This is a genomic window from Pedobacter folensis, assembly GCF_056490665.1.
In genome coordinates this window covers 173,014-230,684 of sequence record NZ_JBWJIF010000003.1, presented here as the reverse complement: position 1 = coordinate 230,684, position 57,671 = coordinate 173,014, and the positions used below count along the sequence as shown (strand labels likewise).

40 protein-coding genes (1 of these 40 running past the window's edge) are annotated in these 57,671 nt (G+C 39.9%); 7 read left to right on the top strand and 33 right to left on the bottom strand.

Annotated elements, in window-relative coordinates; genetic code table 11:
- Nucleotides 1-11: 11 nt before the first annotated feature.
- From AC04QZ_RS15540 to AC04QZ_RS15520, 5 genes are all read right to left on the bottom strand, one after another.
- Nucleotides 12-203, bottom strand: a complete 192-nt coding sequence (locus tag AC04QZ_RS15540) for a hypothetical protein (RefSeq protein ID WP_086544842.1) — start codon at nucleotides 201-203, stop codon at nucleotides 12-14.
- Nucleotides 204-274: 71 nt separating this feature from the next.
- The gene (locus AC04QZ_RS15535; RefSeq protein ID WP_478358507.1) at nucleotides 275-2,359 is read right to left on the bottom strand and encodes a glycoside hydrolase domain-containing protein; all 2,085 of its coding nucleotides are present in this window, start codon (nucleotides 2,357-2,359) and stop codon (nucleotides 275-277) included.
- A gap of 273 nt (nucleotides 2,360-2,632) precedes the next feature.
- The gene (locus tag AC04QZ_RS15530; RefSeq protein ID WP_086544840.1) at nucleotides 2,633-3,151 is read right to left on the bottom strand and encodes a DUF2911 domain-containing protein; all 519 of its coding nucleotides are present in this window, start codon (nucleotides 3,149-3,151) and stop codon (nucleotides 2,633-2,635) included.
- A gap of 179 nt (nucleotides 3,152-3,330) precedes the next feature.
- Nucleotides 3,331-5,025 (bottom strand): sodium:solute symporter family protein, encoded by a 1,695-nt coding sequence (locus tag AC04QZ_RS15525; protein ID WP_478358506.1) that lies wholly within the window; start codon nucleotides 5,023-5,025, stop codon nucleotides 3,331-3,333.
- A 100-nt stretch (nucleotides 5,026-5,125) separates the two neighbouring features.
- On the bottom strand, nucleotides 5,126-7,594 hold the full coding sequence (locus AC04QZ_RS15520; RefSeq protein ID WP_478358505.1) for a PIG-L family deacetylase: 2,469 nt from the start codon (nucleotides 7,592-7,594) through the stop codon (nucleotides 5,126-5,128).
- 191 nt (nucleotides 7,595-7,785) lie between these two features.
- Here AC04QZ_RS15520 and AC04QZ_RS15515 point away from each other — a divergent pair, with 191 nt between their 5' ends.
- Complete coding sequence (locus AC04QZ_RS15515) at nucleotides 7,786-9,123, top strand: sigma-54-dependent transcriptional regulator (RefSeq protein ID WP_478358504.1); 1,338 nt, start codon at nucleotides 7,786-7,788, stop codon at nucleotides 9,121-9,123.
- A gap of 88 nt (nucleotides 9,124-9,211) precedes the next feature.
- Here the strand turns inward: AC04QZ_RS15515 and AC04QZ_RS15510 are convergent, their stop codons facing one another.
- Nucleotides 9,212-9,664, bottom strand: a complete 453-nt coding sequence (locus AC04QZ_RS15510; RefSeq protein WP_145954182.1) for a substrate-binding domain-containing protein — start codon at nucleotides 9,662-9,664, stop codon at nucleotides 9,212-9,214.
- Nucleotides 9,665-9,710: 46 nt separating this feature from the next.
- On the opposite strand from AC04QZ_RS15510, the gene AC04QZ_RS15505 reads away from it, so the two are divergent.
- The 3 genes from AC04QZ_RS15505 to AC04QZ_RS15495 all read left to right on the top strand — a co-directional run bounded on the left by AC04QZ_RS15505 (nucleotide 9,711) and on the right by AC04QZ_RS15495 (nucleotide 11,942).
- Complete coding sequence (locus tag AC04QZ_RS15505) at nucleotides 9,711-11,345, top strand: ABC transporter substrate-binding protein (RefSeq protein WP_478358503.1); 1,635 nt, start codon at nucleotides 9,711-9,713, stop codon at nucleotides 11,343-11,345.
- A gap of 103 nt (nucleotides 11,346-11,448) precedes the next feature.
- The gene (locus AC04QZ_RS15500; protein ID WP_478358502.1) at nucleotides 11,449-11,652 is read left to right on the top strand and encodes a DUF2683 family protein; all 204 of its coding nucleotides are present in this window, start codon (nucleotides 11,449-11,451) and stop codon (nucleotides 11,650-11,652) included.
- Entirely contained in the window at nucleotides 11,652-11,942 is a 291-nt protein-coding gene (locus AC04QZ_RS15495; RefSeq protein WP_478358501.1) for a type II toxin-antitoxin system RelE/ParE family toxin, read from the top strand. Before AC04QZ_RS15500 ends, AC04QZ_RS15495 begins: the two co-directional genes overlap by 1 nt.
- 66 nt (nucleotides 11,943-12,008) lie before the next feature.
- On the opposite strand, the gene AC04QZ_RS15490 is transcribed toward AC04QZ_RS15495, so the two are convergent.
- From AC04QZ_RS15490 to AC04QZ_RS15450, 9 genes are all read right to left on the bottom strand, one after another.
- Nucleotides 12,009-14,459 (bottom strand): TonB-dependent receptor, encoded by a 2,451-nt coding sequence (locus AC04QZ_RS15490; RefSeq protein ID WP_086544834.1) that lies wholly within the window; start codon nucleotides 14,457-14,459, stop codon nucleotides 12,009-12,011.
- Nucleotides 14,460-14,682: 223 nt separating this feature from the next.
- Nucleotides 14,683-15,921: a class I SAM-dependent methyltransferase gene (locus AC04QZ_RS15485; protein WP_478358500.1), complete on the bottom strand. Its 1,239-nt coding sequence runs from the start codon at nucleotides 15,919-15,921 to the stop codon at nucleotides 14,683-14,685.
- Nucleotides 15,922-15,931: 10 nt separating this feature from the next.
- Complete coding sequence (locus tag AC04QZ_RS15480; RefSeq protein WP_478358499.1) at nucleotides 15,932-16,744, bottom strand: DUF1365 domain-containing protein; 813 nt, start codon at nucleotides 16,742-16,744, stop codon at nucleotides 15,932-15,934.
- A gap of 230 nt (nucleotides 16,745-16,974) precedes the next feature.
- A complete protein-coding gene (locus AC04QZ_RS15475) occupies nucleotides 16,975-18,219 on the bottom strand; it encodes an NAD(P)/FAD-dependent oxidoreductase (RefSeq protein WP_478358498.1) in 1,245 nt (414 codons plus the stop codon).
- A 99-nt stretch (nucleotides 18,220-18,318) separates the two neighbouring features.
- Complete coding sequence (locus AC04QZ_RS15470; protein ID WP_478358497.1) at nucleotides 18,319-19,350, bottom strand: SAM-dependent methyltransferase; 1,032 nt, start codon at nucleotides 19,348-19,350, stop codon at nucleotides 18,319-18,321.
- A 53-nt stretch (nucleotides 19,351-19,403) separates the two neighbouring features.
- A complete protein-coding gene (locus AC04QZ_RS15465) occupies nucleotides 19,404-20,201 on the bottom strand; it encodes a DUF1295 domain-containing protein (RefSeq protein ID WP_478358496.1) in 798 nt (265 codons plus the stop codon).
- 92 nt (nucleotides 20,202-20,293) lie between these two features.
- A complete protein-coding gene (locus AC04QZ_RS15460; RefSeq protein ID WP_478358495.1) occupies nucleotides 20,294-20,623 on the bottom strand; it encodes a DUF1475 family protein in 330 nt (109 codons plus the stop codon).
- Nucleotides 20,624-21,202: 579 nt separating this feature from the next.
- A complete protein-coding gene (locus AC04QZ_RS15455) occupies nucleotides 21,203-21,931 on the bottom strand; it encodes an acyl-CoA desaturase (protein WP_478358494.1) in 729 nt (242 codons plus the stop codon).
- Nucleotides 21,932-22,071: 140 nt separating this feature from the next.
- The gene (locus AC04QZ_RS15450) at nucleotides 22,072-22,569 is read right to left on the bottom strand and encodes a cupin domain-containing protein (protein ID WP_025142534.1); all 498 of its coding nucleotides are present in this window, start codon (nucleotides 22,567-22,569) and stop codon (nucleotides 22,072-22,074) included.
- Nucleotides 22,570-22,839: 270 nt separating this feature from the next.
- On the opposite strand from AC04QZ_RS15450, the gene AC04QZ_RS15445 reads away from it, so the two are divergent.
- Nucleotides 22,840-24,006, top strand: a complete 1,167-nt coding sequence (locus AC04QZ_RS15445; protein ID WP_478358493.1) for a chondroitinase-B domain-containing protein — start codon at nucleotides 22,840-22,842, stop codon at nucleotides 24,004-24,006.
- A gap of 246 nt (nucleotides 24,007-24,252) precedes the next feature.
- Here the strand turns inward: AC04QZ_RS15445 and AC04QZ_RS15440 are convergent, their stop codons facing one another.
- The 4 genes from AC04QZ_RS15440 to AC04QZ_RS15425 form a co-directional block, all read right to left on the bottom strand.
- Nucleotides 24,253-25,128 (bottom strand): polysaccharide lyase, encoded by an 876-nt coding sequence (locus AC04QZ_RS15440; protein ID WP_086544826.1) that lies wholly within the window; start codon nucleotides 25,126-25,128, stop codon nucleotides 24,253-24,255.
- 255 nt (nucleotides 25,129-25,383) lie between these two features.
- Entirely contained in the window at nucleotides 25,384-26,415 is a 1,032-nt protein-coding gene (locus AC04QZ_RS15435; protein ID WP_478358492.1) for a LacI family DNA-binding transcriptional regulator, read from the bottom strand.
- Between the two features lie 128 nt (nucleotides 26,416-26,543).
- On the bottom strand, nucleotides 26,544-28,424 hold the full coding sequence (locus AC04QZ_RS15430) for a RagB/SusD family nutrient uptake outer membrane protein (RefSeq protein WP_478358491.1): 1,881 nt from the start codon (nucleotides 28,422-28,424) through the stop codon (nucleotides 26,544-26,546).
- A gap of 12 nt (nucleotides 28,425-28,436) precedes the next feature.
- Nucleotides 28,437-31,580, bottom strand: coding sequence for a SusC/RagA family TonB-linked outer membrane protein (locus AC04QZ_RS15425; protein WP_478358490.1), 3,144 nt, complete (start codon nucleotides 31,578-31,580; stop codon nucleotides 28,437-28,439).
- Nucleotides 31,581-32,103: 523 nt separating this feature from the next.
- On the opposite strand from AC04QZ_RS15425, the gene AC04QZ_RS15420 reads away from it, so the two are divergent.
- On the top strand, nucleotides 32,104-33,087 hold the full coding sequence (locus AC04QZ_RS15420; protein WP_478358489.1) for an aldo/keto reductase: 984 nt from the start codon (nucleotides 32,104-32,106) through the stop codon (nucleotides 33,085-33,087).
- Between the two features lie 289 nt (nucleotides 33,088-33,376).
- Here AC04QZ_RS15420 and AC04QZ_RS15415 read toward each other — a convergent pair whose 3' ends face one another.
- From AC04QZ_RS15415 to AC04QZ_RS15350, 14 genes are all read right to left on the bottom strand, one after another.
- Nucleotides 33,377-34,933 carry a RagB/SusD family nutrient uptake outer membrane protein gene (locus tag AC04QZ_RS15415; protein ID WP_478358488.1) on the bottom strand — a complete coding sequence of 519 codons (1,557 nt, stop codon included), beginning with the start codon at nucleotides 34,931-34,933 and terminating at the stop codon, nucleotides 33,377-33,379.
- A gap of 26 nt (nucleotides 34,934-34,959) precedes the next feature.
- Nucleotides 34,960-38,160 carry a SusC/RagA family TonB-linked outer membrane protein gene (locus tag AC04QZ_RS15410; protein ID WP_478358487.1) on the bottom strand — a complete coding sequence of 1,067 codons (3,201 nt, stop codon included), beginning with the start codon at nucleotides 38,158-38,160 and terminating at the stop codon, nucleotides 34,960-34,962.
- A 707-nt stretch (nucleotides 38,161-38,867) separates the two neighbouring features.
- A complete protein-coding gene (locus tag AC04QZ_RS15405; RefSeq protein WP_478358486.1) occupies nucleotides 38,868-39,803 on the bottom strand; it encodes a ketopantoate reductase family protein in 936 nt (311 codons plus the stop codon).
- Nucleotides 39,804-39,973: 170 nt separating this feature from the next.
- Entirely contained in the window at nucleotides 39,974-42,241 is a 2,268-nt protein-coding gene (gene katG, locus AC04QZ_RS15400) for a catalase/peroxidase HPI (RefSeq protein WP_478358485.1), read from the bottom strand.
- 273 nt (nucleotides 42,242-42,514) lie between these two features.
- Nucleotides 42,515-43,816, bottom strand: coding sequence for a M12 family metallopeptidase (locus AC04QZ_RS15395; protein ID WP_086544810.1), 1,302 nt, complete (start codon nucleotides 43,814-43,816; stop codon nucleotides 42,515-42,517).
- A 473-nt stretch (nucleotides 43,817-44,289) separates the two neighbouring features.
- Nucleotides 44,290-45,312: a LacI family DNA-binding transcriptional regulator gene (locus AC04QZ_RS15390; RefSeq protein WP_086544809.1), complete on the bottom strand. Its 1,023-nt coding sequence runs from the start codon at nucleotides 45,310-45,312 to the stop codon at nucleotides 44,290-44,292.
- 81 nt (nucleotides 45,313-45,393) lie between these two features.
- A complete protein-coding gene (locus tag AC04QZ_RS15385; protein ID WP_478358484.1) occupies nucleotides 45,394-46,146 on the bottom strand; it encodes a DUF2490 domain-containing protein in 753 nt (250 codons plus the stop codon).
- Complete coding sequence (locus tag AC04QZ_RS15380; RefSeq protein ID WP_478358482.1) at nucleotides 46,146-47,075, bottom strand: metallophosphoesterase family protein; 930 nt, start codon at nucleotides 47,073-47,075, stop codon at nucleotides 46,146-46,148. The genes AC04QZ_RS15385 and AC04QZ_RS15380 overlap by 1 nt, the downstream gene beginning before the upstream one ends.
- An 18-nt stretch (nucleotides 47,076-47,093) precedes the next feature.
- On the bottom strand, nucleotides 47,094-48,062 hold the full coding sequence (locus tag AC04QZ_RS15375; protein ID WP_478358481.1) for a metallophosphoesterase family protein: 969 nt from the start codon (nucleotides 48,060-48,062) through the stop codon (nucleotides 47,094-47,096).
- A 556-nt stretch (nucleotides 48,063-48,618) separates the two neighbouring features.
- Nucleotides 48,619-49,710: a phosphoglyceromutase gene (locus AC04QZ_RS15370; RefSeq protein ID WP_478358480.1), complete on the bottom strand. Its 1,092-nt coding sequence runs from the start codon at nucleotides 49,708-49,710 to the stop codon at nucleotides 48,619-48,621.
- A gap of 95 nt (nucleotides 49,711-49,805) precedes the next feature.
- A complete protein-coding gene (locus tag AC04QZ_RS15365; protein ID WP_478358479.1) occupies nucleotides 49,806-51,560 on the bottom strand; it encodes a RagB/SusD family nutrient uptake outer membrane protein in 1,755 nt (584 codons plus the stop codon).
- An 18-nt stretch (nucleotides 51,561-51,578) separates the two neighbouring features.
- Entirely contained in the window at nucleotides 51,579-55,157 is a 3,579-nt protein-coding gene (locus AC04QZ_RS15360) for a TonB-dependent receptor (protein ID WP_478358478.1), read from the bottom strand.
- Between the two features lie 146 nt (nucleotides 55,158-55,303).
- On the bottom strand, nucleotides 55,304-56,461 hold the full coding sequence (locus tag AC04QZ_RS15355) for a FecR family protein (protein ID WP_478358477.1): 1,158 nt from the start codon (nucleotides 56,459-56,461) through the stop codon (nucleotides 55,304-55,306).
- Nucleotides 56,462-56,566: 105 nt separating this feature from the next.
- Complete coding sequence (locus tag AC04QZ_RS15350; protein WP_478358476.1) at nucleotides 56,567-57,139, bottom strand: RNA polymerase sigma factor; 573 nt, start codon at nucleotides 57,137-57,139, stop codon at nucleotides 56,567-56,569.
- Between the two features lie 415 nt (nucleotides 57,140-57,554).
- Here AC04QZ_RS15350 and AC04QZ_RS15345 point away from each other — a divergent pair, with 415 nt between their 5' ends.
- Nucleotides 57,555-57,671, top strand: partial view of a DUF5690 family protein gene (locus AC04QZ_RS15345; RefSeq protein WP_478358474.1) — the 5' end (the start) only. 1,200 nt of this gene lie beyond the right edge of the window; only the first 117 of its 1,317 coding nucleotides appear in the window; it begins with the start codon at nucleotides 57,555-57,557; its stop codon lies beyond the right edge, outside the window.

Here is a 57,671-nt window from a genome sequence, read left to right as displayed (position 1 = left end):
TTAGAGGTGTTTTACAACAATCCGTACAACCCATGGGCATAATTCCTTAAAGAGGACGATACCGTCTTCATCTTATCCGGAGATGGGCCTTTCACTTTATAGGCTTCGGGGTGAAGTTCTAAAGGTTGTTCGTTAATTTGTTCTGATGTGCTTCTATTGCCTAATGTAGCATGCTGTTCTTCGCTTAATTTTAAAGGTGCCATGATCTTGAAATTTATACTAGAACAACAGGATTATCGGAAATAAGTTTGTTGTTTTTTGTAAATTTTTAAAATTATTTTTCAAGACTCGAAATCCAGTTTTCAGTATCCGAAATTTTAACGGGAACAGCCGAAGCAACAATTTTCAGCACACCTCCGGCATTAATATCTTCTTGCGTAATGTAGTTCTTATTGAAAGGTTTTCCGTTGAGGAACACAGCCTTGATGTATTTATTTTTCAGGCTAAAATTTTCCGTTTCAATGGTAAAAGTTTTTCCTTTTGGCAGAAGATAACTTAGTGATGGGAATAAAGGCACATTTAAATAATAAACCGGCCAGCCTACACAAGCAGGTGAAAAACCACTTGCTGCAAATACGTACCAAGCGCTCATCGCTCCGGCATCATCATCCATCGTACGGAGATAGGCGTGTGGTTGGTTTCGGTAAATTTTACCAATATAACTCCCTATTCCGCGGCTGTTATCATTAAAATAATTCTGGATTACGGTATCAGCAGCCAGTTGATGCATCCAGTATTGTGATTTATAACCAGACCTGGTTACATTATACATCAATGGTACCTGCAAATCCGGTTCATTAGCATGGTTATATAAATCGCGGGCAAAAAATTCATCCAATTTTGACAGATAAGCTTCCTCTCCCCCGTCCAGTTCAATCAATCCTTTAAAATCATAGGGAACAAACCACCGGTATTGCCAGATCGTGCCCTGGTATAAACCACGGGCCTGCATGCGGTCAACATCGTTTTTGGTCATATCTTTAAAATCCCTGTTCCAATACTTCTTGTATTCAAGCGCTTTATTGAGATAAAAATCAGATTTTTCTTTATGCTTTAAAATCTTAAAAATTTCCGCCAATGCCCAGTTATCATAACTTGATTCTAAAGCTTTATCCGGAGATTTATAATCCAGCCCATTTACCTCTTTCACTAACGAATCGGCAATTTTGTTAAAATCTACCGGATAACCCTTGCGGTAGGCATCAAGCAAAACCACAATGGCATGTTCAGAACGCACGGTATTTGATGGCTCATTTTGCCCGGCATAATCTTTTTTGCCAGAATGATAGAGATCTGCAATAGAACTCACCATTCCGGCATATCGATCCTGTTCAATTAGCGAAAGCAAAGGCAACTGCGTGCGGTAATTGTCCCAAATGGCCCAGCCGTTATAACGGATTTCTTTATCTTTCTGAATTTCGCCTTTTGTATTCCGATAGGTTCCATCAGTTTCAGAAATCACATACGGCGACTGCATGGTACGGTATAAAAGTGAGTAAAAAAGTTTTGCACTTTCCAGATCACCATTTACGGCAATTTTAGAGAGATTTGTATTCCAATCGGCTTTGCTTTGTTCTTTTACGGTATTGAACGGGTTTTTATTGATGGAAGCTTTTGCAGCTGCTTCACTTACTGCAGAAAGTGCAATATTGATTCCCACCGAAGTCGCCTCTCCGCTGAGCATGGCAATCATTTTGTGGTCGTCGATTACTTTCCACGATACGTTATCGCTGATTTCCATATAGTAAAACAACTTGTATTTACCTGCACCACAGGTTGTTTTTGAAGTAATCCACCCACTTACGGCATTACCGTTTACCTCGTGCGATTCGGCCACAAAGGCACCGTTAAAGGCATAACCCAAATCGAGATAAAAACCTTTGGCTCCCTTCGGGAATTGATAGGCATGCTTCCCGGCTTTGCCTAATACGGTAAAACTGGCTTTAATTTTATTTTCAAAACCAACTTCATAATAACCCGGACTTGCTTTTTCAGCAACCTTGATCAGTTCTGACTTCGCCGGATCGCCCCCTAAAAATGGTTTGATGAAAATATTACCACCCGAGCCCTGACAGCCTACCCCTTCGAAACGGTTGTGCGTAAAGCCTTCAAATTTCTTCGCCAGGTATTCGTAACCCGTATGCGTTTTAGGGTAGGTCTGAGGGCCGATGCTCAACATGCTAAAAGGAGCCGAAGCCGCAGGCGACATCTGCCCGTGATCTGCAGAAGAACCTAAAAAAACATTCACCTGATCTACAGGTTTGGCTGTTTTAACAGAAAAATTCTGTGCTTTTTGCTGAGCTAAAACGTTTAACGAAAAGAATGGCAGTAAAGCCAGTAGTTTAAGGGAAAGCTTCATTATTTGTGTTGTTTTTAAATCGGCCTAAATTAGCATTTTAACATGAAGTAGATATTATGTTTTAGGTTCTTTACAAAAGGGGCTTTTCTGTTCATCACCCTGAATTTATTTCAGGGCCTTTATAGTTATATAAGGATGCTGAAAATAATTTAACATTATAATTCATTATTGATGAAACTATTTTTCAATATCATTATTAATTCAATCATTGAAAAAGGCATAAAAAAGCCGTTCCAATTTTACATCGGAACGGCGCTAAATAATTTTATCTTATTACTTAATATTAACCGGCACAGAAATTTTATCCCATTCTAAAGCAAAGCCGCTTTTGGTAATTTTATAAACCAAACGTTCTTGTGTAGCTTTTAATGCTTTGGTTTTAACATCAACACGCAAAGCATCTTTAGCTTCTTCGTATTTGTAAGCTCCCCACTGTTTTGGTTCTTTGTTAAAAATTGCTGTCCAGGTTCCACTTTCTTTAGGGATTAAAAAGAAGCTGTATTTTCCTGCTGCCAATGCTTTACCTTCAACTACGATGTCTTTATCGGTTTCGAAAGTAGTAGCCTCGTTAGCACCTGCACGCCAAACTTTATCAAAGGCTTCTAAACCGCCCCAGATTTTACGTCCTTTTACGGCAGGGCTGCTGTAATTGATGGTAATGGTTGCACCTTTTACTTTTCCTGTTGCTGTAGCTGCAGGACTTGGCTTAGGCTGAGCATCTTGTGCCATTGCACTTACAGAAATAGTAATTGCTGTAAATAGCAACGCGATTGATTTAATCATCGTTTTCATAGTATTATATTTATCTGTTTTTGTTGTTTTTGATTTTACGAATTTATGGCTTTAGGTTGATAAAAACTATAATCCTAGTGTCGAAAAAATTGAGCTGAACTTTTGTTACTTTAAATTTATTTCTACGTACAGATTAAAACCGCCTTATTTCTTTCTTCCAACAAATCTGATTTTAAATGTTATTTGTCGGCTATGGTTTTTGGATTAGAAAACAAGAGACCAATTACCGAAAACATAATTACTGCTGCTGCGCCAATTACATTGAGCCAAAGAAATGAAACAATATCGAATTCGTATACCGCGACAACAGCAATTTCGGATAAGATAGCCGCAATAAATACGATAGGTCCGTTTATCTTTTTAAAATAAAATGCCACCAGAAAAATACCCAGTATTGGCCCATAGAAAAGAGAGCCCAGTACATTAACGGCTTCGATTAGCGAGCCCATTTGCGTAGCAAACATGGCAACAGCTATTGAAAAAATGCCCCAGGCCAAAGTGTGCAAACGGCTGTATTTTAGTTCGGTTTCGTCATCTACTTCTTTTTTATTAAAAATGAGGTGTACATCTTTTAACGAACAGGCAGCCAGTGAATTGAGTGCTGCTGAAATAGACCCCCAGCTGGCCAAAAAGATGACTGCGAATAGCAGGCCAATCATCCCAACCGGAAGGGTATTCTTTACAAAGTATAAAAAGATATAATTGGTATCGGTTTTCTCTGCATTATAATTCGATTTGTTAATGGCCTCTTCTACCCTGCCATGCAGCTCTTTCACCTGTTTTTGAGTTGATTTAAAATTCGCAATCGAAGAATTTAGAAGTGGTGATTGCTTTTCCTTTTCTATCAGGATATCTTTTGATTGCTGATTAAATTGCTGCGCCAAAGTGTGGTGTTCTTTTTCGAAAGCAGCTGCCTGCAGGGGCTGGGTTTCTTTTAAATATTGATAAGAACGCTCATTGAAATAAATCGGCGCGGGTTTTAAAGAAAAGAAAGCGAACAATAATGCGCCGATTAACAGGATAGCAAACTGCATTGGGATTTTAACCAATCCGTTTAACAGTAAACCCATTTTAGCATTGGTATTGTCTTTAGCGGTAATGTATCTTCCCACCTGACTCTGATCAGTGCCGAAGTAAGAAAGTGCAAGGAAAAAGCCTCCGATTAAACCGCTCCAGATGTTGTATTTATCTTTCCAATCGAATTCTGTGGTAATTACATTTAATTTACCCGATTTCCCGGCCAGGTAAAGGGCGTCTTTAAACCCGATTCCATTGGGCATATTTTGCATCAAAAGGTATCCGGCAAAGGCCATTGTACCTAAAATGATTAAAAACTGCAGTTTCTGTGTATGGGCAATCGCTTTAGCTCCTCCAACATAGGTATAAATTAATAGAATCCCGCCGGTTAAGATATTGGTCAGATAAATATTCCAGTTTAAAACACTCGATAGGATAATACTGGGTGCATAAATACTAATCCCGGTCGATAATCCTCGCGAGAACAGAAATAGCAATGAAGTTAAAACCCTTGTTTTTTTATCGAAACGGTTCTCTAGGTATTCATAGGCCGTATATACATTCAATCGCTGAAAAATCGGAATGAAAGTAATGCAGATCACAATCATGGCCAGTGGCAGACCAAAATAATACTGCACGAAGCGCATACCATCTGTATAAGCCTGCCCGGGCGCTGATAAAAAAGTGATGGCACTCGCCTGTGTAGCCATAATACCCAAAAGCACAATATACCAGGGCATTTTATTATCGGCTTTTAAATAAGATGCGTTGCTTTTTTGCCCGCGACCAATAAAAACGCCATAAGCTACCACAGCCAGCAGGGTAAATATCAATACTGCCCAATCGATATTACTCATGCCCAGAATTTAGTAAACAGATAATAAAATACAATCTGAAATACCAGCGCCAAAGCGAGTAAAATATACCAGGTATTCCAGTTTTTAAATTGATTTTTCATCACTTCCCAGCTGATAAAAAGTTAAAGAACAACCTGGCTGCGCCAACATTCCCGGCAGGCAATTGTCTGAAAAAGGCTAAAGGCGTATAAATAAAATTCCCTTTACCGTATTTGGCATAAAGTGTCGACCCCTGAAGCGGTTCTTCATCCGTATCGTGCATCTCGAAAAGTGGTTCATATTTAGCATCCCATTTATCAGGAAAATAAGCACCACGCTCCTGCACCCAGCCTTTAAAATCATCAGCGGTAATTTTATTCGGATAGTTTAACAGTTTATGCTCAGGTTTCAAAAATTTAACCTCAGCATTTTCTTCAGTCACCCTTTTACCACTGATGCTGAATGGATAAACACCAAAATCCTGCAGGGCCATATCCTGTGTGGTATTGTACTGCATCACAATCGTTCCACCGTTTTCTACGTAACTCCGTAAAGCAGTTTGCCAGTTTTTAATTCTTTTTTCGGTATTGATTACCCTTACGCCTGTTACCACGGCATCGTAGCTGGCCAGCTTGGCCGTGTTTAGAATATCTGCTTCGGTCAATACATCCACCTGCAAACCTGCCTGTCTTAAAAATTCGGGAATCAGATCTCCTGCCCCTTCAATATATCCAACCTTTTTTGCCAGCACTTTTACATCGCCCTTAATCAACCATGTCGTGGCCGGAACAAAATACTGTAGGGTTGGCAAATGAGGATATTGAATTAATACCTGTCCTTTCGAATATTCATTCGCTTCTGATGAAAAAACAGCTTCCAGCTTATTCTGGCTGGTTTTAATTCTGGCTAAATCTTCAACAGGTAGAAGAAAGTTCATCGTATTAATGGTATTCTCGACCAGGTTGACCCCCTGAAAAGTTTTCACTACCTGGTTACCAATTTTGAAACTCACCTTACCATAATTAATGTTTTTATTGGCCTTTAAGCGAAGGCTAACATTTAAAGCTTCTTTTTCTTTAGCAAAATAAACCGGCTCACTAAAACTTAAATCGAGTGCTGGGATGATCCTCAGGGCTTCCACAACATCACCTTTAACAGGATCTAATTTTTTATAAGATAAAGGCAATCTGATCTCAAATTTTTCCGATTCGATTTTCAGCGACAATAACACATTAACGGGCGATTGCATTTCGGGAAGTCCGATTAAAGTATCATTAGCCACACTGAATGTTGCCGCATCTTTTGCAGGCCGGGCCAGCCAATAAGGTTCAGTAAGTGCCGCATCTGCAGGAATCTGGATTTTACGTTCAATGGTAATCAGCGAATCGTTAGCAAGCTTCCTATTTAAATTATCCGTTTGATTTAACCAGTTCACACTTTCTACAGTTATCGGAGTAGCAGATCTTGAAATCAAGTTTAAACGGAAATTATAACTGTTACCGGCAATCGCTTCTGGTTGATTGGTTACCACCTCGCCCATAAAACCTACACAGCTTAAAATGATGTTATCGATAGCCGTTAGTTTATCTTTTCTCAACGCGACATCCTGCAGTTCTGCAATTTTCTTTCTCAGCATCAACAGTCCGTGCAGGCTTTTATCAGGCTGGTTATAATTAAACGATAACAGGATAATATCAATCAGTTCATCAATATCGCCTATACCTTTGTCTGACCAGTTGACGCTTAACCCATCAAAAAGCGTTCTCCTGGCAGGATCGCCTAAAACATGGGTAAAATAATCGGAACGTACACCAGCCACCGATTGTGTTCCTGCCCCCTGGCTTTTGTGTAAACTCCGGCTTAATCCCGCTAATTCACCATAACCCATTCCCAATTGTGCATCGTATTGACCAACTGTGGCCTTTAATTGATTTTCGGCTGTGGTATTTACCGAACCGAACCTAAATGTGTTCCACAATAGTCTTTTTGGCTGCCAAACAGAAACATATTTAAGCTGGTTTGGAAACATATTTTTATCGGCAGCAGCCTTAAATGCTTTCTCTGCAACAACAGCAGAAGCAGCATGTTGTCCATGACCAGCAGCTGCAGTTGGCGGAAAACGGCAAATAATCACATCGGGTCTGAATTTTCTGATCACCCAAACCACATCAGCGGTAATGCTATCAGCATCCCATTGTTTAAAAGTATCGTTGGTATTTTTAGAGAAGCCGAAATCAATTGCCCGGGTGAAAAATTGTTGAGCACCGTCTAATCTGCGGGCTTCCAAAAGTTCGTGTGTTCTGATCAGGCCTAAGGCTGCACCTTGTTCAGTGCCCAAAAGGTTTTGTCCGCCATCTCCCCTGGTCAGCGACAAATAAGCCGTTTCTACATTTTGATCATTGATCAACCAGGATAATAAACCAGTATTCTCATCATCGGGGTGAGCAGCCAGATATAAAACTTTCGGAAGATGTTTTAACGTTTTTATCTCTCTGTAAATTTCTGAAGATTTGGATGGGCGTACTTGTTGGGCAGCACAAAAAACAGCCGGAAAGCAAAATATGAATATTGCGGTTAGTCTCTTAAACATAGAATTTGTTTTGCAAAAACCAAATATGCTTAAAAAGCTTTTACTTTAATGCTTCGGAAACGAAAAAGGTACAAAATAAGTCCGGAGTCGGCAGTCTGAAGTCCGGGGCTTAAACACCAAAGCCGTTTATTTTATCCACCTCATCATCTTTCGATATTTTTATACTTAATATTGCAGCATAAATTTTACCTATGAATGGCATGGTGCTCATCATCGATGATGAAAAGAAAATCTGCAGTTTACTTTCCAGGATTATAGAATTAGAGGGTTTCAAAACCTTGCAGGCCAACACTGGAAAAGAAGGCCTTAAATTGCTTAAAAACAACGACGTAAGCATTGTAATCAGTGACGTGAAACTACCTGATGTTAATGGAGTTGCATTGGTTAAGGATATTAAAGCTATTAAATCTTACGTCGAAATTATAAATCTTACGGCTTATGGCACCATTGCCGATGGCGTTTTGGCTATTAAAAACGGCGCATTTGATTACCTCGTAAAAGGCGACGATAACGATAAGATTATTCCGCTTTTGTACAAGGCGATGGATAAATCAAATCTGCAACGCCGGGTTTCAGACCTGGAAAACAAAATCGCGAAAAAACATAGCTTCCAAACCATTATTGGTCAATCAAAGTCTTTAATGGAAGCGATCGATCTGGCAAAAAAAGTGAGTGCCACCGATACTACCGTTTTGTTATTGGGCGAAACAGGAACTGGAAAAGAAGTTTTCGCGCAATCTATTCATTACGAAAGTCCGAGGGCTGCAAAACCTTTTGTTGCCCTAAATTGCAGTGGTTTTAGTCCTGATTTATTGGAAAGTGAATTATTCGGATACAAAGCCGGGGCTTTTACAGGTGCCAACAAAGATAAAAAAGGACTATTGGAAGAAGCAAACGGCGGCACATTGTTGCTGGATGAAATTGGCGAAATGAACCTCGATTTACAGGCAAAATTATTGCGTGTACTCGAAAGCCAGACTTTTATCAAGGTGGGTGATACCCAAACACAACAAGTAAATGTTCGGATTTTAGCCGCCACCAATAAAGATTTAAAAGCTGATGCGGCATCCGGAAAATTCCGTTCCGATCTCTATTACCGGCTTTCGGTTTTTACCATCACCTTACCTCCGCTACGCGAGCGCAAAGCAGATATCCCTGCATTGGCAAAGTATTACCTGAAAGAATTTGCGGATAAGGTAAACCGGTCAACACCAAAAATGGATGATAAAATCTTATCCATCTTGAGCGATCATAGCTGGAAAGGAAATATCAGGGAACTTAAAAATGTGATTGAACGTTTGGTCATCCTGTCAGATGGCGATACCTTAAGCGCTACAGCCTTACCTCCTGAATTTTTTGAATTTGCACCAATAGAAAACGATTATAACCTGCAGCAGATAGAAAAACAGCACATCCAAAAAGTGCTCATCCATACCAAAGGAAATAAAACAGAAACTTCACGATTATTGGGTATCGGCTTAACCACACTTTACCGTAAAATAGAAGAATACCAGATTAGGGAAATTTGAGCAAAGGTTGGAGATTGGAAAAGATGAAAGGTTGTGGGTAGAAATACTGGCCCATTATCCCTCTTCCATCATCCATTTTACATCGTCCCTATGCGCCAAACCTGATCCATTTATCACCTTCGTGGCCAAAGATAAAAGAGCCTGGGTGTAACATTTCGGCAATATCTTCTATAAGTGAAACCGCATTTTCGGCCGTTCTTTCTCGGTTAACATCATCATTCAATAAAATGATGCGGTTATTTTGCACGGCTTGCCAATTGGTATTTAATGCTGTAGGCACTTCTCTCATTAAATCGGTTAACGTTTTACCGGGTTGATAATAAATAATAAATACAGCACTAAGGATGTCAGTCTCTAGCATTCCGCCAGCCAGCGAAATTTCTTCTGATAAAAAATAAGCCGGATTGTTGTCCGTATCTAAGCAGGCGACAGGCATTTTATCCATAAATTTAATCTTGTGCTCCACCAAATCTAAACGTTCCTGTAATTCTTCCTGTTTAGCCGCATCAAGGCCAATAAATAAATCGTTTAAAAAAGACATCTGCATTAAATTTATTAATTTGTGCAAAAATAACATTCCTGATCGCATGCGAGGCTCATTTAATTATATATTTTGTCTTTTTTGTATAAGCTTATTCTTTTCATGTAAGGAGCATGCTGATCATCAAGACAAAAAAGTCTTTAATATTAATCTCGATCAGGGGCTAACCTCCATCGATCCGGCATTTGCGCGCAACCAGAATGCGATCTGGATGACCAACCAGATTTTTAATGGTTTGGTACAAATCGATTCCTCCTTGCAAACACTTCCCTGTATAGCCAAAAGCTGGCAGGTTTCAGAAGATGCGTTAACCTACACTTTTAACCTGCGCAATGATGTTTACTTTCATGATGATCCTATTTTTAAGAACGGTAAAGGACGGAAAGTTATAGCAAGCGACTTTGTATACAGTTTTTATCGCTTAATTGATCCAAAAGTAGCCTCCTCAGGCGGGTGGATTTTTAGTGATAAAGTAAAGGATAAACATAATTTTATCGCTTTAAACGACTCTACTTTCCAGATCAGACTGGTGCGTCCTTTCCCACCGTTTATGAGTTTACTTACTACGCAATATTGTTCTGTTGTGCCCAAAGAAGTTGTAGAACATTATGGTAAAGATTTCAGGAGTCATCCTGTTGGTACAGGTCCTTTCAGATTTAAATACTGGAAGGAAGGCGAAATACTGGTGCTTTTAAAAAACGACCATTATTTTGAAAAAGATGCCAAAGGAATGGCACTACCCTATCTCGATGCTGTTAAAGCCAGTTTCATTACCGATAAACAAAGTGGTTTTATGAGTTTCCTGAAAAAGGATCTGGATTTTTATTATAATGTAGATGGCAGCTACCGCGATGATATCCTGACCAAAAGCGGAAAAATGACTTCAAAATATAAAGGAAAATTTACATTAACCAAAAGCCCATACCTGTGTACCGAATATGTGGGGATATTGGTAGATACCAATCTTTCGATTGTGAAGAAATCGCCATTGCGCTTAAAAAAAATCAGGCAGGCCATTAACTATGCTATCGACCGTGACCGATTAATAAAATATCTAAGAAATGGCATTGGCGTAGCGGCAACCTCTGGTTTCATTCCTAAAGGTATGCCCGGTTTTGATAGTTTGGCCGTTCGGGGATATGCCTATAACCCAAAACTTGCCGCTAAACTTTTAGCAGAAGCAGGTTTCCCGGAAGGAAAAGGCATGGGAGAGATAACCTTAAATACAACTACAACTTATAAAGACCTTATTGAATTTATTCAGGGCGAGCTTACTGCAGTTGGCATTAAAGCTAAAATTGATGTAAGCCCAAGTGCCAGCTTAAGGGATTTAATGTCTAAAAACAGCGTAAACTTTTTCCGTGGTTCCTGGCTGGCCGATTATGGCGATGGCGAGAACTTCCTATCTATGTTTTACTCCAAAAACAAAGTCCCTTACGGACCAAATTATACCGCTTTTTACAATAAAACATTCGATCAGTTATTCGAGAAAAGCTATTACGAAACCGATAACGAAAAACGCTTTGAGCTGTACCGCAAAATGGATCAGATGGTAATGGATTATGCACCGGTTGTTCCGCTTTTCTATGATCAATCGGTAGTAATGCTTCAAAATAACATTAGCGGGTATTCTTTCAATCCATTGAGTCTGATGATTTTAAAACGGATAAAGAAAAATTAGAAAGAATATCGCTTTTTCATTTTCACTGCAAAGAGCAACTGATGTTAATAGGAGAATGACAAAGCTTTATTGTTAATGGCAATAATTATCTTTAATTTTGAGTATGGATGCTTTAATTGTTTACCCAGAGAATAAAGAACAGATGACCGCTTTAAAAGCAGTTATGAAAGTTATGAAAATCACTTTTGAACAAAAAAGTGAGGTGATACCTAAAGCAATAATAAAGGGGGTTAAAGAATCTTTGCAACAAGCCGATTCAGGTGATCTGACACCATATACAGGCGTAAAGGAAATGATTGGCAGTTAATGGCTTTAAGTATTTTTTATACAAAAAGAGCAAAAGAAACAATTACCTCTGTTTATCTTTTCATACAAGAGAAGTTTGGAGATCATGTTGCTGATAAGTTTATCAAAAAAACGGAAAAAACAATAAAATTAATTTCAGAACAACCTTATATGTTTAAAGAATCCTCATTTGAGGTAAATGTTAGGATTGGTCTGATTACAAAACAAACTTCGATCTTTTATCGCGTCACGAATAATTCCATCCATATATTATTTTTCTGGAATAATCTGCAAGAGCCCTTAAATATTTAATTAATATTAGAAAAAAAAGCCTCCCGATTTGATCGGGAGGCCTGAACTATATATTTAGATTGGGTTTTATTGTTGAACGCCACCCATACCTCCTTGTTGCTGATCTTGCTTAACATCGTCGTTTTTGATCTTTTTCTTTTCTGTAAATTTCAGTTTACCGAATGAGTAGCTAAAATTAACACCAAAAGAACGCAATGGGTAATAAATATTGGTACTTTGATAAAGTGTACTTGTTTTATTGCCGAGCGTAGTTACAGAGTTATTTACCGTTTTAATATGTAAATCGCGGGTAAATGGATTTAAGGTATTAATTCCTATTGAACCTTTTTTATTCAGGATATCTTTCTTGAATGATGCTCCATAAAATACCATGGCATCTGTTTTACCCTGGTAAGTTCTTCTTGGTGAGTTTACCACACCAAACAATTCGAAATTGTAACCTTTACCAAAACCATATGCAGAACGGCCAAAGATGTTATAATTCAAATAGGTACCTGTGCTTACATTTGTTAATGAATTGCTCACCTCGTAGGTATTAACCCCAAGGTTAGTCATCAAAGTCCACTTTGGTTTTGGATTATAGGAAGCAAAAACGTTAGCTCCGTAAGTTTGCGCTACCCCCACATTAATGTAGGTAGATAATGTTTTTTCAAAGCCGTTTTCTTTTAATGGAATTATAGAACTTTCGATTACTCCACCTGTACGACGATAAAATACTGATGCATTGATCACAGATCCTTTAATAAAAGTTGAATAACCCAGCTCAAAATTATCACTTAACTCAGGGCTTAATGTCGGTTCTCCCTGACGGATATTAAACTGATCGCTCTCATTACGGAAAGGATTTAAATAAGCTAAACTTGGTCTTTGTACCCTACGGTTATAGCTTAGTTTTAAAGTTGCATTTCCCTTAAGTGTTTGAGAAATGATTGCACTTGGAAATAAGTTAAAGTAATCGTTTTTTTGGATGCCCGCTTTAGCAGTATTAAAATTGATACTGGTATATTCAGACCTTAAACCACCTTTAAAATTTAATTTTTTGCTCAGTTTAAAGCTGATTACCCCATAGGCAGAGGCTACATCTTGTTTGTATTCAAAATCCTGGTTCGCATCATTAGAAAATTCACTATTGATGTTCCTGAAAATCCCTTTTGCACCAACCTCCAAAGTAGTGGATTTGTTAAACGGATAGGTATAATCTGTTTGTATCGTATATTCTTTATTTTTTCCGGTATTGTTGTTATTTACAGCTGGGAACGAACTACCGATAATTTCATTCTGGAATTCTGTCGTATTCCTCCCCGAAGATAATTGACCAGAAATAGTGAATTCTTCCCCTTCTTTTTTGGTCGTATGTTTATAATCAACATTCCAGTCGAAATTATTAAAGCCCATATCCATATCACTTTTATTTTTAAACGGCATGCCATTTAAAACATAATCAGCGCTTCCGGGACCTCCGTTTGAAAAGTTATTGTATTTTAAATTGGTACTTACATTATTGTAGGCATTAAAATCATAATCAGCACCAAAACCACCATTATATCCTTGACGGCTCCATTTAGATACCCCGTCCTGAATAATGTTAGTGATGGTTGTTTTCCCAATAGTATCGGTACGCGTATTATTTTCGAATAAAACTCTCGAATCCTGAGCATAAGCCAAATTGGTACCTAAACTAGCGTTTACACTTAACCGGCCGGTTTTAGCAGTTAAATTAAAAGCGCCGTTATTTTGACGAGTACCGGCAGCTACATTTACTGTTCCACTTACCCCTTGAGCATTTGATTTTTTAGTAATGATATTGATGATACCACCCGAACCTTCTGCATCATATTTTGCAGATGGACTGGTAATTACCTCCACACTTTTAATTTGTTCTGCAGGGATCATTTTTAAAGCATCAGCAACACTGCTTGCCATGGTTCCGGAAGGTTTACCGTTGATTAATACACGAACTGCGCCACCGCGTAACTGAACATTTCCGTCAACATCAACCGAAAGCATTGGTACCTTACGCATTACATCAGTAGCATCGCCACCTGCATTTGTTCCATCCGCTTCGGCGTTATAAACCATCCTATCGATTTTATTTTCGATAACGGCTTTGGTTCCCTGCACCTGAACATCGGCCAAAGTATTTTCGCTTGATGATATATAAATTGTACCCATATTATTATCGGGTTTTGATGGCGTAGTGGTCACCAAAACAGATTTTGTTTTGTAACCCATAAAACCGATCATTAATTTATATGAATCAGGCGATACATTTTGTAAGCTTAATTTTCCTTTTTCATCAGTTACACCACCATTAACAGATTTATTATCCTTTGTATTAATTAACGATACCGTTGCATAATCAATTGGTTTTTTAGTTAATGAATCGAGTATAGTAGCCGTAATACGTCCGGTAACAGTAGATTTTTTTGCTCCTCCACCAAAGCCGCCACCCGTAAACTGGGCATGTGCGGTAAAAAATAGTCCTAGGGTGAAGGTAAGTAGTAGAAGTTTTTTCATGTTAAAAGTTAGTCTTTTGTAATTAGTCTACGCAAATTGCATTTTGTTACAATTATAACCTATACTTTTCACTCCAACTCTTTTAATTAGTCGGCAAACACTACGCTTTTATCGGTAAAAGGAATCAAGTGGATGGAAAATGGGAAAAGGAAGATGGGAAAGTTACCTTACATCATCCATCTTACATTTTCCATCTTACCTCATCCATCTTACATGAAACACCTTATCTCGAAATGTTATTCGGCCTTGAATAAACCATTTGCATAACATTAATATTCCGCATGGCAAAGGCTGCCTCGCAATAGTTCAAATAATAATTCCACTTGCGGATAAAGGTGGTATCAAAACCTAATGCCTTAACCCGCTCAAGGTTCTTATTAAATTCGATAAACCATAAATGTAATGTTCGGGCATAATCTAAGCCCATATCCTTTAAATCAACAAGCGTTAAATCTCCGGTTTCATTTATCGCTTTATTTATCGCCGCCACCGAAGGCAAAAGTGATCCCGGAAAAATGTGCTTCTGAATCCAATCAACCCCGTTTCTTAATTTATCATACCTGCTATCAGGCGAGGTAATGACCTGAAAGGCAAAAATCCCATCGGGTTTTAATAACTCCTGGCATTTTTCGAAATAGGTTTCCAGGTATTGGTGGCCAACCGCTTCGAGCATTTCGATGGAAACAATCTTATCAAAAGTACCTTCAATTTTACGGTAATCCTGAATCAGGATAGTAACCTTATCCGCTAAACCTTCAGCCATTACTCTTTCTATCGCTAACTTCTGCTGTTCTTTCGAGATCGTAACCGAAGTAACTTTGCAGCCGTAATTTTTAGCTAAGAAAATGGCATTACCACCCCAACCGCTTCCGATTTCCAGAACATGGTCGGTGGCTTTAATTTTTAGCTGCTTCGCCAATCGATCATACTTGGCATATTGCGATTCTTCTAAACTTAAGTGCTCCGGAGAAAAGTAACCGCTAGAATAAGTCATGCTTTTATCGAGAAAAGTAGCAAAGAAATCGTTGTTGAGGTCATAGTGTTCTGAAATATTTTTTTGCGATCCGGCAAGCGTATTCGCCCTTCGCACATGGTAAATTTTATTCACCCATTTAAAAAGGTTTAATGCAATAGATTTTACTTTGCTCCCGGTAACAGAAGGTGCATTTTCGATATTCAGGATTACCCATTTAATTACGTTAGTGATATTCGTCGTATCCCACAAACCAACGGTATAAGCCTCGCCAAAACCAATATCGCCATACAGTGCTATTGATTTAAAAAAATCGGGGTGATTGACCTGGATATTTGCTTCAATTTTATGTTCACCATTACCAAAAACCAGCGTTTGTCCGTTAGGCAATGATAGCTCTAATTTACCCAGGGTCATTTTAGAAAGTGCATTAAGCACTACTCTTTCAAAAAAACCTGTAGATGTTTTGGTAGCGGTAAGCGTATTCATAATCTTCAATCTATTTTATTTGTGGTTTATAGGGCTTATATACGTTACGTTGTAGCTCAGGGTTTTCGGCTTTTGGGTGAAAAGGTATTTTTTTTACCCAAAGTTTAAAAGCCTGCCAATGGATCATGCCCATTATCTGCAATGGAATTAGTGGAATGGAAAAAAAATACTTCAGCATATTGCTGTTGGTTAAGGCTTTTTTCGCTCCCTTTAAGGTACTGATAAAAAACAGATTACCATTTTTATCCAGGTCATCAATTTTAATATCGAGTGTATCCACCGGTACTTTTAATTTAAAATCGAAGGTATCATCATGATCTATAAATGGGGAAACATAAAAATACTTTGTGGTTATTTTTTTGAAAGTATCGCCCTGCAATTCGTCTTTTCCAAAGAAAAAAAGTTTCATTTCGCGGTAGGTATTACTAATTTCTGCCACGCAACAAACCGGATTATCCCGTTGATCGAAACAATAGTAAAAAGAAACCGGATTAAAATTATATCCCAAAACGTTAAGATTGGTAAGCAGTTTAATTTTCAGCCTGGCACCATCTACCCCGTTTTCTCTTAAATAATCTTCTAAATGCTGACGGGTATTTTTAGTTTGATCGGGATTATCTTTTGGTAATTGAAGGTGTTCTGCATCCCGAAAAGAAAAGAGATTAAATTTATTATGGCTAAACCAGCGAAGCTTTTTACTCAGCAGGTCCAATTCATCCAGATCGATGTAGAACATATACACCCTGTACCAAAAAGAATGTTTTTTGGGCGCTAAGCGGTGGTGCATCACTTTTGCGGTATATATGCTTGATGTGAATTCCATTGTTATTACAATTTACGAAATTTATAGTTCATGTCTCCATTTTGAGTTCGTCATTTCGAGCGAAGTGCAACGCAGTCGAGAAATCTATATCCAGAGCGCCCTCGCTAACTTAACGTCATTCCCGCGCAGGCGGGAATCTTAATACAATTTACAAGCCAGACTAAAGCGTTACGATTATCTCCGATGAGCGCTTCGTGATTCCCAATCAAGTTGGGAATGACGTAACTACTTTATAACTCTATGCACAAATCCACTGCACTTTTGTACGCATCTTCGTGGAAACCATACTTAAAATAACTACCACAATAATATATCGGTCCTGTTTCGTTTAACCTGTGCAATTGCGCTTGTGCCTGCATGGCTGAAACATCAAACAAAGGATGATGGTAATCGATTTCTTTAATAATCTTATCCGGGTTTAAGCTTCCGGTCGGGTTAATGGATACAAAGTAATTTTGTTTTTTAGAAACACCCTGCAGGTTATTCATCCAATAAATGGTACTCGGCAATAATTTATCGCCCTGTTTTTCTACACGGTAATTCCAGCTGCTCCAGGCTAACCTGGCTTCAGGCATCTGTTTTTCATCGGTATGTACCACTGCTTTATTCAATTGATATTTGAATTTAGAAAGCAGTTCAGTTTCTAAATCCGTTTTATCTTTCACAATTTCGAAAGTCTGGTCGGCATGAGTAGCCATAATCACCTGATCGAACTCAAATACTTCACCTTTATCGTTTTCGACTTCAACTTTACCGTTTTCTAATCGTTTGACTGAACTAATTTTATGGTTGATTTTAATCCGATCGCGGAAAGGTGCAATCAGTTTTTCGCGATAAGCCTGACTACCATTTTGGAGGGTGTACCATTGATGCTGGGTATCTAAACCCAAAAAGCCATGATTTTTAAAGAAACGAATGAGGGTAACAGCAGGAAAATCCAGAATCTGTTCCATTGGCGCACTCCACACTGCAGCACTCATCGGAATCAGGTACTGCCAAAGCATATCATCGCTGTAACCAAACTCCTTAAAAAACCTTCCAATAGAATAAGCCTGATATGCTGGTTTATCCAGAATCTCGACACTTTGTTTGTTGAAACGATTAATCTGCATCAGCATTTTCAGGTAGGAAATGTTGAACAGGTTTTTGCGTTGCGCAAATAAATGGTTTAAACCCGAACCGCTATATTCTAACTTTTTAGGCAGAAACTGAACACTGAAAGACATATCGGTTTTAATGACCGGTGCATCGATTTCTGCAAACATTTCAGTCAGGTTTGGGTAAGTCTGATAGTTAAAAACCATAAAACCAGTATCCAGATAAATAGGTTTACCATCCTCTTCTAGTGTGATCGTATTCGTATGTCCGCCAATATAACCGGCTTCTTCGAAAAGCGTAATATCATACTTGTGTTGCAGTTTATGGGCACAACCCATGCCTGCTATTCCTGAGCCAATGATGGCGAGAGTTTTCATAATGGAAAATGTAATGTGGAGAATGTAATATTGACGACGGAAGATGTGAGATGGAAGATGGAGATTTAGCAGCCATCATTTTCCATCTTACCTTTTACATTATTTATTCTTTTCGAATAAATAATGGCACACCATCCATTCATTCCCTTTATTGTAATTGAACAGTTCGGCGCAGGACATGTAAAATAACCGCCAGTACACCCACCATTTCACCGCCTGATCTTTACCGTAGGTCGTTTCTAAAATAGGCATGATTTCCTTTTTATGTTTGTCCATATTGCTTAACCAGGCTTCGGAGGTTTTACCGTAATTGGTTCCATTTACTACCCAATGTTTATCGATCTTGAGGTCGTCGTTAAAGTAAAAAAACAGGTGATTGGAAGGCATAATGCCTCCCGTAAAAAAGTATTTACTCATCCAGTCGGTTTCGTCAATCACCTCAAACTTGTAAGCCAGCGTTTTGTGGGTAAATATGTGTACGAATAACTTGCCATCAGGTTTCATAAAGGAAGCCACCTTGTTTAACAGAAATTTATAATTACGCATGTGCTCAAACATTTCTACCGAAACTACCCGATCGAATGTATCGGCAATCGTAAATGTATTCATATCGGCAGTTAAAACCGTTAGGTTCTGTATGCCGCGCTGTTTCGCCGTTTCATCAATAAAAATTTTCTGTGTAGCAGAATTAGATACGACGGTAAAAGTACTCTCCGGAAACTTTGCCGACATATAAAGCGAAAGCGAACCCCAGCCACAGCCCAGTTCCAAAACATTTTGGCCATTCTGCAAGTCGGCCCTTTTGCAGGTTAGGGCCAGCATATCATCCTCCGAAGTATCTATATCTTTAACGCCCGGTTTCCAGTAACCACTACTATATTTTAAGTTTTTGCCAAGGCAATACTGAAAAAATGCGGTAGGTAATTCATAATGCTGTTCGTTGGCATCGGCCGTATTTACCGCGATAGGCGATTGTTTCAGTTCGGCAACCAGGTCCATAAATTTTTCCTGTTGTAATTCTTCGTTGCCCAGCGTTTCATCATCCAGGCGTTGTTTGCATAATTTTCTGATGCCGATACGCAATGCCGTATCCGGAAGTTTGTCGTTTTCTAAAAGTTTATCGTACCACATTTTAAGGTAGAAGGTTATAAGGTAAAAGGTTTAAGGTTTTTTGAAGATTTCAATTATTTCTTCTTAAACCACGGAAAAAAAGCGCTCGTTGTTTGTTGATATTTGTGATAAGCTACAGGTTTGCTCCGTAAATTTTGCTCTTCATTATTCGGAACGCCGGTAACCCGGGTTAATAAATATAAAATAATAGCAGGGCTGATGATGGCCAGGATACCCCAGGGCGAGGCCAGGGCAAAAATGAAATAAGCCATCCAGGTTAACCATTCGAAAAAATAGTTTGGATGCCGGCTGTAGTACCATAATCCGGTATCGCACACTTTACCTTTGTTACCCGGATCTTTTTTAAATGCAGCAAGCTGCCTGTCGGCAATCATTTCACCAAAGAATGCAATTACCCAAACCGCAGCGCCAATATATTCTAAACTAGAAATAGCTTGTGAAGGATTGGCCGTAATAATAAAAAACGGAATGGCCAGGATAACATTGGATATCGCCTGAAATTGAAAAAATATAAAGAAATTCCGGTCCGCTTTGTCGCCCCATTCTTTACGAAGTTGCACATACCGGCCCTCTTCTTCATCTAAATGACCAATAACGCGCTGCCAAAGGTGCATGCCCAGCCTGAGCTCGGCGATTAAAAACATACCACAGATTAAAATTTTGCGGGGATCAAATCCGTCCGACAGAAAAAAAGTAATCAGTGTAATTACCGGAAAATTCAATGCCCAAAAAACATCAACTACTCCGGCATTTTTGATTTTTTTTGCCCAGAGCCAAACCAGGGCCATAATTAAACAACAGGCAATAAGAGAGATGAGGGCTATAATAAGTAGATGTTTGGTTTGCGGCATAAGGTTTAAGGTAAAAGGTTTAAGGCCAAAAAGCCCAACTAGCAAGCTTATTAAACTTCAAAGCAAAAGCCCCACACCCTCAATCCTACATCCTATGCCTTAATCAGTAATTCTTTAACACCTTCGCCATCTTTTAGTTTGAATAAATGCACTAAAACATAGGCTAAGGTTGCTATGCTACCTAAACATACGAACAAAATGGTCATAGAGATTTTAAGAATAATGCTTTTTTCTTTATAAAACATCCAAAGGTTGATAATGAAGATGTTAGTATAAAAATCCCACAATGTGGCGCGCATCCAGGGGATGCTGCCTAGAAAGTCCCATTGATCGAACAGGTTACTCTCCAGCGAGGTAGCAATTACCTTATAACACATAAAAACCAGCAAGGCCGAGAAAACAATTTTGAGGAAGTTGATCATCAGAATGGAAATTTATTTAAACCAGATTGCCCTATATACGGTAAGATAAGCAAAAAGGATTTTATTGTAAAAACCCCGGGATATTCTCCGTGATTTCCGTGCATCCGTGGCTAAAAGTAAATGTGTGTTTTTTGAAAAGAATGTTGCTGTTTGTTTCGGCTATGGCAGTCCCGCCATTCGCTACAATCTTTTTGAGGTAATTTGTGCGGGCACCAGGTATTTGCCGCTTATGAAACAGCTGCTTCGTACCTCAGCATCAGCGCGTATTAAAGTTGCTGCAAACAAAAAGGATTTTCGCTGCTGTCGGGTTTAGATGGGGTAAAACGGTGCAATACAGCATCGAAGGAGAATCATCAAAGGAAATTTATACTATTCCTTTAACGGGCTCAGGATGACAATTTGCACCGTTAATTCCGTGATTTCAGTGGTTCCGTGGCGAAAAAAGACAAGGCCTATTGAGTGAACCAAATAGGGCAAAAAAAATGGTCTGTGATGACACAGACCTTATAGTTACGTAACAACCCTTTGCTTACGCTCAGGGTAGCAAATTAATTAGCTAAATATGTTTTCAACCTCTCCTTAAACCTTTCTGATCTTAATAATACGCATCCAGTGCAATACCTTCATTACCGGATAGGTTGGATCAAATTCCCACCATTTGGTAGCAAAGTTAGGACTGTTTGGTTTTTTGTGGTGGTTGTTCTGAAAAAGTTCACCCATTAACAAGAAATCCCAGGGTAATGAGTTTTTGCTATGGTCGTCATTATCATGATTTGAATAGCCATATTTATGACCACACCAGTTTACAATTGCGCCATGCAGCGGTCCCATTAAGAAGTGAATAGGCAACAATAAATACATCCACCAGTAATTGGCAAAAGCCAAATAAAAGCCGATATAAAACAGCCCGCATGCAATTCTCCAGGCCCATGAATTTCCAATCTTATCAACCATCGGCCATTCTGGATAATTCCCCTGAAAAGCTGGTTCTGGCTGTATCTTAAATTGCAGGTAATTCATGTACATATTTTTCGTTGCAATCATCATCCCGAAAACATCCTTAAAAAAATGTGGAGAATGTGGATCTTTCTCTGTGTCGCTGTAGGCGTGGTGCATCCGGTGCAGAATGGCATATGCACGCGGGTTTAAAAATGAAGAACCCTGCGAAATCAGCAATACCAGGTAGAAAAACCGTTCCCAAAAAAGCTCCATTTTAAACATCTTGTGTGATGAGTAACGGTGAAGGAAAAAGGTTTGGCTAAACAGGGATAAAAACCAATGGCAAAGAAAAAAAATGAAGATGATCATGTATGGGGTGTATGCTATATAAACGTATTTTGAGGGCGTTTAGTTTTTCATGGTGTATAAAAACTAGGCTGGTTTAAGCGTTTAGACAAAAAGAATCCTGTTCCAGGGTATAGAACAGGATTCCATTTTTAATTATTCTATTATCTGCCGAAATCGTCTTGAACACGTACGATATCGCTTTCATCTGATGGGTTTGAAGCATCAGTATGTTGCCATATTTCAGCCACAACTCCCCAGTCTTCCAAACCAATTAAACGGTGGCGTTCGCCTTGTTGTAATTTGATCTGGTCTTTTGGTGCGTATTTTTTCACTTCACCTTCTTCATCAGTTTGGCTGGTTTTGATACCAACAGTACCCGTAACCACTTGCCAGATTTCAGCTCTGCGGTGGTGATATTGCCACGAAAGACGTGTATTTGGTGCAACGATTAAAATTTTCGGGCTTAATTTACCACCAATTTTAAGGTCTTCAACATTTAAACCATCAAAATAAGTATCGGCAAATTGTTGCGCCTGCGCTTCGTCTATTACAAAGAAACCTCCCCAAGGACGGGTTTCATCACGGTTTACTACATTAAAACCTTCAATTTTTAAACGTTGTGCTACGCTTTCGAATATTTCTTTTTTGTCGTTTGTCATTGGTAAAATATTAGTTTTTCTAATGATTGTCGAGGCGCACAGGTATGAATTAATCGCCTGTGTGGTTCTATAATTTGGCGCAAAAATAAGCCTAATAAATTAAAAAAGCCTTCTTGCGCCTTTTATTTTTTTAAACTCAATTTACGAATCGTCTTAAAAACCGCCTATACACTGGTTAAAGGCTGTAAAATTACTGATAAAAACCTTTTAGTAAGTGTGATATACCCCTTTGCTTTAGTATGTTTGATTAACAATAAATAGCTGCTAAAAATGATCCAAAAATTCGTTACCTATATTTTCTTTTTTCTTGTTTTTACCCAAAAAATTGCTGCTAAAGTTTACCATATCAGCAGTGAACAGGAATTTAAGGCAATTGAATCTATTTTGGTTCCGGGCGATGAGGTAGAAATTAAAAACGGGAATTATAACAATTGGGCAATAGCCATCAGCGCTAAAGGTAGTCTGGCCAAACCGATTATTATCCGTGCAGAAAAATCGGGATTGGTTACTTTTTCAGGGAGCATTACTAAACCGGTTTTTAAAATTTCCGGAGATTATATTTTTATAAAGGGAATTAATTTCAAAAATGCGGTACTAAGCAAAACGGGTTTGCTCATTGAGTTAAACACCAGCAACAATTGCAGGATATCAGGCTGTAATTTTTCTGCAAATCAGGTTCAATCGCAGTTTACGCCCTTAGTTGTCGTATCGGGTAATGGCAGCAATAATGTTGTAGAAGGCTGTAGTTTTGTGGCAAATGTCGATAACCAGGATGTGCAGGTTAAAATCACCAAAGAATCTTATCCGAAATTCACGCTGATTGAAAACAATATTTTTAGTGATAAAGTGAAAGTGAGCTGGCCAAATGGTAATGGTGGTGAGTGTGTGCAGGTAGGTCAAGACCCGGTATTGCTGGGAAATCAGCGTCCCGAAAGTACTGTACGTAAAAACAGGTTTATCCGGTGTAATGGCGAAAACGAAGTGATTAGCAATAAAAGCAGTGGCAATAAATACCTGAACAATTATTTCGAAGATAACGACGGGGAATTGGTGATGCGTGGCGGACATGATTGTGTAATTGCCGATAATACATTTAAAGGCGGTACAGGCGGCATCAGGATTAATGGAACGGGGCACATGGTGATCAACAATAAAATTGATGGCATCCAAACGGCCATTCGGTTAATGTATGGCATGGCAAAAGGAAAAGAAGAAGTTGGTTTTTATATCGCAGCAAGCAATTGTACAATAAAAAATAATACCCTATCGAATGCCACAACCGGGATATTGCTTGGCGATAGTAAGGATGCAGACTGGACAGGGAAATTCGATACCAAAAGATACCCTTCACCAGTAATGCAAAGTGTTGCTCCTTTTGACAATATGATTGGGGAGAACAACTTCAAAAATGTAAAGGCTGAAGTGGTAAAGCGGTAATTGATTAAAAAAGGGATTTTTTAATTACTCATTGGATGCGATTGTCATGTCGAGATAAACAATTAAAGCACATAAACTGTTTACAAATTGGCAAAAGGTCGTCATTTCGAGCGGAGTGCAACGCAGCCGAGAACCACGTAGTGCTCAGCGAAGCTAAATCTAACTACTATAGATCTCTCCATTTCGCTGCGCTTCAGTCGAGATGACGACTTTATTTAAGGATTCTATACTTGATAATCTTTTAAATTATTGAATCTTATTCACCACAAGATCATCGAAATAAATATAGCTGGTTTGGCTTGAGCCCCAAACGGCGACATCTTTTCCACCTCTAAAATTGTGGAATGATAACCTCTTAATTAAACGTTGTGCATCATTGGTCGTCCAGCGGATAGATTGATCCAATACCGTTGTTCCATTGATGATTACTTGTACCTGCCCATTTTTATTCGATCCGGTATTACTTTTCACATAAAGATGAACGGTATAAGTATCGCCTTTTACCAGGCTACCCGATGAAGGGTAAGACTTGCCGAAAGTATCGCCGCAAGGGCCTGCCATATCTCTGTGGTAAACATAGGGCTGAAAAAACACACGGCTGCCGGTATTGTACCACATTAAACGCAAACTTCCTCCGTTCCCGTCGCTGGCAATGTCGCATCCGGTGTTACCCTCCCCGATCAGGAAGCCGAAGCCAACTTTTCCACCCCTGCTCCAATCGAACTGGCTATGGAAACGTACTTTAAAGGTAGCCTCGTATGCTGAACCATCTGATATATCAGCACCTGCGATTAAACCATTCGAAACAGAATTAGGTGCAAGGGTAGCCCTGGCCCAATTGCCCGAAATGTAAGCCCTGCTTTCGTTCCAGCCTGTTAAGGTTGCGCCACCAAAATCGGCACTGGCCTCGCCATAGGTGTATGTACCATCAGCATGGGTAAAACCGGTATTGATACTACTTGGAATAGCTTCTGTAGTCGCTTTTGCATTTGATTGCGCGGCAACATCGATGTTTTCGGGGATTGATTCTGCTACTTTTTCTTTCTGGCAACCATAAAGGCTAAGGGAAAATATAAGCACTAGTGATGCAATAAAATGCGTTGAATTCATTTTCTGACTCATGTTAATTTTAGTTTAGATTTAAATTTGGTTAGTGATTTTTTTTCGGGTGAAATGCAATATCCTATCCTTGATAGTTTATTACGGATTTAATTTGGTCGCTGTTTTTTATTCTTGGGTTAGCTTGATCTGATACCCTAACCTAATCAAAAATGTAATCCCAAACAGACGACAACGACCTTAAAAACAGCTAAATGGGATTTAACTGATGTTACAACGATTGAAATATTTTCGATTAATGTATTGGAAAACCTTATTTTATAACAGGGCGTAAGATTCGTGGATTTTTAAACTGCAGTTCACAATTACTTTTTTATAATCCCTGGCTTCAATATCGCCATTAATGAGTTTCACCAGTAACATAACAGCCTGTTCGCCTAAGGCCTCGGGATTTTCTTCGATCGAAGCAATTGGCGGAGTGCTGAGATAAGTAATAATGGGATCGTTACCGAAACCAATACATTCGAGTTTTTTAGCATAAGGATGCTCAACTGAACGTAAAAATTTAATCGTATCGAACAACAACTTTTCTTTAAAAGCCACTAAAGCTGTCGGTCCGTTTTCAGGATCGTTAAAAAGGTTTTTAATGGCTGCCAGGGTATTTTCATCATCAAAATCGGTATAGGCCACATGGTTGGCATTAAAAGGGATTTCGTTATCTTTAAGTGCATTAATGTATCCGGAGAATCGATCGTGACTGAAATTAACCATTTTTGGTCCACCCAGGTAAGCTACTCTTTTGTGCCCGCGGTTAATCAGGTATTCTGTAGCCATATAACACCCCTGATGGGTATTACCTAATACTTTATGGCAGTTAAGGTTAAAGCTCGGATTGCGGGTATAATAAACCACAGGAATCCCGATTTTCTCGAATTGATCGAGGTGGGCGAAATCAGAGGTATGTTTGGAAATGGCAACAATTAATCCATCAACCCTCGATCCTAAAAGCGTGGCCGCAGCGGTCACCTCCATTTCAAAATTATCGTGCGATTGACTGATAATAATATTGTAACCGTTTGTTGTAGCCAGCTGTTCCATACCATAAATGCTACGCGTAAAAAAATGGTCGGAAAGATTGGGTAGTATAATGCCAATAATCCTCGATTTACGATCTCTAAGCCTTAGCGCAGAAATATCAGGCGTAAAATTTAAACTGGCGGCGAGTTCTTTAACCCGTAGCCTGGTACTCTCTTTAATCCGTGGATAATCTTTTAACGATTTGGAAACGGTAGAAATAGACAGTTTTAATTCTTTTGCAATTAATTTTAATGTAACAGGTTTATTTTCCATAGGTAAAGGATGTTTAAGCGTTACAATATGGTTAGCGTTTGGTGCCTCTTAACCTTTTATAGGTTAGGGATTAGGGGTTAGTGTTTATTATATATAACTAAGCACTAACCCGCTAAAAAATTAACTATCTATGGAATCTTATCCAGGGCCGGAACATTGTTCTCGTAACCGGTGTATCCTTTATTTTGATTGATGCGGCCTTCTGTATTAAAACGCTGCGCTGCTGCCGGAACCGGCCAAAGCACGTGGTATGGAGAAATTCTGAAGTTTACGCCCAATACAGTAGGTACCTTATTGCGGTAAAAATCGTTCTTTTCGATAATCCTGTCATAAAAGAAATTATTATCAGAGAAGGAGGCAAGGTTATAGGTTTTTCCGTTGTAGGCAGGTTTTCCAGTCGTTGCGAAGATATAGGCAATGCGGGTAAGTTCTGTTTTTCGCGGCTCCTCATAAAACAGCTCTCTTGCTCTTTCGTCCAGTATGGTACCAATGTTAATTGCCGAAGCATCGGTTAGCAAAGCTGCATTGGCCCGCGAGCGTACCTGGTTTAAATCTGCCATGGCCAAAGCGAGATTACCTTTCCAATAGTAGGCTTCAGCTCTTAACAGATAGGTTTCGGCCAAACGGAAGATATACCAGTCGGTATTGGTTCCTCTTGGCGGCGTCCAATATTTATCAGCCGCAAGTGCATTGGTAGAATTGATAAAAGTTTTATAGTGTGGCCAGCCGAAAAAATGGCGGATGGTATCTAAACCTTTGTTCAGAAACATGTTATTTACATTGCCGGGGGTCACATCTACCAGAGGTTTGCCATATAACGCTCTTTCAGCAACGTTACTTCCTGTTTTAATAGCTGGATTGTTATACACCAGGTCGGTCATGTTCATCCACATGCCCGGTGCGTGGCGATAATCGGTATTATCTGTCCAGATATTTTTGGTACTATAGGCGGTACCACGGTAGCGTCCAATTCCCCTGCCGTACATTAAAGTTAAGGGTATTTCTACATTAACGCCATCAACAATGGCCTGGGTGGCACCAGATGGCGTTTTCAAATTGGCAAAATGCCAGGCAGGTACACAGTTCCGCATTACCTGCGATCCCAAATCGGTAGCACCTGCAAGCGTTTCTCTGTCGATGGTTAAAAAAAGTGCCTCACGATTGGCAGGAATGGCCTTGTTATCCATCCGGTGCAAATCCCACACCACATTTTTACTGGCATCACCAGCGGTACTCCCGAAACGGTTCCGCATTAAGCTATACGTCCCACTGTTGATGACATTGTTGGCTGAGGTGATGGCTGCATCAAAATCACCCAAAGCAAGGTTAACTTTGGTCAGCAGGTGGCTGCACGCACCTTTGGTTACATCACCTCGGTCTACATTATCTTTCAACCATTTTTCGGCAAATAAAAGATCTTCCTGCATTTTTTTTAATATCACCTCACGACGGGTAGAAAAATAATCCAGTTTAGGGGAGGTGATGTCTTTTAAATTCAATGGCACATCGCCAAATTGGTGTACCAAACGGTAATAGTAATAGGCACGGTAAAAATAGGCGGCACTAAGAATAGCATTTTTTTCGGCCTCATCTTTATAGGTTACATTGTCGATATAGGTAATAACGGTATTGGCCATACGTACCCCTCTAAAACCTTCAGTCCAGTAAAACCCAATCCTGTTAAAATCGGGGTTATCCAGGTTGGCATCGGGTGTTATCCGGGTATCCATATCCTGGGCTTGTGTGGTTTTATCCGTTGTTCCATCAACAGCTACTTCCGAAAAGATAGATTCGGTAACGATGGGTGCCATATCGCCGGTAAATTCTCTCCTCACATTGGCTCCAATGCCTGCTATTGCCGCTTTCATCGCCGCTACACTCGTCAAAGCGGTTTGCGGTTCCAGTTGCGACAATAATTCTGAATCGAGATTTGATTTTTTACATCCATTTGCCGACAGCAGAAGGGCCAGGGCCACAAACGGAATTATTTTTTTATATGTGATATTCATCTTCTTCATTTTTTAAAGGGTAACATTCAGTCCGAAAGTGTAAACTCTAGGTGTTGGAACAGGATTTCCGTTATTATCTGCAGTTTGCGGATCCCATTGGTTCCAATTGGGGGCATATACACCTGCATTACTTACATTGGCATATATTTTTGCATTTTGTATCCTGAGTTTGCCCAGAAAATCTTTAGGCAGGCTATAGGCGAGTGCAATGGTATTTAACCTGATGAACGAGCTTTTACGGTAAGCATTAAAACTAACCCCACTTAAACCCGAGTTTAGGCGGGCATAATCATTAAGGGGATTACCTGGTGTCCAATAAGGGATAACATAAGAGCTCGATCGGCCAAAACCTACACTTCCGGGTTGGTTTTTGGTCTGGTTATCGGCCCTAAGCTGTCCCCAGCTTGAGATAAGCTGGAATGAAAAATCGAAATTTTTATAGATATTAAAATCGTTGCGGAACGACCAATTGAACCTTGGGCTTTTGTAGCCGATAAACTGTTTATCCAGGTCGTTGTACACATAATTTCCATCCACATCCAATAATTTAAAATCACCTGGCTTAATGCCCTTGTTAAATTTATTGGCTTCTGCTACTTCATTTTCCTGCCATACGCCTAAAATTTGATACTCCCAAATTACATCGATGTCTTTACCGATAAACCATCCGTTACCCGGATCATCATTCGGTGTGGCCAGGCCAACAATTTTATTGCGGTTAAGCGACAGGTTTGCTGAAGTGCTCCAGGTAATATTTCCACCTGTGAAGTTTTTACTGGTGATGCTCAGCTCAAAACCCCTGTTATTTACACGACCTAAATTGGCAATAACATTTGCATAACCCGATGCAGATGACAAGGACTGGCCGATTAAAAGATCTGATGTTTTCTTATCATAAAGTTCAATAGATCCGTTGATTCTATTGTTCAAAAATCCAAAATCCAAACCAAGATTCAACGATTTTGTCTTTTCCCATTCCAGGTTTGGATTACCCAAACGCGGGCTATTTACGACGGTATTCACCTCTCCTGGTGTACCGCTGCCGCTAACGGATTGATACTTGCCTCCGGTTAAAGTCTGGATGGCAACATATGGATCAATGACGTTGTTCGCATCCCTGATTTCTCTGTTTCCATTGATACCATAAGATAGGCGCAGTTTTAAAAAGTCGATCCATTTAACCGGTTTCAAAAAGCTTTCTTCACTTACGGTCCAGGCTACTGCCGCTGCAGGGAAATTAGCCCGTTTTTTAGAGGCTCCAAAAGCAGAATATCCATCTCGACGGATAGAGCCTGTTAAAGCATACCGGCCTTTGTACGAATAATTCACCCTGGCCAGTAAAGCATCGCCCGTGTAAACTTTATCATCGCTGCTTACGGTTGGTTTGTTACCGCTTTGAATGTTATGAAATCCCAATACATCAGTTGGTGCAAAGCCTTCATTACTGGCGATGGTATACCAGGTAGAATATTTCTCGGCATTAACCAATAGCGTTACATCAATGTTATGATCTGTTGCAATAGTCCGGTTCCATTTTAAGAGGTTATCCAGCTGCCAGTTGTACCGGGTTTCCTGAGCCCTCGATGCTGAACCACCAGGTATGGTTACATTTGGATTTTTAGAAGACTGGTGATTAAAGGTGCGGTACTGATCTAAACCCGGACTAAAATTAGCCTGGTAAGTGATACCAAACGGCAATTGCACTTTGGCATAAAGACTACCGAACAAAGTGCTTTGTTTTTGCAACCTTGAATTATAAGTCCGGTCGAGAAAAGGATTACGGGCATTGAGGCCGTTATCATCGGTAGGGATTCTTCTTAAAGAGCCATCTGCATTATAAAAATCGCCGTAAGGAGATAAATCTGGCAGTTGCGAAAACTGGGCTTCAATAGCTCCCTCATCGCGGTCGGCAAATTGCAGATTCATACCCAGCGTTAAAAACTTAGCCGCTTTACCTTCCAGATTTAACCGGGTACGGAAGGTACTGAAGCCTCCTCCGGCAATAATGCTTTCGTTTTTAAGATAACCTAAGGACATGTAATAGGAAACCTCTTCTTTTTTCCCGCTGAGGCTGAGGGTATGATCCTGGCGTTGGCCGGTAACAAAAAGCATATCGTACCAATCGGTTGTTTTTCCGGCAAGATAATTGGCCTTTTCGTTAGCCAAAAGACCCAGACGGCTTAACCAAAGATCGGTTGGATTGGTGGTGGTTTGCCCGTTTAACCATTGGGTAAGCGTTACGCCTTCTGGCAGGTTATTCGGATCGTTGTAAATGTAAGGTGGATTTACCCCACCACTGCGTTGTACATCGGCACGCCAGTTGAGAAAACCCGGACCATCATACACAGGTTGATCTTGAGCCAGGGTAGCCATGCCAAAGTTTGTATTAACGGTAATGGTTGGTGCGCCACTTTTTCCTTTTTTGGTGGTAATGGCGACTACACCGGTTGCTGCTTTTGCGCCATAAACCGCAAGCGAACTTGCATCCTTAAGTACATCAACCGATTCAATATCATTAGGGTTAATATCAGACAGCTGACCGATAAAAATAACCCCATCTAACACAATCAGCGGTGTTGTGGTCCCCGTTAGCGTTGTTTTTCCGCGTACGAGCAGATCTCCGCCACCTTTAGCGCTATTGTTAAAACCAACCGTTAAACCCGGGATGTTACCACGAAGGATATCGGTAACACTATTTGGATTTTCATTTTCCAGCTGCGTGGCTTTAATGCTCGAAACCGCACCGGTAACATCTTTTTTCTGTGCAGTACCATATCCGATGACCACTACATCATTAAGGCCTTGTGCACCGTCATCCATCGTAATATTGATGGTGCTTCGCCCATTTAAGGCAACTTCCTGTGTGGTAAAACCGATAAAGGTGAATACCAGGGTTTGGTTGCCATCGGGAGCCTTTATGCTATACTTACCCGCAGCATCGGTTAAGGTTCCGACCGATGTATTTTTTACCCTTACACTTACGCCCGGAAGTGTGATCCCTTTATTATCTTTAATGGTACCCACAATAACGGTTTGGGCAAAAGCGCTAAAACTCCCGGATAGCACCAGCAGCAAAACCGCTAAAATTTTTGCTTTACCTGCGCAGATACGCCCGAGGTATAGCAATACTCCTCTTTGGTTATAAATTTTACTCATAGTTATAGTTTAGTTAATGATTACCTGTGAAATTTCAGATCACAATAAGTTAAATAGCAAATCGGCTGCTCAAATTGAAATGGATATTAGCCTGAAAAAAAGGAATAACGCTGGCAAATGGCTGCCTTGCTTGACTCTTGAACATGGATGATTTGGTTAGACTTATTTTATCTAATATAAAAACCCGCAGCGCCAGATATAAAAAACTATAATCAGAATAAGCCCTAAATCTGCGTCAGATTGAATTTACAACGATGTAATTAATTTCAGGGTTTTATATTTATGTGCTCGATGAACCACAGATGGCACAGTTAAACACGGCTCTTGTTAGTGTGATTTACTTAGCCACGGAAGCGCAGCGAACACGGAATACGTTTGTCATGAAGAGCGGAGCCGGAGAACCTTTCCTTTTCAAGAACAGCGCCCAATGCTATCATTTTTCTGATACCATCATGCAATTTAACTTATTTTGATAATAGCAGCTATTTGTGAAATTTTGCCTTCACAAAAAATAGTACATATCATGGAATACAGAAAACTAGGAAATACACCGCTGGAGTTATCAGCAATCGCATATGGCGCCTTTGCTATCGGTGGCAATATGTGGGGAGGAAACGAAAAAAAGGATTCTATCGAATCAATTAAAGCATCAATAGAAAATGGAATAACGACAATTGATACGGCTCCTTTTTATGGCTTTGGACTTAGTGAAGCGCTAATCGGTGAAGCCATTAAAGGGTACGACCGAACTAAAATACAATTATTAACCAAATTCGGCCTGGTTTGGGACGGTAGCAACAACGGTTCAGGCGAACATTTTTTTGATGCACAAAACGATGGTAAAGCGGTACCCATTTATCGCTACGCTACAAAGGCATCGATTATTAAAGAGGTTGAAGACAGTCTTAAACGCCTGCAAACGGATTATATTGATCTTCTTCAGCAACACTGGCCCGATCCAACAAACGAGATAGATGAGGTGATGGAGGCCATGGCACAGCTCATTAAAGATGGCAAAATACTGGCTGCCGGGCTTTCGAATGCTGATCATGCACTGCTGGAAAAAGCTGCTGCTGTACATCTGCCAGCATCAAACCAGGTACCATTTAGTATGCTCAACAGGGCTATCCAGGAAGATTTAATCCCTTACACATTGGAAAATAATATCGGCATTATTGCCTATAGCCCAATGGAAAGAGGGCTGTTATCGGGCAAGTATTTTGAAAAAGAAAAACTTAAAGCTGACGACCACCGCAATGGATATTTTAGTCAGTTTGATCTTGACGCTGTTAAAACATTTCTCGAGCGCATTTCGCCATTGGCAAAAGAGAAAAATGCCAGCATTGCGCAATTGGTCCTGCGCTGGACAACGCTTCAACAAGGCATCACCGTTGTACTGGCAGGTGCCAGGAATGCTGAGCAAGCGGTATCAAATGCAGCTGCAATGGAGTTAGAGATCAGTAAGGAAGAGCTTGCCTTTATTGATGGTGGGCTTGGGAAAATTTGAGATTCATCTATCTGCGGAGGAAAAGTTTCAGTTCTTGCACTGGCTTGAGTTAAATAAACCCGATTGAAACGGATGCCAATTTCCTTCAAATTGGCAGGAGGAAAAGCGGGACAAAAGGTGCCAAAAACAAGGAACCATTCATTTCCAGTCAACGATATAGATGATAATTCTTAGGTTTAGGAAATGGAAGGACAATAAATAACGTTATTGAAACAAAAACGGGTGCCTCATATCGGACACCCGTTTTTTTATTTATGGTCGATGTAACACCAACCACTATAATACCTGCTTAGTAACCTGGATTTGGAGTCAGGTTAGGATTATTTTTGATTTCCGAAGTCGGAATCGGGAACAACAAATGTTTGGTTTGCAAAGGCTGGTTTACACTTTTATTAATGTGGCCAACAAAATTATCGAAACCATTAGTGGTTTCGTTATACACTTTACGCAACCTCACCATATCAAACCAGGTAATGCCTTCGTAACATAACTCGTGCCAGCGCTCTCTCCATACGGCTTCTTCAAACTGTGTCTGGCCCAAACCTGCCAGATCAGCCAGTTGTGCTCTTTTCCGCACTGCATTTACCGCAGCGTAGGCCGCAAGATTCGGACTACCATCTGCCCTGTTCTGCGCTTCAGCATAAATTAAGAGTGTTTCTGCATAACGTATTTGTGGAATATTCAGATCGCTTCTACTGGTACCCTCTACCCCTAACGTTCCATTTGCAATCAGATCGAAATGTTTAAAAACATAAGGCTTACCACGGTTAATCAGCGGCATTTTAAAGCCATCGGTATAATAGTCGGTAAAGAAATAACCATCTCGGTTTTTTGCCCTTAAATCTCCGGCCTCATACGAGCCATAAAAACTGGCAGTTGGGATAGAAGTTCCAATTCCATCAATTTTAGAAACCAATGGCTGGTGCAATGGCAGGTACGACGACTGTAAGGGGTTGCCAAATCCGGCAGCGTCATTATACTGGATGCCGAATAAATGCTCTACTTTATTGTCATTCTTTGCATCGTGCAATGCTCCATAAGCTGGAAACAAACCGAGTAATGCCGGGTTTCCGGTTGAATAATCGATGACCTCTTTCGCTTTATCTGCAGCTAATTTATAATAAGCTGCACCTTTGTTAAGGGGCTGTCCGGCCATAGTTAAATATACTTTTGCCAGTTCAGATTTAATGGCTGCTGTAGAAACACGCCCACTTGCATCCATAAAAGGCAAACCAGCTGCCTCTGCAGCCACCAGATCATCAACAATCTGTTTGTAAACCTGTTCCTGAGGTGTGCGTGAAGGAGAAAAATTGGGATCGTTAGGACTGGTAATCGGTTTTGTAATCAAAGGTACATCACCCCATAAACGCACCAGGTAAAAGTAGGCCCAGGCCCTGATGAAAGATGCCTCGCCTAAAATCCTTTTTTTCTGTGCATTATCCATCGGGTTAATGCCCGGAACTTTATCCAACACCAGGTTGGTTTGCGCAATTACCTTATAGAAACCATTCCAGGTTTGGTTAACATGAAGGTTTGTTCCATCATAAATCAGAGAATATAAATTATTGAGATCGGAGTTTTGCGCGGTTTCAGTTGATTGTATCCCCGTTGGTGCATCCAGCATTTGCCAGTTGTTGGAATAAATACCAGCACCGGCACCTATAAACCTGATTTCTGCATAAACCGCGGCAATACCTGCTTCTGCATGTTCTGGTAAAGTATAAAAACTGCTGGGCGAAAGATTGGTGGGATCTGTTTCATCTAAAAACTTCTTACATCCCGAGTTCCCGATGATAGCACTGCTTAGCAACAACAAAGCAGCGATATTTTTTATGTTTATTTTCATTTTGATATCCTTTCTTTAGTTAATGTTTATAATCCAATGTTTAAGCCTACCATGAAAGTAGTGGGCTTTGGATAATCGAAAAATGTTTGGCCTTGTGCAAATGCATTTCCATAAGTGGTTACCTCAGGGTCGTTACCGGTATACTTGGTGGCCAGGAAGAAATTCTGAACAGATGCATAAACGCGGAGCTTGCTTAGGCGTAATTTTTCGACAAGTGTTTTATCAAAAGTATAACCGAGTAAAAGATTTTTACCGCGGATGAAAGAACCGTCTTCTAACCAATGGGTATCAACGTTGGTTACATATCCGGCAGATTGATCCCTGATGGCGGCAATCGGTGTATCCTGGTTCTGAGGAGTCCAGGCATTTAATACGCTGGCAAAACTATTGGCCTGTACCTGTCTGTCTTCACCGGAGTGATGGGTCATATTCAACACATCATTACCATATGAGTATTGGAGCTCTACAATCAGCTCTAAATTTTTATAACGGAATGAGTTGCCAAACGATCCCCAGCCTTTTGGCGTTCCGTTACCAATAATCTGACGGTCGGCATCTGTAATGGCATGGTCGCCGTTTACATCCAAATATTTAATATCGCCCGGAAGCAAAGTTTTACCACCGCGGTAACTGACATATTTGGCTGCTTCTGCCCTTTCGGCTTCGCTCCAGGTTCCTAAACGCACCAGTCCCCAGAATGAGCCCACAGGCTCACCTACCCTGATAATACCCGTTTGATTGGTAAAATTTGGATTACCCACACCAAAAATATCGTCAGGCGTAGCCAAAGAAAGTACCTTATTGCGGTTAAGGGAGATGTTAAAGCTGGTTTTCCAGGTAAAATCGTCAGTTTGTACGTTTACCGTATTAATCCCTAAATCTAAACCCTTGTTCTGCATAGACCCGATATTTTTTCTGATTACCGAGTATCCCGTGGTACGTGGTACAGGAGCATCTAATAACATATCGGTTGTTTTTCTGTAATAAAGATCGGCCTCTAAATTAATTCGGTTGTTAAACAAACCCAATTCTAAACCAGCATCAACCTGTGCTGTTTTTTCCCAAACCAGATCAGGATTTGCTAAACGACCTATACCAATACCGGTTACCTTACCATCATTAATAATGGCTGAGTTATTAACCAGTGTGGCTAAAGACTGATAAGCAGGAAGTTCTGAATTACCACTTAAACCGTAACTGGTTCTTAGTTTTAAGTTTGAAATGGTTTTGTTCCCTTTCAGAAAATCTTCGTCTGAAGCTTTCCAGGCCAGTGCTGCCGAAGGGAAAAAGGCGAATTTATGGTTCTCTCCGAATTTGGATGATCCATCAACCCTACCCGTAAAAGTAACCAGGTATTTATCTTTAAAGGCATAGTTTAATCTTCCAAAATAAGAGTTAAAAGCCGATCTGTTGCGGCTGGAGCCCACCGTAATCGATTTACTCCCAGAGCCCATATTATTGTTCCCGTAAAAATCGGTTACAAAATTCTCCGCATGACTGGTATTGCTGAAGAAACTGGTGGCCTGCCAGGAGATACCCAACAAGGCATTAATGGCATGCGATTCGGCAAAACGTTTGTTATAGGTTAAATAGTTTTCTAATGACCAGAAGGTTTCACGGTCATTGGTCACATTTGCTGTTCCGTTTTGTCCGTCAGATATGCCGTATAATTGTTTTGCGTTATATTCATTGATGTTGCGGCTTACAACATTAGCCCCTAACTGGGTACGAAACTCTAAATCTTTATTAAAGCTAATGGTAGAATAAATGCTTCCCAAAGCGGTTTGAGTGATCATTCCATATTTCTGATCAGTTAAGATATGCACCGGATTGGAGCCTCCTTCTGCCCATGGAATCAGTTTATTATCGCCCCACTTGCCATCTGCCAGTTTGATTGGAAGAAAAGGAAATGCTTCGGTAATCATGCGGACTGAGTTTAAACCACCTGTTCCCTGATCAACTATGTTTTCATCCTGGTTATTGTAGCTCAAATTACCGCCGACTTTTAACCAGGGTTTAATTTTACTATCGAAATTAAATCTGCCCGAATAACGTTTTAAATAAGAGTTCAATAAAAGTCCCTGGTCATCGCGATAACCTGCAAAAACGCCGTAGGTGCTATTTTCGTTTCCACCTGTAAAACCCAGCTGGTGATTTTGCGAAAGTTTGTTCTGTGTAGATTCTTTTAACCAATCGGTGTTATATAATGGGTTTCCGTTGCTATCGAAAAACTGAGGCAAGGCTATTCTCGATGCTTTTGGAACAGGTGTAGATGCATAATTTCCTGCTGCCCATCCTACCGGATCGTAAACTTTAATATTCTCGTAAGCCAGGTCCTGCACTTTAACATACTCAAAAGCATCAAGCATCTTCACATGATGTGCCGCCAGCGTATTTACGCCAAAATCTGCATCATAGGTAATGCGCTGGGCATTTGCTGTTCCTTTTTTGGTGGTAATTAAAATTACGCCGTTGGCTCCCCTTGCGCCGTATATGGCCGTCGAAGAAGCATCCTTTAATACCTCTACTGAAGCGATATCGCTAGGGTTAATGTAATCGATAGCGTTACTGTTCTGCGTTTGCGACCCCACCGGCAAAGCCACACCATCTACCACATAAAGCGGATTGTTACTCGTGTTGATGGAGCTAAATCCACGGATTTTAATGTTGGTCTGACCGCCTGGCCTACCCGAGTTGGTATTGACCTGTACACCGGAAATACGGCCAGCTAGTGCCTGGTTTAGGGATGAAGACGGACGTTCCTGTAGTTCGCTGGCTTTTACCACACCAACAGAACCGGTAAGGTCTGTTTTTTTCACCGATCCATAACCAATTACCACTACTTCATCTAACTTATTGGCCTCGGCAGGTACCATTTTAACGCTAATATTGGCTTCATTGCCTACCGTAACATCTTTATTTTGATAGCCCACATAAGAAAAACGGATCACATCGTTTGGGTTGGCCTCAATGCTGAATTTACCCGCTTCATCAGTTACAGCAGTTTTACCTGAAGAAATGTTTTTGATGCCCACTCCTGGAATAGGCATGTTTTTTTCGTCTGATACGGTTCCTGTAATTACTTTTCGGTTTTGGATATGCACTAAAGGCATACTTAGCTTGGAAAACCCTTCGGATTTTTCAGCAACCAAATTCATCGAAAAAACAGGGCCATTGAGCAAAAAAAGCACGGAAAGCCCTGAAATCTTTAGTAGATTGATTTTCATCGGTTTTAGGTTTAGTAAATGGTTAGTTAATAATATAATTCAACTGCTAGCAGCTAAAACGTTTTATCAATTATTCAATAAAAACAATTGACGGCAAATAATCATGTTAATCAGAAGGCTTTGGGTTAAAGGTCATTGCGTGATGGAGATCGTATTTTTAAACTGTTTAAAAACTACACGCAAATAAACTACACAGACATATACTACACCATAAGGCATAAATGCACCTAAGCTCATCATCATATTCGGTTGTTGATAAAACGATTTATCAACTCAATATTAAATATTTTATCACAAAATCAAGAATAATATTTTGATGCCTAGAAATACCCGATCGTATAAATCCGATTACAGTATGATTACTTTTACAGCAGCCAAAATTTTTGAATAGATATTCCGGGTCAATCAAAAATAGCCCAACCGAAATCCATTATCCCTCACCTACTTAAGTCTGATTTTAAGCATTGGGTAAAAAATTTTAGTTTTTTTTTAAAAAAGAATAGACATTAGTTTTCTAATTGTGGTGTTATGGGTGATTACTGTATTTAAATGAGAAAGCCCCATATTGCTATGAGGCCAATTATTTTGTCTTATCAGCATCCACGGATAAGACCAAACCAAACAAACTAATGAAATTAAAAGACAAATAAGTTTGAGATTTGTTTTAGTTAAATCTTATTTATTAAATAAATTTTAGGAAAAGTGCGTTATTCTCTAAAAAGCTCAGATTTTAGCTTCGTCATTTCACCTAAAAGTGAAGTAATAGGTAGGCTGTGACCTGAAAGGTGCCCCAACTTTGCTACCGAGAAATTTAAAGTTCCAATCTCTGTTTCCCGCTTTTGTAAGATATCCTGGTAAGTAGATATTTTTTGCCCGTCAGACATTTTACTGATCATCAGCACATTTTGAAGTACCTCATCTGCTGTTAACGCGATATGATTCGTATTGGCTACAGTAATGCACTCGCTGATTACTTTTTTTCCGATTTCAAGTGCGGCAGGATTTCTATGGAAAACACCATTATCAATTTCCAGTAAAGGGCAGATGGAATTAAATACACAATTGCTAATAACTTTTTTCCATATCAGGTTCTGAATATTTTTTTCGGTTCTAAAGGAGAAGAGCTCAGTGTTAATTTGTGATACAATTTCCTGTAAATTTTGATCAAACCCTTTGATGATTCCGATAGGTGAAGGTGCCACCACCTTTAAGGTCACGTTACTTTTTCCGATTGCCTGACTGGTAGCCATGAGCACACAGCGGTAGAGCTGGGTAAAACCATTTGCTATAAACGGATCTTCAACCCCTAGCCCATTTTGAAGGAAAATGATTGGCATTGATTTGTTCATATATTTTAGCTTCTTTGCCAATTGTTCATTTCCAAAAGACTTATTAGCCAACAAAATTAACCCGTTTAATGTGGAGTGGTTACTAAAAGTACTAACAGTTATTATTGCATTATAACTTTGTGCTCCGGTGTTTACCTCAATATTTTCCTGGTATGCTTTTTCATGATCAACGCTTCCCCGGATGATTGTTACATTCTTACCCTTTAAAGATAAAGCAACCGCTAATCCTTTAGCAATTACACCATTACCGATAATGTAAATGTTTTCATCTGTTTTTAACAAGTGATTATTCATCCTTAATTATTTTAATAAAACAAATTACGTAATTAGTTACGGAATTATCAAATTGATTTTTACTTCCTGAAACCCTAATATTTAGATTACTCACCTTTCGATGAGGTAATTGTAAAAACATAAGGCACCGTAAAATTGCGGTGCCTTATTAACGTATCGTGTATTTAAAATTAATTCAAATCAAAACGATCTAAATTCATTACTTTATTCCATGCAGCCACAAAGTCTTTTACGAATTTACCTTGCGCATCTGTGCTTGCGTATACCTCTGCAATTGCCCTAAGCTCGGCATTAGAACCAAATACCAGATCGGCACGGGTTGCGGTCCATTTTGGCTGACCCGTAGCACGGCTGCTTCCAATGTAAAGTTCCTTATCTTCGGCAATGGCTTTCCATGCGGTTTCCATATCTAATAGATTTACAAAGAAGTCGTTGGTCAGCTGACCTGGTCTTGTAGTCAAGATCCCATTTTTAGAACCATCGAAATTGGTATCGAGCGCACGTAAGCCGCCTATTAACACCGTTAATTCAGGTGCTGTTAAAGTAAGCAACTGGGCTTTATCAATCAGGAATTCTTCTGTAGGAACCGGAGATTTTGAATTACGGTAGTTACGGAAACCATCAGCAACAGGCGCTAAATAACCAAAAGATTCTACATCGGTTTGTTCTTGCGAAGCATCCATTCGGCCTGGTGCAAAAGGAACGGTAACTGAATGCCCTGCAGCTTTTTCTACTGCAGCAGCACCCGCCAGTACAATTAAATCGGCAAGCGAAACTTTTTTGCCATCAACTTGTGCTCCATTAAATTCTTGTTGGATTCCTTCTAATACGCCCAATACTTTTTGTAATTGCGGAGGATTGTTAACAGCCCAATCTTTTTGCGGAGCCAAACGGATCCGTGCACCATTGGCACCACCACGTTTATCAGAACCGCGGAAAGTAGAAGCTGATGCCCATGCGGTAGAAACCAGTTCGGCCACACTCAATCCCGAAGCCAGTACTTTTGCTTTTAATGCGGCAATATCACTTTCATTGATCAATGCATGGTTAACCGCAGGTATTGGATCCTGCCAAAGCAATTCTTCCTGTGGTACATCTGGTCCCAGGTAACGCGCCAGAGGTCCCATATCGCGGTGGGTTAATTTAAACCAGGCTCTTGCAAATGCATCAGCAAACTGATCGGGGTTTTCTAAGAAACGTCTTGATATTTTTTCATATGCCGGGTCGAATCTTAAAGAAAGATCGGTGGTCAGCATCGTTGGCAGGTGTTTTTTTGTTCCATCAAATGCATCAGGAATAATGGCTTCTGCATTTACAGCTTTCCACTGATGTGCACCAGCAGGGCTTTTTGATAATTCCCATTCAAATCCAAACAGGTTTTCGAAAAAGTTATTACTCCATTGCGTTGGTGTTGTGGTCCAGATTACTTCTAATCCACTCGTAATGGCATCTGCACCTTTACCAGAAGCATAACTATTGTTCCAGCCAAAACCCTGGCTTTCGATACCAGCGGCCTCAGGCTCTTTGCCCACATGATCGGCCGAAGCTGCACCATGGGTTTTACCAAAGGTGTGTCCGCCAGCAATTAATGCTACCGTTTCTTCATCATCCATCGCCATGCGGCCAAAAGTATCGCGGATATCTTTAGCGGCAAGAATTGGATCTGGATTTCCATCTGGTCCCTCAGGATTTACATATATTAATCCCATCTGCACCGCTGCCAATGGTTTTTCTAAATTACGGGAGTGCACATCGCCATCGGCATCATCATCAGTAACCACTACTCCATGTGCCTTATTTGCGCCGTCAGAACCATGTGCGTAACGAAGATCGCCACCCAGCCAGGTTGTTTCTGAACCCCAATATACCGATTCGTCTGCTTCCCAGACATCCTCGCGCCCACCGGCAAAACCAAAGGTTTTAAAACCCATCGATTCCAAAGCGATATTCCCGGTTAAAATCATTAAATCTGCCCACGAAATTTTGCGCCCGTATTTTTGTTTAATTGGCCAAAGTAATCTGCGGGCTTTATCAAGGCTCACATTGTCTGGCCAGCTGTTCAGCGGTGCAAAACGTTGTAATCCGGCACCGGCACCACCACGACCATCGCCTACCCGGTAAGTTCCGGCGCTGTGCCATGCCATGCGGATAAATAAACCTCCATAGTGACCGAAATCTGCCGGCCACCAATCTTGCGAATCGGTCATCAGTGCATGAAGGTCTGCTTTTAGGGCGGCTAAATCTAAACTTTTAAAAGCTTCGGCATAATTAAATTCACCATCCATTGGATTGGATAAATTAGAATGCTGGCGTAAAATGCTCAACTTTAACTGCTTTGGCCACCAGTCACCATTTCTGGTACCGCCACCACCTACATTACTTTTCATGCTGCCATTATGAAACGGGCACTTGCTAATATCGTTCGATTCTTTTTCCATATGTATACTATTTTGTTAGTGAATTCTGATCCGTTAACAGATTAACCTGATGATTATAAATTTAGAGAATTGAAATAACTAATCACAATCATTTAATTCTATAATGGAATAGTTAGAATCTATTAATGTGCTATATCAGCATTTTAGAAGGGTGATGGGGTTTAAATCACTAAAATTTAATCTTCGGTTAATTCCTGCTTAAAATAAAATGCCCCCACCAAAGCATTAACTTTAGGGGGGCAGGATGAAACAGGTATATATGGAGATGACTTGTTAGAAAGTATTAAACTTAAATTTTTGGTTGTTGGCACCACCGTAACTCCAGATATTAAGTAATGTACCATTGGCGGTAGCACTGCCCGGAACATCCACATTTTTTGAAGGGGCATTACGAGGCGAAATAATATAATAACCGCTGGCCTCAGGTGTAATGTTAAACTGTTGCGAAGTGGCGCCAGTGTGGGTCCTGATTTCTAATTTGGTTCCGTTTGCTGTAGCACTGCCTACCACCGTAAGCGCTTTAGTAGGTGCATGTAAAGGTGATAGCCTGTAATATCCATCGGCATTTTTGGTTACACTCCATCTGGCGTTATTAGAGTTTCCATCGGTATAAATAATTACCTGTGTCCCATCAGCCGTAGCGCTGCCAGGTACATTTAACAATTTGGTATTATCCAATGCCGAAGCAATTTCGTAACTGGTATTTGCCGGTAAACCTACGTATGTAAAGCCTGTGTAAAGCTGGTTGATGCCTGCGATATCAGTTGGCGACATGTTAGCTGCCGGATAACTGGTTTGATAAGTAGAACCATCCAGTTTGGTGATGGTAGGCTGACCATTGCTCGAAAAAGCATAAGGCTCATACATCATAATCGACTCGAAATCGAAGTTACCATGATTGGTATAACTGGTAGCCGACACCTGATTAAAGTTAAATTCTTTATCATCGGGAATGTTTTCAGGATGGATAATTACATTACTGCTTTGATCGGTTCTGCATTGTTCGTGCATTACACCCAGTGCATGAAACAGCTCATGAATGATAATACCAGGTGTATTATAATTGTATAAATTGAGGTTTTGAGCGCCCCCAACCATACCTACTGAAGAACTGTTCCCGGTAGATTTAACAAAATTGATATAATTTGTTTGCGATGTTCTTTGCACAAAAGTAAGTGGCGATACCCTGGCGATATATTGCATGGCTTTTAGCGAAGAAGCCGTATCGGCACCCAGATTACTCAGACTGTAGTATACGATGGAATTTGTCCAGCGTTTAACCAGCGAATTCATAATTAATGCCCTTGCAGTGGAAGACATGGCGGCATTATTATTGGCTTTTAACAGGTTAAATTGTTGTTCAGTTAAGATAACATCGTCTGAAAGGTAATAGATGCCCTTATCTTCTTTCACCAGGATTTTATTTCCTCCGAAATTAAACTCATGCATGTTGTCTAGCTTTTTCACATCGGTTTCAGCATTGTTTTCGATGCCCTGTTTTTTACAACTTATAACTGAAATACTGAGTAGGATGGCTGTGAATACGCCCAGGTAAATCTTTTTGTTTGTTTTCATTACTTTTTGTTTTATGGTTAGATTGAATGATTTAATGCGAAAGCATATTTTGCCTAACGCCTCTGTTAAGCCCCAAACCAAGATTTATCTGCTTTTTAATTGTTTTTAAGCCATTAAAAAGCCATTCAGTGTTTAAGAAACCTCCAATTCATTTTCACCGTTATAAAACACGAAAAAAAAATCCTTACAATAATTTATAAAATAACATAACCGAAGTTAACAAATGCTAAACACAAAAACGGCTGTTTATTAACCAAATTATACCGGATTTTGATTTTAAAATACAAATAAATAAGTCTGATAAATATTATTAAACATACAAAATAAAATTTGGCCGAAATGCGCACTAATGATGGTGTTTAATAGAATCAACGTAGATAAACAGAAAGCCCTGCAATTAATTTGCAGGGCTTTTAATCTAACATGCACATAGCACATCAGAACTTTAATTCTTTTAAGATCGTGATGTAATATTATTGATCAAGCACCAGTTTTCCTTCAAGAACAACATTTCTGAACCGCTGTTCTGATACCGAGCCATTGTACCTGGAATTAACGAGGTCCATTAAGATCTGCATTGCGGTTTTGCCTTGCAGGGCTGGTGACTGCTCAACCGTGGCAATGGGTCTGTAATCCATAAACCGTAAAACAGAAAGGTTTGAAAAACTGACAAAGTCTATTGCTTCAGCAGCAGTGATGTGTTGTGCCCTAAGTTTCCTGATTGCATAAATCGCCACGTAGTCGTTAAATGCAAGCACTGCGCTTGGCCTGCCGGGTACTGCCAAAAGCCTATCCATTTCTTTTTCGGTGCCACTTTCTGTTAGATCGCATTCTGTATACAGGGAAGGATCAAAAGAGATTTGCTCCCTTTCCAGCGCCTTGATATAACCGTTTTTACGTTCCGTACTCGAAAGCAGGCTTTCGGGTCCGTTAATCATGCCTATTCGCCGATGCCCCTTCTTTAATAAAAAGTCAACTGCCTGCTGGGTAGCCAATTCGATGTTACAACATACTGAATTGATGCTGAAATAAGGGGGGACACGATCGAAAAATACAACTGGGATACCATTATCTTTAAGCCTGGAAAAATGACCAAAAGTCTGCGTTTCCTTTGCCAGCGCAATCAATAAGCCATCTACCCTAAAATCAATCATTTTTTCTACCAGGGCTATTTCTTGTTCTTCACTATTCATAGACTGGGCTACAAAAACTGCATAATTATTGGCCATTGCCATTTCCTCTATAGCAGTCATTGCCGTAGAAAAAAAAGTTTCGGAAAGATCAGGCAGGATAAGTCCAATGGTAAATGTACGTCCCGACCTAAAAGAAAGAGCCGAATGGTTTGGCCTGTAATTTACCTTCTTTGCTAATTTTTTCACTCTTTCTCTGGTAACCAGAGAAATGGTTGGATGATCAATCAAGGACCGTGAAACAGTACTGATAGAAAGACCAAGTAAATCAGCAATTTCCTTTAATGTTGCAGGTTTCGACTTCATATTATTTTATTTAGAAGGTAAATTGATTGTAACTCCAGCATACCAGACTGGATATTTTTTTTATTGGTATCATATTTCATCTCACTTCAGCAAAGCATCCTTTAGGTTTTTCACCCAATTGTAACAGCTTAAATTCAGTTGCATACTGTGGTAAGAAAGCTGCTGTATTTTATCAGGATAATAATCATTAGCATAATCCACTTCGATTAAAAAATCATCGGTGAGTGCATATCCACACCCAATGGTCAGTCTATTGCTTCCCAGCCTTGGCTGACTAAACACATTGGGGGCAGTTTGCGTAAATACTTCCTCAGAAGCGACCATGTAAACGGCTCCTTTAACTATTTGTGATGCATTTAGCGGCTTTACCAGCTTCAACTGACTTCTTACCCGGTAACTTTCATCAAAGCCACCTAGGCTTCGTTTGTCACGGTGATCTTCTAACCTCAATCGGGCAGATAAGGTAAAAGGCGTTTTTCTGAAATAATAAATACCCTGAATGGCAGATCTGATTTCCGGAAGACCATCCTGTCCGGCAAGTATAATTTCGGGGTTATGGTTATAGCCGGTAAACACCGAAAATTTAGCTTTTGAAAGTGAATAATGAATCCATACCCTGGCATAAAGTTGTGCATTGGCATAAAAAGGATTGTTATTTGCGGGCACACCCGTCCATACCTGGCCAAGATTTATTTCGTTGCTCCACCTGCCTTTTATCGGTGTTACAAATTGAAAATCGTTCCAAAACTGATTGTAAGTGGTAACTTGTGCGCAAAGATCAGCAGAAATTAAAATCAGCTTTAAACCTAAAACCAATGTAAATATCCGTTTCATTACTTCAATTCGTACTTAATGTATTCATGCTCAAAACTTCCATCATCGTACAGATTAAGAAGAGAATAACCTGGCACGGTTTGTTTATAGGAGCTTTTACCATCATCTCCCGGCTCCCACCAGAAACCACTGGTTGCGCCATTACATAAATAAGCAACGTCATTGTACCAGACCTTATCCAGTAAATGAATGTGACCACTTAAACAAAGTTTAATGTTCTTATTCCGGTTAAACACTTCAATAAACTTCATAATATCGAGGTGGTTGTAACTCCCGCTAACCTTAAATGGCCCTCTAAAATCTGCTTTGTTATCTACAATACCGGTACAGCTCAACAATGGATAATGCGACATGATTAGTGTAGGCTTATCCTGACTGTTCTTTTTTACATCTTCTACAAACCAGTTCCACTGTTCGTCATCCAGCATACCCGGATTTGTTGGATGGTTACTATCCAGCATGATAAAATGCCAGCCGTTTCGATCGAAGCTATAATAATTATTGCTCATGCCCAGCATCTTTAATACCCCTGCTTTACCGCCCAACTCGTCATCTTTACCTTTCCACCACATGTCATGATTTCCCAACACATGGTGCATGGGGATACCTTTTACAACCTGCACACTTTCATTCCAGCAGGCCCATTGTTGCTCTACCCGATCTTTGGTAATGTGATCGTAATCAGCCGCATAAATAGAATCGCCACCATTAAGAATCAGGTCTACTTTATCCTTTTTGATCATTTCGAGGCATTTCTTAAAACGGGCAACAGCATTGTGCTCAGGTCTGATGTGCACATCGGTAATGTGTGCAATTTTTAAAGCCTTCTTTTTCTTGATTGGCGCAGCAACCGATGTTTCTGCAACACTCGTCAAAGCAATCGTTCCTATCGTAGCTCCAAGTGTTTTAATTAAATCTCTTCTTTTCATTTGTGTGTTTTAATTTATTTATCCTAAGTTTCGGTCTGAAATATAGGGTACGATCGGATAAATGTAATCGTCCATATTTACCCCTGATTTTTCGGGCGAGGAACCCACAAAAACAGTCTTTTTACCCCTAATCGTAATTCTGTTTTTATGGTCAATCTCAATCATTGCCCATATCGGATCTTTATAGGGCACAGTATATTTAATGTATGGATGTGTTTTATCTACCTCTTCCGAATAACGGCTTTCTTTATACTTATCGCCAAGCCATTGGTATGATGCGCTGTTGATTTGCACATAATGGATGTGATTAATGTAATTGTAGTAATCCTGGTGATGATGGCCGCTGATCACCATAATTACCTTTTGTTTCCCTGCTTTTTTATTGGCCTGCTCCAGCGTATACCGCAGCAATGTGCCGTTTTCCAATCCGCCTGCATCATTATCCAGTCCCTGATGACAAAAAACCACGGTTTCTAAATCAGTTGATTCAAGATCTTTTCTGAGCCAATCGAGTTGTGTAGGCGAAATAAAACGGGCGTAACCTTTTGGCCGATCGGCACTTTCGTTATGCTCATTTCCATCCAGCACGACAAAATGAAAACCATTAACATCAAAAGCGTAATATTTAGCTTTGGCATTCCAAAACGTTACGACCTGATCGCGTGTATATCCGCCATCGGTATCATGATTACCAATTACATGGTATTTAGGACCTTTAAACTGATTCCAAACATCCATTAGTGGACTATTAGCTTTTTTTGGATAGCAGAAATCACCACCCTGTATAATGAAATCGGGTTGCTCCCTGTTCATTTCATCAATAAATGCAGATAAGCGCGATAGGCCATCATGCATCACATCATGATGAAGATCGGTGATCATGCCAATCCTGACTTTCTTTTTGGCCGGACTTAATTCAGGAAACCGGGCAAAAAGCATAGTTCCACCCGCCAGTCCTGTTGTTTTTAAAAATTCTTTCCTGTCCATTTATTTTTAGATTATGGCTTAGTTGTTAGGTATATTTTTCTGCTGCAAACGCAAGGTTATCTTTGGAGATAAGCGGTTTTACTCAAAACCAGCCCCGCCTTATACATAAGTTAAAATACGACTACTACCAGTTAATATTCGGTCATACCAAATATACAAATACTAAACAAAGTTTATAAATATTAATTTATTTTTTATTTTATTTTATGATGCACACCCCTGCTTACCATCATGAACAACAACAACTTATACACAAAAAAAACATCAGCCGATAAATAGAATAATGATTATTTTAATTTGTGATTAATAATTTGTCAGCTTATAATTGAAAACCGGGATTACCGCTGCCTGATCTGATGAAAATATAATAGAAGATCGTGCATCAACATTAATTGGATTGGGTTAAGTTTTTCCCATATAGAAATAAAGCTGAAATGAGGTCTAACATCCTGCATATGGTAGGCGACAGCTATTTTAAAGCTTAACCGTGCATTAGCCTGGTTTGGACAAATAGGTATCTACAGCGAATAAAATGGCTTATCATTTCATGTTCCTGTTATTTCACAACAGATTCAATCACATCGCCAATAGGGTTTACTGAAGTAAAATTAAAGCCCAATAACCTGACAATTGTTTTGGCATACTGATCCTGATAAATCTGTCCGTTATTTTTCACTTCGCCCAGCGGTTTTATATTTGGTCCCAAAGCCATCAACCAGGTATCATTAGAATGTGGTGTACCAGAACCATGACTTGTCCATTGTCCTCCTTCGCCCCGGCCATGATCTGGCATGACAATGATTGTTGTATTATCTTTATAAAACGGATCCTTCTGAATGTAGTTCCATAAACTGCCGATCATGGCATCAATATTATGGGTGGCATCCAAATAGAAATCATACTTACCATCATGTGCATGATCATCGGTATCTGCCAGATCCAGATATACTACTTTAGGGTGGTTGGCTGTGATATATGATTTTGCTATAGCATAAGTACTTGCATCCCAGCGCTCGCCACTGCCCCATAACTGCGGCTCGTAATGTTGTACTTCGTTAGCCAGTTTTTGGGCTTCTGTAAGGTTGTTTCCTTTAACATCCTCAAATGGGTTATTCACCATTAATCCATTTCTATTGCGGTTAATAATTCTGGCCACGGCATCCCATGAAGCAAAGGCCACCACCTTGCCTTTATAGCCTTTTTGCTGATCTATAAACTCGAGTATATTTTTATTCGGATTATCAGGATAGTCGTTACTGTTTACTTTAGGATCAGGGTAACCTGTTAAATTTTCATTTCGGCCAGGATAAGAAAACCAAAAAGTGTTTTTAACGTTAACCAAACTTCCTTCTTTTCGGTTGCCATAAAGCTGCCCTTGCTTTGCTATTGTACGCCATACAAATGGCATGAGTTTAACCCGCCGGTCTTGCTCATTATCGGCCCAGTACTTGTTAATCCGCTCGGTAGAATCCTGCGAATTGTATTTTTTATTTGTTAAAAGTTGCTGTTCGGCTCCCTGAAATACCTCATGCCACCGCAATCCGTCTATTGAAATGATGATGAGGTTCCCGGCTTTATTACTATGCTGTGCAATAGCAAAATGATTAACCAAACTTATAAACAAGAATAGAATACCTGCTTTTTTCATATTATTTTTTCTATCGATCGTATACGATCATTTTTAAACAATTGTAGAAAAGCCCTCCCGAAGGAGGGCTATCTCAAACTAACCGGTAACCAATTTTATTGCCACCCAGGGTTTTGAATAAGGTTTTTATTCAGTAATAACTCTGAAGTAGGGATAGGGAATAGGTAATTTTTATTTTCGTTAAATGTTTTGACCTGATTTGGATAAGGAACGATATTGCCTGAGTTCCCGTTGGAAAGGTAGATATCCTTATTAATCACAGCATAAGTAACGCCTGGTGTTTTTACTGCAGGTATAGCGGCAACAATCGCAAAGTCGAGTTTGCCATCCTTAGTCAGGTCGTACTCCCCAAGTCCAGGGAAATAAATTCCGTAAAATTTCTTTGCGAGCAGGTTTCCAGCTTTCCAGCGTAAGATATCACTGTACCTGAAACCCTCGCCTGCAAGCTCCACACGGCGCTCTCTTCTAATTTCCAAAATCAGGGCACTGCTTACATCAGGATACTGCGCAGCCAAAACCGGATCTTTAGCCACCCCCATGTTAAGGTGTGCAGCCCCGGTCATTCCTACACGATCGCGTAGTTTATTGATGGTCAGGTCGAGATCGGCCTGGGTAATTGTTCCCAATTCAGCCATTGCCTCAGCATAATTTAGCAGCACTTCTGCATACCTGATTACCGGAGCATCATTATCAGATTGACCGTAAATCTCCTTAATCGGATCATCCTGGTAAAATTTCACCTGAAGATAGCCTGTTGGAGCACCTCCGGGAATCTTCGGAATGGGACTAAATCTTTTGCTTGCATCTGTTCTGTCTGTACGGGTATAAAGTGGATTCAGCACCGTTTGAATCAACCTTGGATCTCTGTTTTCAAATTCATCCATATAGGTTTTTGTCGCATAACCAGCAACTGAAGTAAATGGAGTACCGTCTTTCATCAGGTAAGAATTGACCATCTCTTTGGTAAAACCCCTGCCATAAGCCCCTGATTCGGCACTAAATGCATGCCTTAAGTTTAATATAGTACTATATTCGTAAGCCAGTATGACTTCGTTTTGAGGCGCATCAGACATGCCAAATAAATTGAGGTAATCTACGTCGGGCTTTCCTGTAGTGTACAAAGAATAACCTCCTTCATCGATCACTTTTTTAGCCGCATCTTTTGCAGCAGTAAGAAAACGATCTGCATCGGCAATTCCACGGTATTTGCGCCAGGTACCTTCAAACAAACAAATTCGCGACTTTAAGGATAGTGCCACATAACGGTTTATTGTCCACAGCGGGGTTTTAGATGTCCGAATATTTGCTGAAGCATAATCAAGATCCTTTAATACAGAATCCATTACCAGCGTACGCGGGTCTTGTGGTTTATACAGCTGCGCCTCGTCATTAATGTTCATTGTTCCCGAATACCAGGGCACATTTCCAAACCGCTTCACTTTATCGAAATAGAACCATGCACGGAACAAACGGGCCACGCCAACATAATGGTTCTTTGCCTCGGCAGCCGCATTTGCTTTACCATAGTTTTCGAGAAAATAATTTACACTACGCAAATAACTCCAGCTCCAGCCACCACCTGTACTTGGCACCAGATATTCGCCGGCCACTACTTTATCATAAGGTAGGGTTTCCATATTATCGCTTTGTGTATCATCGGTCATGATGCCTGCACCAGGAACCAGACTGTACAAACCGTTACAATATAACTCCAGGTCTTTTTCATTTTTAAAAAAAGTTTGCGGAGCGATATCCGTAATCGGGAGTTTATCAAGAAAGTCTTTTTTGCAACTTCCAAAGCATATTAAAATTATAACAATGCTTAAATAAATACCTATATTCTTTAACATGATCTTCAATTTTATATCTTAAAGTGTTACATTAATACCTGCTGAGTAACTTCTTTGGAAAGGATATGATTTTCCAGTTCCCCATGACGATGAGCCGTCTCCGCCAAGTGTTTCGGGATCAAGCACCTTGAACTTAATGTTATTGATTTCTCCAATATTCTCTCCACTCAAATAGAAGCGAAAGCTCTTCAGTCCGATTCTTTTTACCAGCTTCTCCGGCAACCTGTAGCCAATGGTCAGGTTTTTTAACCGCAGATAAGAAGCATCCTGCAGGTAACGGGTCTGCACGACATCAAGATCCCGCCATTCTGCAATATCACCTGTTCTCCAGGCCGCATACCTTGGAAAGTAGGCATCCGGATTTTCCGGCGACCACATGTTATCCAGCTGATGCTGATAAACATGCTCCCACGGGGCACGATAGGTACCCCAGAAATAACTTGATGTACCTAACCAGAAATCTCTTTTAGCTACACCTTGTAAAAAGAAACTCATATCGAATCCTTTCCAGTTAAAACCACCGCTAATACCGTAGGTATAACGTGCTTCTCTATTTCCGATCACCTTCAGATCGCCATGATCGCCAAGGGTCAGTTTTCCAATATTGATTTTTCCGTCGCCATTTAAATCTCTGTACTTTGGATCTCCTGCATGAAAACCATAGTAACCGTCTACAGCAGACTGATCGGCATGTGCAGCTACCTCAGCATCAGACTGAAATAATCCTTCAGTTTCCATTCCCCATATTTCTCCGATTCTTTTACCTACATAATATTCTCCAATATTGCCATTAGGATTATCGAATTTGGTGATCACGGTATAATTATCCGCCAGAACGAATCTGAAATTGTATTTAAAATCAGAACTGGCGAGGTTGAACTTATTATTATAATTTAAAGCGAGTTCCCATCCCCTTGTTCTCAAATCAGCAGCATTAGTTCTGGGAGGAGGTGTACCAAGTACAGCTGGAAGTTGCCTCGATGAGGTCAGCATATCTTTAACATCCCGGATATAATAATCATAAGAGATATTCAGTTTATTTCCCATCAGGGCAATATCCGTTCCCCAGTTTTTGGTGTATTGTCTTTCCCATGTTAAGCTTGGTGAAACCAAACCTGGCGCATATACCGCAGGTGGCTGGATACCTCCTAAAATATTGGTTATTTTAGATGAACTTGACATTAATGGTATGTATGGATAATAATCTGGGTCACTGCTACCCGCTTTACTTACCGTTTGGTTACCTAAAGAACCATAAGAGAACCTTAATTTAAAGTCGCTGATGGCAGGTTTTAATCCTTTGAAGAAATTTTCTTCAGATACGCGCCATCCTATGGATCCTGAAGGAAGAAATACATAACGGTCATCAACAGGGAAACGGGATGAACCATCTCTCCGTCCATTAATCTCTAACAGGTATTTATTATCATAGGCATAGTTTACCCTGAAAAACTGACTTCTTAAGGCCCATTCACCTGCTGTTGAAGTATAGGAAGGATTGCCCAATGCAAGCCCAATGTTTGGTGTATTTGAGCTGATCAGGTCATTTCGGAATATCGAATTGCTATCTTCATGATAACCTTCCTGGCTATAACCAGCCATGGCTTTAACATTGTGTTTGCCAAAATTCTTTTCATATTCTCCAAATACATTAAATACATTGTATTTACTGGTATTGTATCCCTGGCCAAGCCCGCTCTGTCCATCCTGAATATTTACATTTGGGTTGGCATACTGATATTCTAAAGGAATATATGGATCTAGAAAGTTTCCATTTACACTTTGGAAAGTATAATTGGTGGTCACCCTCAGGCTATTCTTGAAAAAATTTGTCTGTGCCTCAAAGGTGGTTAAATAATCATTTTTCTGCGATTCCCCGCGTCCACCATCATTTAAATAGCCCAGTAGTACGCCATTTGCGGTATAGGAACCATTTGGATTGTTTACAATCTCAAAGCTTGGTATTCTACCTATAGCGTGGAACAAATCACCTCTCGAAGGTCCATTCCACAGGGTAGGATACTTGTAACCTGTCCTGCTCAACTGTGTGGTATTACCCAATTTCAACCATGAAGTGGCTTTAAATTCTGTTTTGCTACGCAATGAATACCTGCTGTACACATCCGGATTTCCTTCAAACAATCCTTCCTGACGCAGATAGCCGGCAGAGACATTATAAGTAACCTTTTCTGTGCCTCCCCTGATGGATAAATTATTATCCCAAGTTGGCGTATTTTTTCTGAAAAGTTCATCAAACCAGTTGGTAGAACCTACATAAACGTATTTTGTCGGATCAGCAGGATCTATATAATAAGGTGGCAAACTCGGATCGGCTGAACGTTTGTTCGCATAATCCATAAAAGTTTGGTTGTATAAATCGGTTCCGTAATAAGCTTTATAACCCTCATTTTTAACCCGCATTACAGTTGCCGGATCGGTCACAATATTGGGCAATTCGGTCAATCGCTTATCTGAAAAATTAGAAGAAAATTCTATATTCAAACCAGAATTAAATTTGCCACTTTTAGTCGTGATTAGGATCACCCCAAAGGTTGCTCTTCCTCCGTATATAGCCGCCGACGCCGCATCCTTTAATACCGTGATATTTTCTACATCCTGTGGATTAAGGGAATAAAGGCTGCTATTTGATGTGGTTGGCACGCCATCAATTACAATAAGCGGAGATCCGCCATTGATGGACTCATATCCCCTGATGTTTAAATCAGAAGTCCGGCCAGGCTGCCCGCTAAAATTGGTGATGGTTAGATTGGGAATCACACCCTGCAAACCCTGTGCAATGTTTGAAATCGGGCGGTCTTTTAATACATCACCACTAACAGTGCTTACGGCGCCTGTTAAATTTACTTTTTTGGTCGATCCATAACCGACCACCACAAAGTCGCTCAGCTCTGCTGCACTTTCTTCAAGTTGTATGGTTAGCGTACTTTGTCCATTTAGCGGAACTTCTTTGGTTTTGTAACCCACAAAAGAAATCAGCAGGACATCGTTTTTATCTGCCACAAGGGAAAATTTTCCTTCTGTATTTGCAGTAGTGGCTTTTGTGGTGCCCTTCACTTTCACGGATGCTCCGGGAAGCGGCGCTCCCTTGCTATCTACTATTTTACCTTCAATAGTTACAAAAACCATCAAGGGGCCACCGAAGATGTTGTTTTGCTCTTCAACCTTGTTTTTGACTACAATTGTTTTGCCTACAATGGCGTAACTAAGCGTCTGGTCTTTAAAAACATCTTTCAGTACGGCGTCCAGTGGTTTGTTTTTAACCGCTAAAGATACTTTATTGCTTTTTTTAAGCAATTCGGTTTGCACCCATAAATTGTATCCGCTCTGCTTTTCAATCTTATCCAGCACAAGTTGCAGTGATGCATTCTTTACGGATAAAGTAATGCTTTGTCCATAACCTGCTGCATAAATATGAAGGCAGGTTATAAAACAGATCAAGGCTGTCAGTTTGATTCGCATGATAAATCTTCTTTTTTTATCGAGGTCTATCCCCATGTACCAGGCAAAAAAAGCCTGGGCAATTCTGTTTGCCTGCCTATTTTTATAAATAGGTAGGTACGGAGTAAAAAAATCCATATTTTTGTTTGGTTTGGTTGTTTTGTAAAAAGTTAATCCAATATTTTTCTTTCAGATTCAGCCTAAACTATTGCCGGATGTGGTCGAAACACATTCGGTTTTTTTGGCTTAATCCGGCTAAAACTGCCTGGCAGTTTTATTTCAAGTTAGTCTCTTACTATAATCCTCCTTCCTTCAATCGTAAAGTTTAAGCCTCCGGTTTTTAGTATTTCAAAAATTTGAGTTATCGGGGTATCCCTTGAAATCCGTCCGCGGAAATGATAATCGGGAACCTGCCCTACAAATTCAACATCTACATCGTACCACCTGGAAAGCTGGCGCATAATGGATGATAAACTGCTATCGTTAAACTGAAAAGAACCTTCTTTCCATGATATAATTTCTTCGATATCGGGATTCGCATTTAAACTCATCAGTTGTCCGGTATTTATAGCCTGCTGACCTGGAACCAGTATCAGATCTGCATTGGTTTTTGCAGCTGAATGAACTTTTACACGGCCTTCAACCAGGGTTGTTTTAATATTACCTTCATCGGCGTAACTGTTAATATTAAAATGTGTACCCAACACCTCCACCATCTGATTTCCGCTTATCACCCTGAATGGTTTAGATTTATCTTTTGCTACTTCAAAATAACCTTCACCGGTTAACACCACTTTTCTTTCCTTAGCCGAAAAGGCAAGTGGAAATTTTAAAGATGATGCTGCATTTAGCCAAACCTGTGTCCCATCTGGTAATTTCACCAGATACTGTCCGCCTTTAGGTGTTTCGATGGTATTATAAGCACTGGCTGAACCCTGATTTGATGCTCCGCTAACCGTATAACTTAATTGCCCGCTGGCCGTTTTGGAAATACTGATTCCTGCCTGTTGGGCAACTTTTCCATTGCCTGCAGCATCCAGATTGATTCTGCTGCCGTCAGCTAAAATTAAAAATGCCTTGTTACCACCTGGTGTAATGGTTTGAGGATTGGCCTGAGGCCTGCCGGCGAGCGCTGGTTTTTTATCAAGTTTTAAATAACCGATAGCAACAACGAGCAGGATCGCAGCAGCGGCCGAGAGCCATCTATAGTCTATTTTCTTCCCAACTTTCTCCTGCTTCAGCTTTCCCTCCCCTACATTTGCATCTATAAGCTGTTTGATATTACTTTTAATTGCCTGCTCATCCAGCACATCTGTGATATCGGTTTCATTATTAACCAGCATCGAATATGTTTCCAAAAATTTTTTTTCCTCATCAGATGCGGTTCCTTTGTTGTATCTGTCTAAAATCTTTAAGAGTTGCTTTTCGTTTATATGTTTCATCAGGTGGCTGCTTTAACAGTATGACCCACGAAAAGAGAAAAAGCCCAGTCAGGATAAAAATATTTTTTTAAATCCTATGGTTTGGAAGAAAATGAGTCCTGGTGCTTAAACCAGCATGAATAAAACAAGAATAATGAGCAAAGCTGTTTTGAGTTTTGCAAGGGCTCTTCCTAAATGGTTACGTACTGTTTTAGGAGATAAACAAAGTTGAGTGGAGATTTCAAGCGTATTTAGGCCTTGGTTAAAGCGCTTTTTGAAAATTATTTTTTGTTGCTCGGGTAAATTATCGATCAGTGCTTCATAAGCACAGAGAAATTCTTTATACAAAATCTGGTCATCAGCCTGGTAACAAGATACCTCCGATTCCATTAATACATCCAGAATGGGGCTGCTGCGTTTCTGTTTGGCCATCATTTTATAAGACTGATTTCTTACGGCAGTGAAAAGGTAGGCGCTGAGGTTTTCAATTTTGGAATCTTTATCCCTTAGCCACAATTGAGTAAAAATATCTTGCGTAATGTCTTGTGCAGAAGAGATGTCTTTAATTTGTTTGTATGCTGCATTAAAAACCTGTTTCCAATAACGGTCGTACAACTCATTAAAAGCCAGATTATCAGAAACGCTAATCAGTGCTAATAATTCTGCATCACTTCTACCTTGGGCTAGACTTAATTTCATGACATCAGTAAAGTTAAAATCCTGCTAATGATCAGCATATTTGGCTACACCAAATATATAAATACTAAACAAAGTTTAACAAAAAAAATTACTTTTTTATTCTTCAATAATGGTTTATCAGCAACATAATCCATTAACTACCTTTATCTGCATACCAGCGCAACTGCAAACTTATATTTCGAAAATACGTCAATAACAAACAATAGTATTAAAATGATGGATATTCGCCTAATTTTAAAAAAAATAAATATAACATAAAGTCATTTAATAATTAGTACTTATGTTTGTACAAATACTAAACTAAGTACAGTATAATTAAACTACCAGAATTACTTTTTCAACTCCATAAGCGGAAACTTGAAGCGCATAATATGCCTTAAAAAAGCGAATTAGAAGCGAATAAACTGATACGTGCATGAACAAACTTAAACACCTTCTCGACAGTTCTAAGCTGTTTTTCATTATCTGGTGTATGTTAGCTGCATTTGGCACTTACTTTTGCATGTACGCCTTCAGAAAACCCTTCACCAGC

Excerpts from the sequence above, each read along its gene's own strand:
- AC04QZ_RS15365 (WP_478358479.1), bottom strand. The coding sequence starts at position 51,560 with ATGTTAAAGAATATAGGTATTTATTTAAGCATTGTTATAATTTTAATA.
- AC04QZ_RS15405 (WP_478358486.1), bottom strand. The coding sequence starts at position 39,803 with ATGAATAATCACTTGTTAAAAACAGATGAAAACATTTACATTATCGGT.
- katG (WP_478358485.1), bottom strand. The coding sequence starts at position 42,241 with ATGGAAAAAGAATCGAACGATATTAGCAAGTGCCCGTTTCATAATGGC.
- AC04QZ_RS15490 (WP_086544834.1), bottom strand. The coding sequence starts at position 14,459 with ATGAAAAAACTTCTACTACTTACCTTCACCCTAGGACTATTTTTTACC.
- AC04QZ_RS15455 (WP_478358494.1), bottom strand. The coding sequence starts at position 21,931 with ATGATCATCTTCATTTTTTTTCTTTGCCATTGGTTTTTATCCCTGTTT.
- AC04QZ_RS15450 (WP_025142534.1), bottom strand. The coding sequence starts at position 22,569 with ATGACAAACGACAAAAAAGAAATATTCGAAAGCGTAGCACAACGTTTA.
- AC04QZ_RS15540 (WP_086544842.1), bottom strand. The coding sequence starts at position 203 with ATGGCACCTTTAAAATTAAGCGAAGAACAGCATGCTACATTAGGCAAT.
- AC04QZ_RS15420 (WP_478358489.1), top strand. The coding sequence starts at position 32,104 with ATGGAATACAGAAAACTAGGAAATACACCGCTGGAGTTATCAGCAATC.
- AC04QZ_RS15435 (WP_478358492.1), bottom strand. The coding sequence starts at position 26,415 with ATGGAAAATAAACCTGTTACATTAAAATTAATTGCAAAAGAATTAAAA.
- AC04QZ_RS15475 (WP_478358498.1), bottom strand. The coding sequence starts at position 18,219 with ATGAAAACTCTCGCCATCATTGGCTCAGGAATAGCAGGCATGGGTTGT.
- AC04QZ_RS15425 (WP_478358490.1), bottom strand. The coding sequence starts at position 31,580 with ATGAGTAAAATTTATAACCAAAGAGGAGTATTGCTATACCTCGGGCGT.
- AC04QZ_RS15415 (WP_478358488.1), bottom strand. The coding sequence starts at position 34,933 with ATGAAAATAAACATAAAAAATATCGCTGCTTTGTTGTTGCTAAGCAGT.
- AC04QZ_RS15375 (WP_478358481.1), bottom strand. The coding sequence starts at position 48,062 with ATGGACAGGAAAGAATTTTTAAAAACAACAGGACTGGCGGGTGGAACT.
- AC04QZ_RS15500 (WP_478358502.1), top strand. The coding sequence starts at position 11,449 with ATGGATGCTTTAATTGTTTACCCAGAGAATAAAGAACAGATGACCGCT.
- AC04QZ_RS15445 (WP_478358493.1), top strand. The coding sequence starts at position 22,840 with ATGATCCAAAAATTCGTTACCTATATTTTCTTTTTTCTTGTTTTTACC.
- AC04QZ_RS15495 (WP_478358501.1), top strand. The coding sequence starts at position 11,652 with ATGGCTTTAAGTATTTTTTATACAAAAAGAGCAAAAGAAACAATTACC.
- AC04QZ_RS15535 (WP_478358507.1), bottom strand. The coding sequence starts at position 2,359 with ATGAAGCTTTCCCTTAAACTACTGGCTTTACTGCCATTCTTTTCGTTA.
- AC04QZ_RS15470 (WP_478358497.1), bottom strand. The coding sequence starts at position 19,350 with ATGTGGTACGATAAACTTTTAGAAAACGACAAACTTCCGGATACGGCA.
- AC04QZ_RS15515 (WP_478358504.1), top strand. The coding sequence starts at position 7,786 with ATGAATGGCATGGTGCTCATCATCGATGATGAAAAGAAAATCTGCAGT.
- AC04QZ_RS15465 (WP_478358496.1), bottom strand. The coding sequence starts at position 20,201 with ATGCCGCAAACCAAACATCTACTTATTATAGCCCTCATCTCTCTTATT.
- AC04QZ_RS15480 (WP_478358499.1), bottom strand. The coding sequence starts at position 16,744 with ATGGAATTCACATCAAGCATATATACCGCAAAAGTGATGCACCACCGC.
- AC04QZ_RS15485 (WP_478358500.1), bottom strand. The coding sequence starts at position 15,921 with ATGAATACGCTTACCGCTACCAAAACATCTACAGGTTTTTTTGAAAGA.
- AC04QZ_RS15350 (WP_478358476.1), bottom strand. The coding sequence starts at position 57,139 with ATGAAATTAAGTCTAGCCCAAGGTAGAAGTGATGCAGAATTATTAGCA.
- AC04QZ_RS15410 (WP_478358487.1), bottom strand. The coding sequence starts at position 38,160 with ATGAAAATCAATCTACTAAAGATTTCAGGGCTTTCCGTGCTTTTTTTG.
- AC04QZ_RS15370 (WP_478358480.1), bottom strand. The coding sequence starts at position 49,710 with ATGAAAAAAGCAGGTATTCTATTCTTGTTTATAAGTTTGGTTAATCAT.
- AC04QZ_RS15510 (WP_145954182.1), bottom strand. The coding sequence starts at position 9,664 with ATGTCTTTTTTAAACGATTTATTTATTGGCCTTGATGCGGCTAAACAG.
- AC04QZ_RS15525 (WP_478358506.1), bottom strand. The coding sequence starts at position 5,025 with ATGAGTAATATCGATTGGGCAGTATTGATATTTACCCTGCTGGCTGTG.
- AC04QZ_RS15530 (WP_086544840.1), bottom strand. The coding sequence starts at position 3,151 with ATGAAAACGATGATTAAATCAATCGCGTTGCTATTTACAGCAATTACT.
- AC04QZ_RS15460 (WP_478358495.1), bottom strand. The coding sequence starts at position 20,623 with ATGATCAACTTCCTCAAAATTGTTTTCTCGGCCTTGCTGGTTTTTATG.
- AC04QZ_RS15395 (WP_086544810.1), bottom strand. The coding sequence starts at position 43,816 with ATGAAAACAAACAAAAAGATTTACCTGGGCGTATTCACAGCCATCCTA.
- AC04QZ_RS15390 (WP_086544809.1), bottom strand. The coding sequence starts at position 45,312 with ATGAAGTCGAAACCTGCAACATTAAAGGAAATTGCTGATTTACTTGGT.
- AC04QZ_RS15520 (WP_478358505.1), bottom strand. The coding sequence starts at position 7,594 with ATGTTTAAGAGACTAACCGCAATATTCATATTTTGCTTTCCGGCTGTT.
- AC04QZ_RS15355 (WP_478358477.1), bottom strand. The coding sequence starts at position 56,461 with ATGAAACATATAAACGAAAAGCAACTCTTAAAGATTTTAGACAGATAC.
- AC04QZ_RS15430 (WP_478358491.1), bottom strand. The coding sequence starts at position 28,424 with ATGAATATCACATATAAAAAAATAATTCCGTTTGTGGCCCTGGCCCTT.
- AC04QZ_RS15385 (WP_478358484.1), bottom strand. The coding sequence starts at position 46,146 with ATGAAACGGATATTTACATTGGTTTTAGGTTTAAAGCTGATTTTAATT.
- AC04QZ_RS15380 (WP_478358482.1), bottom strand. The coding sequence starts at position 47,075 with ATGAAAAGAAGAGATTTAATTAAAACACTTGGAGCTACGATAGGAACG.
- AC04QZ_RS15360 (WP_478358478.1), bottom strand. The coding sequence starts at position 55,157 with ATGGATTTTTTTACTCCGTACCTACCTATTTATAAAAATAGGCAGGCA.
- AC04QZ_RS15505 (WP_478358503.1), top strand. The coding sequence starts at position 9,711 with ATGCGAGGCTCATTTAATTATATATTTTGTCTTTTTTGTATAAGCTTA.
- AC04QZ_RS15440 (WP_086544826.1), bottom strand. The coding sequence starts at position 25,128 with ATGAGTCAGAAAATGAATTCAACGCATTTTATTGCATCACTAGTGCTT.